The 53,380-nt window shown below is 61.4% G+C and carries 50 protein-coding genes, 5 tRNA genes, 1 other RNA gene and 2 pseudogenes; 14 read left to right on the top strand and 44 right to left on the bottom strand.

The annotated features are described in order from the left end of the window. Positions 1-70 precede the first annotated feature (70 nt). The 5 genes from ACE3P0_RS16960 to ACE3P0_RS16940 all read right to left on the bottom strand — a co-directional run bounded on the left by ACE3P0_RS16960 (position 71) and on the right by ACE3P0_RS16940 (position 3,848). Complete coding sequence (locus ACE3P0_RS16960) at positions 71-880, bottom strand: DEAD/DEAH box helicase family protein (protein ID WP_374403909.1); 810 nt, start codon at positions 878-880, stop codon at positions 71-73. A gap of 584 nt (positions 881-1,464) precedes the next feature. After that, the gene (locus ACE3P0_RS16955) at positions 1,465-1,875 is read right to left on the bottom strand and encodes a hypothetical protein (protein WP_374403908.1); all 411 of its coding nucleotides are present in this window, start codon (positions 1,873-1,875) and stop codon (positions 1,465-1,467) included. A gap of 442 nt (positions 1,876-2,317) precedes the next feature. Then, a tRNA-Arg gene (locus tag ACE3P0_RS16950) sits at positions 2,318-2,394 on the bottom strand. A 71-nt stretch (positions 2,395-2,465) separates the two neighbouring features. Then, positions 2,466-2,559 (bottom strand) — tRNA-Ser (locus tag ACE3P0_RS16945). Positions 2,560-2,621: 62 nt separating this feature from the next. Beyond that, positions 2,622-3,848, bottom strand: coding sequence for an aspartate kinase (locus ACE3P0_RS16940; RefSeq protein ID WP_374403907.1), 1,227 nt, complete (start codon positions 3,846-3,848; stop codon positions 2,622-2,624). A 235-nt stretch (positions 3,849-4,083) separates the two neighbouring features. On the opposite strand from ACE3P0_RS16940, the gene ACE3P0_RS16935 reads away from it, so the two are divergent. Together ACE3P0_RS16935 and queD are read left to right on the top strand one after the other, a co-directional pair. Next, a complete protein-coding gene (locus ACE3P0_RS16935; RefSeq protein WP_374403906.1) occupies positions 4,084-4,380 on the top strand; it encodes a helix-turn-helix domain-containing protein in 297 nt (98 codons plus the stop codon). A 115-nt stretch (positions 4,381-4,495) separates the two neighbouring features. Then, on the top strand, positions 4,496-4,936 hold the full coding sequence (gene queD, locus ACE3P0_RS16930) for a 6-carboxytetrahydropterin synthase QueD (protein ID WP_374403904.1): 441 nt from the start codon (positions 4,496-4,498) through the stop codon (positions 4,934-4,936). Positions 4,937-4,947: 11 nt separating this feature from the next. Here queD and ACE3P0_RS16925 read toward each other — a convergent pair. Then, a tRNA-Ser gene (locus tag ACE3P0_RS16925) sits at positions 4,948-5,037 on the bottom strand. A gap of 102 nt (positions 5,038-5,139) precedes the next feature. On the opposite strand from ACE3P0_RS16925, the gene ACE3P0_RS16920 reads away from it, so the two are divergent. Then, positions 5,140-5,823, top strand: a complete 684-nt coding sequence (locus ACE3P0_RS16920; protein ID WP_374403902.1) for a Bax inhibitor-1 family protein — start codon at positions 5,140-5,142, stop codon at positions 5,821-5,823. Positions 5,824-5,871: 48 nt separating this feature from the next. Here the strand turns inward: ACE3P0_RS16920 and rlmD are convergent, their stop codons facing one another. Beyond that, the gene (gene rlmD, locus ACE3P0_RS16915) at positions 5,872-7,170 is read right to left on the bottom strand and encodes a 23S rRNA (uracil(1939)-C(5))-methyltransferase RlmD (protein WP_374403900.1); all 1,299 of its coding nucleotides are present in this window, start codon (positions 7,168-7,170) and stop codon (positions 5,872-5,874) included. 82 nt (positions 7,171-7,252) lie between these two features. On the opposite strand from rlmD, the gene ACE3P0_RS16910 reads away from it, so the two are divergent. Both ACE3P0_RS16910 and ACE3P0_RS16905 read left to right on the top strand, forming a co-directional pair. Next, positions 7,253-8,362, top strand: coding sequence for a JmjC domain-containing protein (locus ACE3P0_RS16910; protein ID WP_374403899.1), 1,110 nt, complete (start codon positions 7,253-7,255; stop codon positions 8,360-8,362). A 125-nt stretch (positions 8,363-8,487) separates the two neighbouring features. Further along, positions 8,488-8,712 carry a hypothetical protein gene (locus ACE3P0_RS16905; RefSeq protein WP_374403897.1) on the top strand — a complete coding sequence of 75 codons (225 nt, stop codon included), beginning with the start codon at positions 8,488-8,490 and terminating at the stop codon, positions 8,710-8,712. A gap of 167 nt (positions 8,713-8,879) precedes the next feature. Here the strand turns inward: ACE3P0_RS16905 and bamC are convergent, their stop codons facing one another. The 3 genes from bamC to ACE3P0_RS16890 are packed head-to-tail and all read right to left on the bottom strand — an operon-like array spanning position 8,880 to position 11,915. Then, on the bottom strand, positions 8,880-10,043 hold the full coding sequence (gene bamC / locus ACE3P0_RS16900; RefSeq protein ID WP_374403896.1) for an outer membrane protein assembly factor BamC: 1,164 nt from the start codon (positions 10,041-10,043) through the stop codon (positions 8,880-8,882). 12 nt (positions 10,044-10,055) lie between these two features. Further along, on the bottom strand, positions 10,056-10,934 hold the full coding sequence (gene dapA, locus ACE3P0_RS16895) for a 4-hydroxy-tetrahydrodipicolinate synthase (RefSeq protein ID WP_374403895.1): 879 nt from the start codon (positions 10,932-10,934) through the stop codon (positions 10,056-10,058). Between the two features lie 57 nt (positions 10,935-10,991). After that, positions 10,992-11,915: a histone deacetylase family protein gene (locus ACE3P0_RS16890; RefSeq protein ID WP_374403894.1), complete on the bottom strand. Its 924-nt coding sequence runs from the start codon at positions 11,913-11,915 to the stop codon at positions 10,992-10,994. A gap of 90 nt (positions 11,916-12,005) precedes the next feature. Here ACE3P0_RS16890 and ACE3P0_RS16885 point away from each other — a divergent pair, with 90 nt between their 5' ends. The 4 genes from ACE3P0_RS16885 to mltB are packed head-to-tail and all read left to right on the top strand — an operon-like array spanning position 12,006 to position 16,888. Next, the gene (locus ACE3P0_RS16885) at positions 12,006-12,947 is read left to right on the top strand and encodes an AAA family ATPase (RefSeq protein WP_374403893.1); all 942 of its coding nucleotides are present in this window, start codon (positions 12,006-12,008) and stop codon (positions 12,945-12,947) included. Then, the gene (locus tag ACE3P0_RS16880) at positions 12,944-13,921 is read left to right on the top strand and encodes a DUF58 domain-containing protein (protein WP_374403892.1); all 978 of its coding nucleotides are present in this window, start codon (positions 12,944-12,946) and stop codon (positions 13,919-13,921) included. Before ACE3P0_RS16885 ends, ACE3P0_RS16880 begins: the two co-directional genes overlap by 4 nt. Next, complete coding sequence (locus tag ACE3P0_RS16875; protein ID WP_374403891.1) at positions 13,914-15,860, top strand: DUF3488 and DUF4129 domain-containing transglutaminase family protein; 1,947 nt, start codon at positions 13,914-13,916, stop codon at positions 15,858-15,860. The genes ACE3P0_RS16880 and ACE3P0_RS16875 overlap by 8 nt, the downstream gene beginning before the upstream one ends. After that, complete coding sequence (mltB, locus tag ACE3P0_RS16870; RefSeq protein ID WP_374403890.1) at positions 15,839-16,888, top strand: lytic murein transglycosylase B; 1,050 nt, start codon at positions 15,839-15,841, stop codon at positions 16,886-16,888. The genes ACE3P0_RS16875 and mltB overlap by 22 nt, the downstream gene beginning before the upstream one ends. Before the next feature lie 22 nt (positions 16,889-16,910). Here the strand turns inward: mltB and rpoS are convergent, their stop codons facing one another. The 32 genes and pseudogenes from rpoS to gyrA all read right to left on the bottom strand — a co-directional run bounded on the left by rpoS (position 16,911) and on the right by gyrA (position 47,632). After that, a complete protein-coding gene (rpoS, locus tag ACE3P0_RS16865) occupies positions 16,911-17,849 on the bottom strand; it encodes an RNA polymerase sigma factor RpoS (protein WP_374403889.1) in 939 nt (312 codons plus the stop codon). 9 nt (positions 17,850-17,858) lie between these two features. Beyond that, complete coding sequence (locus tag ACE3P0_RS16860) at positions 17,859-18,815, bottom strand: peptidoglycan DD-metalloendopeptidase family protein (protein WP_374403888.1); 957 nt, start codon at positions 18,813-18,815, stop codon at positions 17,859-17,861. Then, positions 18,812-19,471 carry a protein-L-isoaspartate(D-aspartate) O-methyltransferase gene (locus ACE3P0_RS16855; protein WP_374403887.1) on the bottom strand — a complete coding sequence of 220 codons (660 nt, stop codon included), beginning with the start codon at positions 19,469-19,471 and terminating at the stop codon, positions 18,812-18,814. The genes ACE3P0_RS16860 and ACE3P0_RS16855 overlap by 4 nt, the downstream gene beginning before the upstream one ends. After that, positions 19,468-20,211: a 5'/3'-nucleotidase SurE gene (gene surE, locus ACE3P0_RS16850; protein WP_374403886.1), complete on the bottom strand. Its 744-nt coding sequence runs from the start codon at positions 20,209-20,211 to the stop codon at positions 19,468-19,470. The genes ACE3P0_RS16855 and surE overlap by 4 nt, the downstream gene beginning before the upstream one ends. 55 nt (positions 20,212-20,266) lie before the next feature. After that, positions 20,267-20,343 (bottom strand) — tRNA-Pro (locus ACE3P0_RS16845). 46 nt (positions 20,344-20,389) lie between these two features. Next, the gene (locus ACE3P0_RS16840) at positions 20,390-20,770 is read right to left on the bottom strand and encodes a MerR family transcriptional regulator (protein ID WP_374403885.1); all 381 of its coding nucleotides are present in this window, start codon (positions 20,768-20,770) and stop codon (positions 20,390-20,392) included. Then, positions 20,745-21,074, bottom strand: a complete 330-nt coding sequence (locus ACE3P0_RS16835) for an integration host factor subunit alpha (protein WP_374403884.1) — start codon at positions 21,072-21,074, stop codon at positions 20,745-20,747. The genes ACE3P0_RS16840 and ACE3P0_RS16835 overlap by 26 nt, the downstream gene beginning before the upstream one ends. A gap of 2 nt (positions 21,075-21,076) precedes the next feature. Further along, positions 21,077-23,458, bottom strand: coding sequence for a phenylalanine--tRNA ligase subunit beta (gene pheT, locus ACE3P0_RS16830; RefSeq protein ID WP_374403883.1), 2,382 nt, complete (start codon positions 23,456-23,458; stop codon positions 21,077-21,079). A 3-nt stretch (positions 23,459-23,461) separates the two neighbouring features. Continuing rightward, positions 23,462-24,493, bottom strand: a complete 1,032-nt coding sequence (pheS, locus tag ACE3P0_RS16825; RefSeq protein ID WP_374403882.1) for a phenylalanine--tRNA ligase subunit alpha — start codon at positions 24,491-24,493, stop codon at positions 23,462-23,464. A 69-nt stretch (positions 24,494-24,562) separates the two neighbouring features. Continuing rightward, entirely contained in the window at positions 24,563-24,922 is a 360-nt protein-coding gene (gene rplT, locus ACE3P0_RS16820) for a 50S ribosomal protein L20 (RefSeq protein ID WP_374403880.1), read from the bottom strand. A gap of 15 nt (positions 24,923-24,937) precedes the next feature. Next, positions 24,938-25,135, bottom strand: coding sequence for a 50S ribosomal protein L35 (gene rpmI / locus ACE3P0_RS16815; protein ID WP_172204368.1), 198 nt, complete (start codon positions 25,133-25,135; stop codon positions 24,938-24,940). Positions 25,136-25,282: 147 nt separating this feature from the next. After that, a complete protein-coding gene (gene infC / locus ACE3P0_RS16810; RefSeq protein WP_374403910.1) occupies positions 25,283-25,813 on the bottom strand; it encodes a translation initiation factor IF-3 in 531 nt (176 codons plus the stop codon). Positions 25,814-25,838: 25 nt separating this feature from the next. Continuing rightward, entirely contained in the window at positions 25,839-27,755 is a 1,917-nt protein-coding gene (thrS, locus tag ACE3P0_RS16805) for a threonine--tRNA ligase (protein WP_374403879.1), read from the bottom strand. 145 nt (positions 27,756-27,900) lie between these two features. Further along, a tRNA-Val gene (locus ACE3P0_RS16800) sits at positions 27,901-27,977 on the bottom strand. 97 nt (positions 27,978-28,074) lie between these two features. Next, complete coding sequence (locus ACE3P0_RS16795; protein ID WP_374403878.1) at positions 28,075-28,791, bottom strand: hypothetical protein; 717 nt, start codon at positions 28,789-28,791, stop codon at positions 28,075-28,077. Next, positions 28,788-29,678, bottom strand: coding sequence for a cysteine synthase CysM (gene cysM / locus ACE3P0_RS16790; protein WP_172204362.1), 891 nt, complete (start codon positions 29,676-29,678; stop codon positions 28,788-28,790). The genes ACE3P0_RS16795 and cysM overlap by 4 nt, the downstream gene beginning before the upstream one ends. A 13-nt stretch (positions 29,679-29,691) precedes the next feature. Further along, complete coding sequence (gene rfaD / locus ACE3P0_RS16785; RefSeq protein ID WP_374403877.1) at positions 29,692-30,699, bottom strand: ADP-glyceromanno-heptose 6-epimerase; 1,008 nt, start codon at positions 30,697-30,699, stop codon at positions 29,692-29,694. Positions 30,700-30,709: 10 nt separating this feature from the next. Further along, the gene (gene rfaE1 / locus ACE3P0_RS16780) at positions 30,710-31,651 is read right to left on the bottom strand and encodes a D-glycero-beta-D-manno-heptose-7-phosphate kinase (RefSeq protein ID WP_374403876.1); all 942 of its coding nucleotides are present in this window, start codon (positions 31,649-31,651) and stop codon (positions 30,710-30,712) included. 1 nt (position 31,652) lies between these two features. Continuing rightward, entirely contained in the window at positions 31,653-32,975 is a 1,323-nt protein-coding gene (locus ACE3P0_RS16775) for a UDP-glucose/GDP-mannose dehydrogenase family protein (protein WP_374403875.1), read from the bottom strand. A gap of 30 nt (positions 32,976-33,005) precedes the next feature. Further along, positions 33,006-34,181: a lipopolysaccharide assembly protein LapB gene (lapB, locus tag ACE3P0_RS16770; RefSeq protein WP_374403874.1), complete on the bottom strand. Its 1,176-nt coding sequence runs from the start codon at positions 34,179-34,181 to the stop codon at positions 33,006-33,008. A gap of 6 nt (positions 34,182-34,187) precedes the next feature. Continuing rightward, positions 34,188-34,496 (bottom strand): lipopolysaccharide assembly LapA domain-containing protein, encoded by a 309-nt coding sequence (locus ACE3P0_RS16765; RefSeq protein ID WP_374403873.1) that lies wholly within the window; start codon positions 34,494-34,496, stop codon positions 34,188-34,190. An 88-nt stretch (positions 34,497-34,584) separates the two neighbouring features. Continuing rightward, positions 34,585-34,866 (bottom strand): integration host factor subunit beta, encoded by a 282-nt coding sequence (locus ACE3P0_RS16760; RefSeq protein WP_172204478.1) that lies wholly within the window; start codon positions 34,864-34,866, stop codon positions 34,585-34,587. A gap of 12 nt (positions 34,867-34,878) precedes the next feature. Further along, positions 34,879-36,579 (bottom strand): 30S ribosomal protein S1, encoded by a 1,701-nt coding sequence (gene rpsA, locus ACE3P0_RS16755; RefSeq protein WP_374403872.1) that lies wholly within the window; start codon positions 36,577-36,579, stop codon positions 34,879-34,881. 108 nt (positions 36,580-36,687) lie between these two features. Then, positions 36,688-37,341 (bottom strand): annotated as a pseudogene (gene cmk / locus ACE3P0_RS16750) ((d)CMP kinase); the annotation flags it as partial. Between the two features lie 5 nt (positions 37,342-37,346). After that, positions 37,347-37,634 (bottom strand): helix-hairpin-helix domain-containing protein, encoded by a 288-nt coding sequence (locus ACE3P0_RS16745; RefSeq protein ID WP_374403871.1) that lies wholly within the window; start codon positions 37,632-37,634, stop codon positions 37,347-37,349. Beyond that, positions 37,635-39,368, bottom strand: coding sequence for an arginine--tRNA ligase (argS, locus tag ACE3P0_RS16740; protein WP_374403870.1), 1,734 nt, complete (start codon positions 39,366-39,368; stop codon positions 37,635-37,637). Positions 39,369-39,416: 48 nt separating this feature from the next. Then, positions 39,417-40,700, bottom strand: a pseudogene (gene aroA, locus ACE3P0_RS16735) (3-phosphoshikimate 1-carboxyvinyltransferase); the annotation flags it as partial. Positions 40,701-40,860: 160 nt separating this feature from the next. Next, positions 40,861-41,739, bottom strand: a complete 879-nt coding sequence (locus ACE3P0_RS16730) for a prephenate dehydrogenase/arogenate dehydrogenase family protein (RefSeq protein WP_172204340.1) — start codon at positions 41,737-41,739, stop codon at positions 40,861-40,863. Next, a complete protein-coding gene (gene hisC / locus ACE3P0_RS16725) occupies positions 41,736-42,842 on the bottom strand; it encodes a histidinol-phosphate transaminase (RefSeq protein WP_374403869.1) in 1,107 nt (368 codons plus the stop codon). The genes ACE3P0_RS16730 and hisC overlap by 4 nt, the downstream gene beginning before the upstream one ends. Positions 42,843-42,851: 9 nt before the next feature. Further along, complete coding sequence (pheA, locus tag ACE3P0_RS16720; protein ID WP_374403868.1) at positions 42,852-43,919, bottom strand: prephenate dehydratase; 1,068 nt, start codon at positions 43,917-43,919, stop codon at positions 42,852-42,854. A 9-nt stretch (positions 43,920-43,928) separates the two neighbouring features. Continuing rightward, complete coding sequence (serC, locus tag ACE3P0_RS16715) at positions 43,929-45,041, bottom strand: 3-phosphoserine/phosphohydroxythreonine transaminase (protein WP_374403867.1); 1,113 nt, start codon at positions 45,039-45,041, stop codon at positions 43,929-43,931. Further along, complete coding sequence (gene gyrA, locus ACE3P0_RS16710) at positions 45,038-47,632, bottom strand: DNA gyrase subunit A (protein WP_374403866.1); 2,595 nt, start codon at positions 47,630-47,632, stop codon at positions 45,038-45,040. Before gyrA ends, serC begins: the two co-directional genes overlap by 4 nt. Before the next feature lie 213 nt (positions 47,633-47,845). Between gyrA and ACE3P0_RS16705 the strand changes: the two genes are divergently transcribed. The 5 genes from ACE3P0_RS16705 (at position 47,846) to ssrA (ending at position 51,918) form a co-directional block, all read left to right on the top strand. After that, entirely contained in the window at positions 47,846-49,183 is a 1,338-nt protein-coding gene (locus tag ACE3P0_RS16705; protein ID WP_374403865.1) for a TRZ/ATZ family hydrolase, read from the top strand. A gap of 89 nt (positions 49,184-49,272) precedes the next feature. Further along, a complete protein-coding gene (locus ACE3P0_RS16700) occupies positions 49,273-50,007 on the top strand; it encodes an OmpA family protein (protein WP_374403864.1) in 735 nt (244 codons plus the stop codon). A gap of 104 nt (positions 50,008-50,111) precedes the next feature. Next, positions 50,112-50,828: a bifunctional 2-polyprenyl-6-hydroxyphenol methylase/3-demethylubiquinol 3-O-methyltransferase UbiG gene (ubiG, locus tag ACE3P0_RS16695; protein ID WP_374403863.1), complete on the top strand. Its 717-nt coding sequence runs from the start codon at positions 50,112-50,114 to the stop codon at positions 50,826-50,828. Further along, positions 50,825-51,502 (top strand): phosphoglycolate phosphatase, encoded by a 678-nt coding sequence (gph, locus tag ACE3P0_RS16690; protein ID WP_374403862.1) that lies wholly within the window; start codon positions 50,825-50,827, stop codon positions 51,500-51,502. The genes ubiG and gph overlap by 4 nt, the downstream gene beginning before the upstream one ends. Before the next feature lie 54 nt (positions 51,503-51,556). Further along, positions 51,557-51,918: a transfer-messenger RNA gene (gene ssrA, locus ACE3P0_RS16685) on the top strand. A 489-nt stretch (positions 51,919-52,407) separates the two neighbouring features. Here the strand turns inward: ssrA and ACE3P0_RS16680 are convergent. Together ACE3P0_RS16680 and ACE3P0_RS16675 are read right to left on the bottom strand one after the other, a co-directional pair. Next, the gene (locus ACE3P0_RS16680; RefSeq protein ID WP_374403861.1) at positions 52,408-52,974 is read right to left on the bottom strand and encodes a GNAT family N-acetyltransferase; all 567 of its coding nucleotides are present in this window, start codon (positions 52,972-52,974) and stop codon (positions 52,408-52,410) included. Between the two features lie 110 nt (positions 52,975-53,084). Further along, positions 53,085-53,240 (bottom strand): hypothetical protein, encoded by a 156-nt coding sequence (locus ACE3P0_RS16675; RefSeq protein ID WP_374403860.1) that lies wholly within the window; start codon positions 53,238-53,240, stop codon positions 53,085-53,087. Positions 53,241-53,380 lie beyond the last annotated feature (140 nt).

Raw genomic sequence — 53,380 nt, 5'->3', positions numbered from 1 at the left:
TTCATCGTGGTTCGAGAGGCAGCGTTTCTGAGCTACACTTATCCACAAGCCAACCTATGTCAGGTGGCTATCACCCCTGGTCAAAATTCAACGCGCACAGGTGGTCAGATTTAAACGCGCGCCGACACTCGGTGAACTTGCGGTTATCGTCGCTGGGCGTAAAGGCCATCATTTCCTGCTCGGCCTGCTCCCCGAGGTTCTTCGTATCGACCAAGAACAGGATGCGCTTGGCCTTGGCGTGCTTGAGCAGGCGGTAGATGGCGGTGATGGCGGTGTAGGTCTTGCCCGCGCCGGTCGCCATCTGGATCAGGGCGCGCGGGCGATCTTCCTTGAACGATTGCTCAAGGTTGGTGATGGCGATTTCCTGGCAGTCGCGCAGCCCCAGAGCTTTGGCGGGCAGTTTTGCCGGATTCAGAGGCGGGACGTGCTGCAGGCGCTGGCGCAGGCTATCGCCTTGCTGCAGCCATTCCTTGATCGTTTCGGGGCGGTGAAAGCTGAACACCCGGCGTGAGCGAGGCTTGGGGTCATGGCCATCGGTGAAGCGGGTGAGGATGCCTGTGCTTTCGTAGCGGAAGCGCAAGGGTTCTTTGTTGTGCACCCACTTGAGCTTGGCGGCTGCGTAGCCGCCAGATTGCTCTTCGACTTCGGTCAGCTTGTGGCCCAGCTCTTCCTTCTTGGCTTCGATAACGCCGACCGCTTTGCCATCAACGAACAGCACGTAGTCCGCGGGGCCCACGTCAGTCTGGTACTCACGAACGGCTTGGCCCTTGCCTGCGTTGAAATTGATCGTCTTGACAGTCTGAACGACCCAACCCGCCTGCTTGAGCTGTGCGTCGATATGGTCGCGGGCGATCTGCTCGGGGTTCTGGTTTTCGGACATTGCGCGGGCGTCAAAGCTGATAGCAGAAGGTGCCGATGGTATATGAGGCTATGCGAACTCAGCCACTGACGCGCCGCGTAGACGCCGAGGTGTTTGATTCGAGTGAAACATTAGGTGCTTTGGCCCACTCAGGGCGAACCGGTGGCTTGAATGCCAATCGCCCGGTCGATGACTACTAAGGGGCCAGTTCGGCGTAGCTAATATTGCAGGGCAACTGCGGCTTACCTTGTTGATCCAGCCTATGAACGTCGGCTTTGCTAGACGACTGCTCGGTGACCGGTCACCGCAGGCGGCCGCCCGACTCGGACATCCGACGCTGGTGCGTGCAGGCACCTAATCGCTACGCGGAATCGTTACCAGTCATCCAGTGCCGACCAGCCCTCGGCCTATGAATCGCGCGGCCTTCGTCACGAGCCCGAACAGGTTTCAGCTAGCAGGCGGTGCAGGCACTTTCGCCTGGCGGAGTTGAAGCACGCCAGTTCGCTTCGCTGTTGCTCGCGCACATCAGTAAAAATCAGTACGTCCCGCACCCGCACACGTCTAAAGCCTGCCCTGAACTAGTGGCCAGGCGGCACATCCGGGCCCTAGATTGGCGGATGCTCTGCCGTCGCTTGCCTCAGCGCCTCCTTCGCCTCCCACTCGGCGATCATCCTCTCGACCGCTGCGCGCTCTTCTTGCGTCGTCGCATCCGGCAACTCTGAGATTCGACGCTTGTTAATCACCGGAGGCGGCTCAAACCGGTCACGCAATCGACTCGCCCTCAAGGAAGCCAAGGCGTCACGCGCGCCTTGGCGCAACGACTCGACTTCTTCCGGCGTGAGCCGCGTCGGGTCATTGCTGCTTCGCCCCTGGGCACCACCGCCTTCCGCAATAGTTCGCGCCGCTTCCGTCTTCTCGTAGTCAACGATCATCTTCGCTACCGACGCGCGTTGTGCCGGCGTCGTCGTATCGGGAAGTTCCGACAGCCTGGGCCTGTTGTGTCCGTGCTTGCTCATAGTCGCCCCACGTCAAGCGACCGTCGATATCGACGGCCGGGTCGCTGCTAATGTTGTCGAACTGCGTGCCAAACTTCTTCTAGAAGCCGACAGCATCCGGTTCGATGCGCGACACTTTCAGCGTAGCAACTTTCGGAGTAGATCGGCGCGATCCAGCATTGGCGCTTTAGGGAGAAACCAACAGGGCCGGGTACCACCGAGGGCACGACAAGGCCGCGGGCAACTCCCTGGAGCACGGCGCGCGGTCTGCCGAGTAGCGCGAAGAGTTGCGGGGAATTGACGAGACGCTACGCCAACAAAACTGGAAGCCGGAACGTGCGCCATGCCCCGCACGAAACCGCAAGCAAGCGACAAACAGGCACAGTACAGGCACAAAACGCGCTGCCGACCACCAGAAAGCAAAAAGCCCAGTCCGAGGACTGGGCTAAGTGCTTGAAGAAGTTGGTACACCCGGAGCGATTCGAACGCCCGACCCCCTGGTTCGTAGCCAGGTACTCTATCCAGCTGAGCTACGGGTGCAGCCGAGAAACAGAACTATAGACTACTTAATTTTGCTTTGCAAGTATTTTTTAACACTCACAATTTTTTACTGGCGGAGAGTGAGGGATTCGAACCCTCGATACGAGTTTTAGCCCGTATGCTCCCTTAGCAGGGGAGTGCCTTCGACCTCTCGGCCAACTCTCCGCACTTAAGAGGCGCGACTATAGCTGTTTTTTACCCCCGCCGTCAATCGCGCCAGTACAACTTTAGTTCGCGTGATCGAGCTCGAAAGCCTTGTGCAGCACGCGAACAGCCAATTCCAGATACTTCTCGTCAAGCACTACAGAAATCTTGATTTCTGAAGTCGAGATCATCTGGATGTTGATACCCTCTTCCGCCAGCGTGCGGAACATCTTGCTCGCAACGCCCGGGTGCGAACGCATGCCCACACCAACGGCCGACACCTTGCAAATACCCTTATCTCCAACCACTTCGCGGGCGCCAATGTGAGCCTTGACCTCTTCGAGCACGCCACGAGCCTTGTCGAACTCGCTGCGATTGACGGTGAAGGAAAAGTCGGTCGTGCCATCGTGGCCAACGTTCTGGATGATCATGTCGACATCCAGATTCGCATCCGCGATCGGGCCGAGGATCTGGTAAGCGATACCGGGACGGTCCGGCACGCCGAGAACCGTAAGCTTCGCTTCGTCACGGTTGAACGCGATACCCGAAATGATCGGTTGTTCCATGCTGCTATCTTCCTCAACGGTAATCAACGTACCCTCTCCATCTTCCTGGAAGCTAGAGAGCACGCGCAGTTTGACTTTGTACTTGCCCGCGAATTCGACGGAGCGGATCTGCAGCACCTTGGAACCGAGGCTCGCCATCTCAAGCATCTCTTCGAAAGTGATGCGGTCGAGCTTGCGTGCTTCCGGAACGATGCGCGGATCGGTGGTGTAAACGCCATCCACGTCGGTGTAGATCTGGCATTCATCGGCGTGCAGTGCTGCCGCCAGCGCAACCCCGGTGGTATCGGAGCCACCGCGACCGAGCGTCGTGATGTTGCCGGCCTCATCGACGCCCTGGAAGCCCGCGACGACAACCACATGACCTTCATCGAGATCCTGCCGGATGCGATCCTCGTCAATCTTGAGGATGCGCGCCTTGGTGTGGGTGTTGTCGGTGAGAATGCGAACCTGCGGGCCCGTGTAGCTGCGCGCCTTGAGGCCCAACTCCATCAGGGCCATCGACAGCAAGCCGATGGTGACCTGCTCACCGGTCGACACCACCACGTCCAGCTCACGCGGATCTGGTGACGATTGAATATCCTTGGCCAGACCGATCAGGCGGTTGGTCTCTCCGGTCATCGCGGAGACAACAATCACCAGTTGGTGACCTTCCTTCTGGAAGCGGGCGATCCGCTTGGCCACGTTCTTGATACGCTCAGTGGTACCAACCGACGTGCCGCCGTACTTTTGAACAATCAGAGCCATCGTCTTATCTGTTTCGCGTAGGACTCGCGATTGTACACGAAGTACCCGGCCGCCCGCAGATCCGGGGTGACACTGTTTAACAGTTGCTCGCACAATGGCTTGGCGTATGGAACTATGGCAATCAGATATTGATCTATAATTCGGGAACTGGACGATCAGTTTCCGGTCTTCGCAAGGCAGGCCGTTTTATGAAAACGGTCGGGGAAGCGCAAAAAAACGAAGTGAGGTTGCCATCATGAAGAGTACGAATGACAAGGTTGATGTTCGCGAGATCCGCCGCAAGCTTGGACTGAATCAATCCCAGTTCTGGTCGAAGATCGGCGTGACCCAGAGCGGCGGTTCGCGCTACGAGAGCGGTCGTAACATTCCGCGTCCGGTGCAAGCGCTGCTGCGCCTGGTGCACGTTGAGCAGGTCGATATCGGCAAGATCCGCAAGGATGATCTGGACGTAATCGAGTACCTGAAGCATGCGGACCCGGATCTGCTGAAGAACCTGAAGAAAGAAGCCAAGGCGAAGAAGAAGGCGGGCTGAGCCGTTACTTCCCGGCATAATGTTAAAAACGGCATCCTGCAGGATGCCGTTTTCTTTTGCTGATCCAGCAAGTAGGTCAGCAGCCAGCACAACCGCATACACCCGACCACAAAACATGAAGATCACCCGCCGCCTCGAATTCGACTCAGGTCATCGCATTCCACACCATGCCAGCCAGTGCAGAAACCTGCACGGCCATCGCTACACGCTGGAACTGACCTTGCAAGGCGAACCCGTCAGCGCCCGGGGATCAGCGGACGAGGGAATGCTGCTGGACTTCTCCGACGTGAAGTCTATTGCAAAGCGAGAAATTGTCGATCGCTGGGACCATGCATTCCTAGTCCATGCTGATGACACGGCGGTTCGCGCCTTCCTCGAATCGCTGCCAGGCCACAAAACAGTCGTACTGCCGCTGGTACCCACGGCAGAGAACTTGGCCCGGATCGCATTCGACACACTTTCGCCACAAATTAACCACCAATATGGCGGCAGGCTAAAGCTCGCCCGCGTACGACTATACGAAACACCGAACTGCTGGGCGGACGTAGAGGTATAGCTCGCGCTAGTTGGCGGATGGGGTGGGATTCGAACCCACGAGCCCCGCGAAGGGCCGCCGGTTTTCAAGACCGGTGCATTCAACCACTCTGCCACCCATCCTTAATTTTTGATTTTAACACGTCGAATCGAAGCTCGATCGTAGAACCATTCGATTTGCCGCTGGTCTTACTCACATCAGAAACGCTTCACAGGAGGAACTGAATGGCCCTGAACACCTACGCATCTGGCGGCATTGCTGCGTCGTCGCAGAACCGCGTGTTGCGCAACACCTACGCGCTGCTTGCGTTGTCGATGCTGCCCACCATCCTCGGTGCATTTCTAGGCGTGCAGTTCGGCTTCTCGTTCTTTGCCGGCAGCCCGATGCTGGGCTTCATGCTCTTCATGGCTGCTGCGTTCGGCTTCTTCTTCGCCATCGAAAAGTACAAGAACAGCAGCCTTGGCGTGCTACTGCTTCTGGGCTTCACGTTCTTCATGGGCTTGATGCTGTCGCGCAGCCTTCAATTCACATTGGGCTACTCGAACGGTGCAAGCCTCATCGCGTTGGCCGCGGGCGGCACTGGCGTCATCTTCTTCGCGATGGCTGGGCTTGCAACCGTCACTAAGCGTGATCTCTCGGGCATGGGCAAGTTCCTGTTCGTCGGCATGATCGTTGCGCTGATCGCAGGCGTCGCCAACATCTTCCTGCAGTTGCCGGCGCTATCGATTGTGATGGCGGTTGCGTGCCTCGGAATCTTCTCGGCGTACATTCTGTACGACGTCAACCGCATCGTAACGGGTGGCGAAACGAACTATGTCACCGCCACGCTGGCGATCTACCTCGACATCTACAACGTGTTCGTGAGCCTGCTCCAACTGCTTGGCATCTTCGGCGGCGACCGCGACTAACGTCTTCTGCTACCAACAAAAAGGGCGGCCTTGGCCGCCCTTTTTGTTTCATACGCGCTCAAACAGCGCGATCGATTCAACGTGTGAGGTGTGCGGAAACATGTTCGCCACACCCACGCCCTGCAGCCGGTAACCCTTCTCATGGACCAGCACCGCTGCATCGCGCGCAAGCGACGACGGGTTGCATGACACGTAAACCAGCCGCCGCGGCGCATCATCGCCGAGCGCCTTCACCACGGCGATAGCGCCTTCGCGCGGCGGATCAATCAGCATCTTGTCGAGCCGGCCGAGTGCGGCAAGGCTCTGCGGTGTTGCCTCGAAAAGGTTCGCCACCGAGAACGTGCTGAGCGCCGACAGTCCGTTCGCCTCAGCGTTGGCCGCAGCGCGGGCTACCAGCGCAGCACTCCCCTCCACACCAATCACATGTGCGCCCTTGCGCGCAATCGGCAGACTGAAGTTTCCGAGACCGCAGAACAGATCCGCGATGCGCTCACCCGGCTGAGGGTCCAGCAACAGCATCGCGCGGCGGATCAGCAAACGATTGATGTCGACATTGACCTGAGTGAAGTCGGTTGGGCGGAATGCAAGCCGCAGGTTAAATTCGGGAAGGGTGTAAAACAGCTCCCGCCCCTCCCCCTTTGCCAGTGGATGCACCGTATCTGGCCCGCCGGGCTGAGCCCACATGCTGAAACCGTGCGTTTCTCCGAACGCCAACAAGATCGAGACGTCGGCTGGCGTCAGCGGGACGAGATGACGCACAACGAGCACCGTACGATCCTGCGTCACCGCCACTTCGATCTGAGGAATACGGTCCGGCGCCGAGAGTTCGCCAACCAATTCGCGCAACAGCGTCAGCTTGCGACCAACTTGCGGCGGCAAGATCTCGCAGGAGTGCATGTCCGCGATATAGCTGCTCTTCTTCTCATGAAAGCCGACCAGCACACCGCCAAGTCTCGGCACCTGTCGCACACTTAGCCGGGCGCGATACCGGTAACCCCAGGTCGGCCCCTGAACCGCCGAATAGACAATCGCCGGGCGAACCCGCGCGATGTGCCAGAGGTTGTCTTCCAGCACGCGCTGCTTGGCAGCAACCTGGGCGCTCGTCTCAAGGTGTTGCATGCTACAACCGCCGCAGACACCGAAGAACTCACACCGCGGCGTAACGCGTTGTGCGCTCTGCGTAATCGCGTGCAGCATCGTCGCCTGCTCGAACTTCGGTTTTCTGCGGTAGCTTGCGTACTCGACCCGCTCGCCAGGCAACGCTCCCTCGATGAAGATCGCCTTGCCTTCCACGCGCGCCACCCCACGCCCCTCGTGATCCAGTGACTCAACCTTCGCGACCGGCATTTGCAAGCCCCTTGAAGCCAAAGCAGAAAAGGGGCGAGATTGTACCAGCCAGCCTCAGAACGGTCGTCGCTATAATCCTGCGATGATCTCGACACTGCTTGGCGGCCTGAGCGCCGATGAATTCCTGCGCGACTACTGGCAACGCAAACCGCTATTGGTGCGTGGCGCGCTTCCAGGTTTCTCTGGCGTGCTCAGCAAAACCCAGCTTCTCGATCTCGCCACGCGTGACGATGTCGAATCGCGCCGTGTCTGGAATGCCGACGGCGAATGGCAACTCGAACGCGGGCCGTTCGCAAACCGCACCTGGCGGCAAAAGGGGCCATGGACGGTTCTGGTTTCTGGCACAAACCTCATATCCGACGATGCCGATACCCTGCTGCGGCAATTCGACTTCATTCCGCAGGCCCGCCTGGACGACCTGATGGTCAGCTTCGCGACCGACGGCGGCGGCGTCGGGCCACACTTCGACAACTACGACGTATTCCTGATCCAAGGGATCGGACAGCGCCGTTGGCGTATTGGCGCACAGCGCGACCTCACCGTGATCGAAGGTGCGCCGCTGCGCTTGCTGAAAGACTTCCGGCCGTCGCGTGAATGGATTGTCGAGCCGGGGGACCTGCTCTATCTGCCACCGCAATATGCACACGACGGCGTAGCGATTGGCGAGTGCATGACCTATTCGGTCGGCTTCCGGACCGCAACCAACCAGGAATTGGCCGAGGCTTTTCTCGGATACCTGCAAGAAAACGTGTCGCTGAACGGGCGCTACGCGGATCCTGGCCTGAAACGCCCGAGGAACAGCGCGGAAATCTCCAGCGAGATGGTCGAACAGGTCGCGGCCACACTTTCCCGGATCAGCTGGAACAAACAAACAGTTGCAAATTTCCTCGGCAGCTACCTCAGCGAACCCAAACCGCACGTCTTTTTTGACCCACCCGAGTCGCCGATGAGTGAGCGGAAATTCGCGTCCGCCGTTGCCCTGCGGGGCTTCCGGCTCGATATCAAGACGCAGCTACTGTTCCGCGGCAACCGGTTCTTTCTCAACGGTGAGTCGTTCGACGCCCCCCTTGAGCAACGGACCGCACTGAAGCTTTTGGCGCGCGATCGCCATCTGGGCGCAAATGCTGTCAACCCGACGCTGCTTTGTGCGTTTTATGATTGGTATTGCAGCGGCTTTGGGGCTCCGGCGTAGCAGCAGTAGCAGTTGTAGAGCGCTTGAGCTTTGAAAAACATGCTAGAATCTGAGATCGGTTAGGCGTCTAGCCGTGCCGACCAAAAGAATTTGGCGTTTGTCTTTATCGATAAGGGAAACCAACAATGAAGCAATCTCTCCTCGTCGCCGCCCTCGTGGCGCTGGCTGTTACCGCTTGTGGCAAGAAAGAAGAAGCGCCGGTTGAGCAATCCGCTCCGGTCGCTGTTGAGCAGTCCGCTCCGGCTGCTGCTGAGCAATCGGCTCCGGCCGCCGACCAGTCGGCTCCGGCTGCTGAAGCTCCGGCTGCTGAGCAATCGGCTCCGGCTGCTGACCAGTCCGCCGCTAAGTAATTCGCGCCAGCGGAAGAGAAAGCCGACCTTCGGGTCGGCTTTTTTTCGTCCTGCGCATCCTGCTCGCCCACGTAGAAGCGCCGGCAGCGGTGTCGCAAACGCGAACGACTGAGTACGCATAAAAAACGCGCCTCATAGGGCGCGTTTTTTGTCGGCAAGCTGCCAGATTATTTGAGCTGCTCGTAAAGCAGCTTGAGAATCTTGCTAGCTTCCTCACCCTTATCGATATTCCCGTCCTTGTCGAGCACGCGCACAAGCGAACGCTTGTCATCACCCTTGACGAAGATACGGTAGACGGCGCCCGCCTGAAGTTGCGCAGCCGGAGACACGACCGGCTCAGCGGGCGCACTGCGCCAGAACGCGAGTTTGTCGAGCCAGCCACTCTCCTGCTTCGGTTCAACCTTCGCACCGGCAACCCGGACGTCAAACAAGCCGATATCGCGATCGCGGTCTTCAACCAGCAAACCATTGCGATCCAACGCCAAACCCACCTGACGCCAAGCATCGTCGATCGAGCCCGCAAGAATCAGCGCCGCGCCGCCGTCTGCTGCGCGCTCAAAGCGCGCCCTCTCGGTGGCTGGCGAGCTGGCCATCAGCTCCCGCGAACGGTCCTCGGTGGCACCGAGCGACAGCATGAGGCGACGAAGCATCTCCGCCTCCATGCCCGGATCCGGCTTGCGCCAGGTCCATACCGAGGAATCCTTCTGCACGCCACCGGTCAGCACTTCTTCAAGGCCGCGATGGCTAATGAAGACGTCGGTTGTGCCCGCCTGGACGCCCGGCTCAATGCGGGTGCGGAAGCGGTCCTTCTCTGGCGAGCTGTACATGCCGTCGAGGAACTTACCAACCGTGTCGCGAACGATGTCTTGCTTGATCTTGGTGCGATTCTCGAGCCAATCCGTTTCGAGGATGCCAACCTCCGGGCTATCGACGACCAGCGCGTAGCCGTTCTGCAGCCAGAAAGTCTTGAGCTTCGGGTAGAGCTGCGCAGGCGTAAGCGGCACGACCAGCCAGCGCTCCGCGCCAGCGCGGCCAATCGTCATTTTCGCGACGTCCGGCACCACCTCCGGCCCACTGGCAACGCCCACGCCGCCAGCCGAAGGCTTGCGCCCGGCCTGGTATTCGGACAGCGTCGCTGCGACCGACTCACCTTCGACAGAGTAACGATCGTCGCGCCCAGGCTTGGTCAGATCGGGCGGCACATCCAGCGGTGTCGAACGCTGTTGTGCGCCAGCCTTGTAGTCGACCTTGCCCACATCCTTGGTTGAAAACGTGCACGCGCCGAGCACGACGAGCAGACACACCGGTGCAACGCTTTGCAGCTTGAACATACTGCAGACTCCTCAGGCCTCAATGCCGGCCTGACGCAGTGCGTCGAGCAGCTTGGATTCGTTTGCGACGGTAAGTCGCGTCAAGGGAAGACGGATACCCGAACCGATATGGCCCATGCGCTCAAGCGCCCACTTCGCGGGAATCGGATTGGGTTCGCAGAACAAGTGCTTGTGCAGCCCCACCAGCTTGGCGTTGATCGCGCGCGCGCGCGTCAGGTCGCCCGCCGCAGCGGCGATACACATTTCGTGCATGGCGCGCGGTGCGATGTTGGAGGTCACCGAGATCACGCCGTGCCCGCCGAGCAGCAGGAAGGCCAGCGACGTCATGTCGTCGCCGCTGTAGAGCGCGAAATCAGCCGGCGCACGCAGAATCAGGTCAAGAGCACGGTCGATCGCGCCGGTCGCATCCTTGAGGCCGACGATGTTCGGGATCTCGGCCAGACGCAATGCCGTGTCGTTCGACATATCGGCACCGGTCCGCCCCGGGACGTTGTATAGGATCACCGGGATATCGACGGCTTCAGCGATCGTTCGGAAGTGCTGGTACAGGCCCTCTTGCGTGGGCTTGTTGTAGTAGGGGACCACCGACAGGATGCCGTCCGCTCCGGCAGACTTTGCAAATTGCGACAATTCAATCGCTTCTGCCGTGGAATTTGCCCCGGTTCCGGCAATCACGGGCAAACGGCCGGCGGCATGACCGACCGCAGTCCGGATTAGTTCGCAATGCTCTTCGACGTTGACGGTCGGCGATTCACCGGTCGTCCCGACGATGACGATGCCGTCGGTTCCTTCTGCGACATGCCAGTCGATGAGACTCTTGAGTCGCGCCAGGTCAAGGCTGCCATCCTCACGCATCGGCGTGACGATCGCGACAATCGAACCCTTAATCATGCGTTTGCCGCCACAAAGACAAAGCCGAGATTCTAGCGCATACGTAGAAAATCAGCGTCAAAGGTCCGCCAGCGCCTTGATGTGAGCCACCGCACTGCGCGCCAGCGCTGACAGCGCGTAGCCCCCCTCCAGCATCGACACGATGCGCCCGCTGCAGTGCTGCTCGGCGAACACACGCAATTGCTGGGTCACCCACGCATAGTCGGCTTCGACGAGGCCCAGTGAGGCCATATCGTCCTCATAGTGCGCGTCAAACCCGGCCGAGATGTAGAGCATCTCAGGCGCGAAATTGCGAAGCGCGGGCAGCCACACATCGGTGACGATGTCGCGGAATGCGTCGCCCCGCGTGCCAGCCGGCACCGGCACATTGACCATGTTCGCCGCCGGATGGTCCGCCCCGGTGTAGGGGTAGAAGGGATGCTGGAAGAAGCTGACCATCAGCACCCGCTCGTCGCCAGCAAAGACATTCTCGGTGCCGTTGCCGTGATGAACGTCGAAATCGATCACTGCCACGCGCTTCAGACCATGCGTTTCGAGTGCATGGGTCGCCGCAACGGCAATGTTGTTGAAGAAACAGAAGCCCATCGCCCGGTCGCGCTCAGCATGGTGCCCCGGTGGGCGTACCGCGCAGAAGGCGTTGTCGACCTCACCGCGCAGCACGAGATCGGTCGCCAGTACGCCAGCGCCCGCCGCGCGCAAGGCTGCGCGGATGGTGTGAGGGCACATCGCCGTGTCCGGGTCGATGTGCTTGATGCCACGTTCCGGCGCGCTGCCGATAAGATCCTCGACATGCCGACGCGGGTGAACGCGCGACAACTGCTCGATACTCGCTTGCGGCGCGTCATGAAAATTGAGGAACGAATCGATGCCGGATGCGATCAATCGATCCTGGATCGCAGAGAGGCGATCCGGGCATTCGGGGTGCATGGCCCCCATGTTGTGCATCCAGCAATCCGGATGCGTGATGAATGCGGTCGCCATGTGGCCCCTCGCCGCCTCGTTCTGATCTGAACAAATGGGCCGACCAAACGCGACGACCCTCCCCCATCCCGATATTATCCGACCGACACCATGAGCCCACAACAAAAACTGCCCATCAGCGAAGCGCGCGCGCTCGCGCATGACGTCGCCGCTGCGGTCGGCGAATCCATTCTCGGCAAGTCGGCACAAATCCGGCTCGCAGTGGCCTGCCTGCTTGCGCGTGGCCACCTGTTGATCGAGGACGTGCCCGGCGTGGGCAAGACGACACTCGCCCACGCGCTTGCCGATGCCTGCGGGTTGGCTTGGCGGCGCGTGCAGTTTACGAGCGACCTGTTGCCGGCGGATCTGGTCGGCGTATCAGTGTGGGAGAGCGCGAACGCGCAGTTTGCCTTCCGACCCGGGCCGGTGTTTTCGGAAGTGCTGCTAGCGGACGAGGTCAACCGCGCATCGCCGAAGACGCAGAGCGCACTGCTAGAAGCCATGGAGGAGCGCCGGGTATCGGTGGATGGCACGACACATCCGCTGCCCGACCCCTTCTTCGTGATAGCCACGCAGAACCCGGCGCATCACGCAGGCACGTTTGATCTGCCAGAATCGCAACTCGACCGCTTCCTGATGCGGCTCTCGCTCGGCTACCCGCCGGCCGACGCCGAACTCGCTCTCCTTTCCGGCCGCGACCGACGCAACCGCAGCACGATAACGCGCGTGACCGACCATGACAGGCTGACGGCACTCCAAGCCAGTTGTGCCGATGTATTCGTTGGCGAACCGATCGCGCGCTATGTGTTGCGCCTGCTCAGCGCAACACGCAGCCATCCGGCAATCGCCCTGGGCCTGAGCCCACGCGCGGGTCTCGCACTGCTGGCTGCGGCTCGCGCCTACGCGCTCACCGAGGGGCGCGACTTTGTCGCACCGGAGGATGTTCAGGCGGTCTGGCACGCCGTCGCGGCGCACCGCTTGCACACAGCAGACGGTCGTCATCTGCCCGATGCAATGGTCGCCGACTTCCTGAAAAGCACGCCGGTCGCGTGAGCACATCGATGCGGCAGAACCTGCGGGAACGCATGCAGCGCTGGATGCTGCGCGGCCGCACCCCAGAGCGCCTACCTGTCACGCTCGGCCAGCGACGCATCTATGTGCTGCCGACCGGCCCGGGCCTGAGCTTTGGCTGCCTGCTGCTGGCGATGTTGCTGGCCAGTCTGAACTACACCTTGTCCCTTGGATTCGCGCTGACCTTCGTACTTGCGGGCGTCGGTCATCTGTCGATGGTGCGTGCACATCGCAACCTGCTCGGCATCACGCTGCAAAGCGGGCGCTGCGATGCGGTGTTCGCCGGCGAGCCGCGTATCTTGTCGCTGGCCATGCAGGAGCAAGCGGGCCGTGAGCGGCCGTCGCTGTCGATCATGCAGACTGGGTCGGCATCGACATCCTTCTCGATTCCCGCCAAGGCATCACAGTCGCTGAACCTCGCAGTCCCCCCTCAACCAAGGGGTCGGCATGCCGTAGGGCGGCTGCGACTTGAGACTCGCCATCCGCTAGGGCTGATCGTGGCCTGGAGTTACTTCGAGCCGGCCGTTTTCGGGCTCGTCTATCCCGCGCCGGAGGCCGACGCGCCGAGCGCACCATCACAACAGGGAGAAGGAGAAGGCCGCCCCATTCCCGGTGGCGATGGCGTGCTGTTCGATAGCCTGCGCCCGTATCGCGCGGGGGACAGGCCGCGTCAGATCGCGTGGCGGCAACTCGCGCGTGGTGGCGCGCTGGCCACGAAACACTTCGCGGCGGAGGCCGGCGGAGAGCAATGGCTACGGTGGATCGACTGCCCCGCCACGCTCGACACTGAAGCCCGCCTATCGCGCCTTTGCGCCTGGGCCCTCCGCGCAGACGAGGCAAAGCAGCGCTTTGGGTTGGAGCTACCCGGCCGCAGAATTCCGCCCAGCAGCGGCGCAGCCCATCTGCGCGAGGTGCTTGAGTCGCTGGCGCTCTACGGAGTCGCAGACCATGCATAAGACTGCGCCCGTCGATCGGAGCGACCTGCTCTGGATACTGGCCGCCGTGGTGCTGACCCTGCTGCCACTGCTCCCGCGTTTGACGCTGGAGGTTAGCGTCATCGCCAGCCTGCCACTGCTTTGGCAAGGCTGGCGGCTGCATAGCGCATCGCCCGCCCCTACGCCGAATCGGCTTGTGCTGTTACTGATGGCGATCGTCGCCGTTGCAGCGACAGTCGCCCGCTACGGCACAGCCTTCGGGCGAACACCCGGTCTCGCACTGCTCGCGATGCTGCTGGGTCTGAAGATGCTGGAGACTCGCACACGCCGCGACGCCCACATCACGATTCAGCTGTGCTTCTTCGTGCAGCTCGGCTACTTTCTGATCGAACAAAGCGTCGTAACCGCATTGAGTGCCTTTGCCGCATGCATTCTGGCGCTGACTGCACTGCTGCGTGTCGAGCAGCCCGATCTGTCGCTCAAACCAGCGATCTCGAGCAGCGCGCGAATGGTCGGCATCGCGCTACCGCTTGCGGCCCTGTTATTCGTACTGTTCCCGCGGATCGACTCACCCCTCTGGAGCATGCCCAGCGATGGCGCCAGCGCCACCACCGGCATGTCGGACCGCATGCGTCCGGGCACCATCGCCGACCTGTCTCTGTCAGGCGAGATAGCATTCCGTGTGGAGTTTTCCGGCCCAATACCCCCGCCCGCCGAACGCTACTTCCGCGGCCCGGTAATGAGTCAGTTCGACGGTATGGAATGGCAAGCTCGGCCAGCCATTCGCGCGGCCAGTCAGCCGCAAGGCAACCGACGTATCGACTATGTGATCACCCTTGAGCCCAACCAGAATCGTTGGCTGTTCGCGCTGGAACACGCGACACCACGAGAGGGTCAGACGCTTGATGCCGCCAATGTACTGCTCGCGAGCGCCGCAGTGCGCACACGCATCCGTGCAGCGCTGACGAGCTTCACGGATGCCAGAATCGGACTCGATATCTCGCCCGCCCATCTCGCAACGAACCTCGAACTCCCCGCCGGCAGCAATCCGAGGGTGGCGGCGTTCGGTGCGCAGCTGCGACAGGACAACCCCGCGCCGGCAGATCGCGTTGCGGCAGCGCTTAGCTTCCTGCGTAAAGGCGATTTCGTTTACACGCTCTCTCCGCCACGCCTTGGGCGCAACGCGGCCGACGACTTCCTGTTCGAAACTCGGCAAGGTTTCTGCGAACACTTCGCAAACGCCTTCACCGTGTTGATGCGGTCCGCTGGCGTACCGGCGCGTGTCGTCGCAGGCTATCAGGGGGGTGAAGTCAATCCAATCGACGGCACATTGGTGGTGCGGCAGTCCGACGCCCATGCGTGGACTGAAGTGTGGCTCGCCGAACAGGGCTGGGTTCGCGTCGATCCTACCGCCGCCGCAGCGCCAAGGCGGATTGACGGCGGCCTCACGGCATCGCTGCCCGCCAGTGATCCGATTCCAGGTCTGGTCCGCATCGAGTCGCAATGGCTGCGAACACTCCGTAACCGCGCCGAAGCGATGTCCCATGCATGGAACACCTGGATCCTCGGCTACAACGCACAACGTCAGCGCGACCTGTTCGCCGGTCTGGGCTTCGACGCTGACTGGCGGAACCTGACGATCGGACTCGTGGCCAGCGGCGCGCTCTGGCAGGCTGCCGTATGGGTGGGCATGTTCCGCAGCCGTCGCCGTCAGACACCCGCCGAACGCGCATGGCAATTGCTGCTGCGCAAGCTCGGGCAACGCGGGATTGAACCCTCAATCAGCGAAGGGCCGATTGCCTTCGCGGCACGTGCAGGTACCATCCATCCCGAATGGCACGAAGCGCTCGCGGACTTTGCTGCCCGCTACGCCCGCCTTACCTACGGCCCCACCGCGCCGGCAGCAGAAGCCGAAGCGCTCAGACTCGACATCAACGCATGGCTCACACGCACCTTCTGAAACGCAGCACCCTCGTCCTCGCCGTCTTGCTAGGCATCGTCAGCACGCTCGCGCATGGCGCCACGGCGCCAGAACCACAGCCCTATGGCGAGCGCGAGGAAGTCAAAGCCTTCGCCCACGAACTTGCGCAAAAGGAATCGCTCGATGAAGCGCAGGTGCTGGCCAGCCTGGCCGAAGCACGCTATCTACCGGCCGTAATCAAGGCGATCCTTCCGCCGGCGAGCCCGACCGTGAAGTCGTGGGTGCGCTACCGCGCCCGCTACCTGGACCGCACCCGCATTGCCGCAGGAACAGCGTTCTGGCGCGAGCACGCGGCCACCCTAGAGCGCGCGGAAGCCGAGTTCGGCGTGCCTGCGGACATCATCGTCGGCATCATCGGCGTCGAGACCATCTATGGCCGCAATCAGGGCAACTTCCAGACGCTCTCTGCGCTCGCCACACTCGCCTTCGACTACCCGCCGCGCGCGGAACTCTTCCGCCGCGAACTCGGTGAATTGTTCCTGTTATCGCGCGACACCTCCAAGCCTGTCACCAACTACAAAGGCTCGTACGCGGGCGCGTTGGGGCTGCCGCAGTTCCTGCCCAGCAGCATCCGGCGGTATGCCATCGACTACGACGGCGACGGCAAGGTCTCACTCGACACCAGCGCAGACGACGCCATTGGAAGTGTCGCCAATTTTCTGAAGCAGCACGGATGGGAACGCGGGGGCGCTGTCGCCGTACCCGCTCGGGTGATGGATCCACAGCGAGCAACAGCGCTGGTGGAAGCGGGTATCGCACCGAGTTTCCGCAAACAGGATTTTGAGCGCCTAGGTGTCGCGGCCGACACGCCGGCCGCCGAAGACAAACCCGCGGCCTTGATCGATTTGGTCTCACCGGAGGCGGCGACCGAATACTGGCTCGGGTATCAGAATTTCTACGTAATCACGCGCTATAACCGCAGTAGCTTTTACGCGATGGCGGTATTCCATCTCGCCACGGCTGTTCGTCTGGAGCGCGAGCGCGGCGGATTAGCGACCGCCGCATGACTTGTGGCGCCCGGAGGTGGTATCAGAGCAGAACGTCGCGCGACACGCCGCGACGCTTGAGGATGCGCCGAAACTGCGCAAGCGCCTCGAGCTGAATCTGGCGAACTCGTTCGCGCGTCAAGCCCAATTGCAGCGCAAGCTCTTCCAGCGTCTGCACATCGCAATCGTCGAGCCCATAGCGGCGCTGGATAACCATGCGCTGCTTTTCCGACAGCTGCCCGATCCACTGCCGCACCAAGTCCTCGATTTCGGCATTCTGCAGCGTTGATTCCGGCCCGTCGGAGGCTTCGTCCGCAAGCGACTCACCAATCGAGAGGTTGGGGTCGATGTCGAGCGGCGCATCGAGCGAAGCCGTGTGCTCGTTCAGCGCGAGGATCGCGCGCACGTCATCCACCGGGCGTTCGAGACGCTTAGCGACATCTTCGATCGTCGCGCCGCCGTGGCTCGATTCGATCGAGCGCTGCGCACGCAGCACTTGGTTGAGTTCCTTCACCACATGGACTGGCAAGCGAATCGTGCGCGACTGATTCATGATCGCGCGTTCGATGTTCTGCCGGATCCACCAGGTTGCATAGGTGGAGAAGCGGAAACCGCGCTCGGGGTCGAATTTTTCAAGCGCGTGGATCAACCCTAAGTTGCCCTCCTCGACCAAGTCAAGGAGCGGGATGCCACGATTAAGGTAGTGCTTGGCGATGTTCACAACCAGACGCAGGTTGTGTTCGATCATCTTCTGCCGCGCGGAGAAGTCGCCCAGCCGCACACGGCGCGCCAGCGCAACTTCTTCGTCAGCTGTAAGCAAAGGGTTCGCGCCGATCTCGTTGAGATAGATCTGCGTGACGTCGTTGAGGAATTCGTTTTCTGGCGGTGCCTGGACAGGCTCGGCGCCGAACGCTTCGATCTCAGGTGGGAGATCCGGCTCCTTTTCGTCTTCGTCGTCGAAAAAGGTTGCCGGATCGTACATATCCCACCCTTAGCGTTTAGGAAGGTACTTCAGAGGATCAACGGGTTTACCTTGACGCCGGATCTCGAAGTGCAGCTTGGCGCGATCCGCATCACTGTCCCCCAACGCCGCGATCTCCTGGCCTTTCCTGACTGACTGCCCTTCCTTCACCAGAATCTTCTGGTTATGGGCATAGGCACTGAGGAAGGTCGCGTTGTGCTTGATGATGACGAGATTTCCATAGCCACGCAAGCCGGCACCCACATAAACAATTTTGCCCGCTGCCGCAGCGACCACCGGATCGCCAATCTGGCCACCAATGTCGAGCCCCTTGTTGCTCGAATCATTGAAACCGTTGACCACTTTGCCGGCCGCCGGCCATACCCATTCGAACTCATCATCAGTCACAGGCTTGCCGTCGTCCTTCTTGGGCGCATCGGTCACCGGCTTCGCGTCCGCTACCGGCGCAACGACAGCAGGTTTCGCACCTGCACGGGCGGCCTCGTCAGCCTTCATGGCAGCCGCAAGCGCCTGATCCGAATACGCGACCTTTCCGCCCTTCGGATCGCGGCGAAGTGATTCGTCTGTCTTGACGGGCGCAGCAGTCGTCGTCTTCGGTTCGAGCGGCTTGGATTCGATCGTCGGTGAGATGACAGGCTTCGAAGCCGTTCCATCAGCCGGTTTCACACGAAGCTCTTGCCCAACAAGAATCAGATTTGGGTTCTCGATCGCGTTCCAGTTGGCGATATCGCGCCAGTCCTGACCATGCTCCAATGCAATGCTGATAAGCGTATCGCCACGCTTGACGATGTAATAGCCCGGCCGTGCCACGACCGGCGCTGCGTCGGGTACGACAGCGGCACCAGAAGGTCTGGATGGCGATGTACGGTCCTCCACCGGCGCACGTCCGCTACTGGTGCAACCGGCGATTCCGATCAGAGCGATCAGGGCAAGGGATAGCCCACTTCGGGCAACAAACAGTCTCATTCGGTTCCTGCCAACAACGGTACAAATCGAACCGCATCGTAACGCGATTCCTTGAGCCTTCCATCAGCCAAGCGTTCAACCATAAGCAGCGTCTGGTCCGCGCTACCCAACGGCAGAATCAACCGCCCAAGCGGAGCAAGCTGATCCACCAACGGCTTGGGCACACTGGCTGTGCCAGCCGCAACGATGATCGTGTCGAACGGAGCAGCCTCCGGCAAACCAACGCTACCGTCGCCGTATTTCAGCCGCAGGTTCGGCAAGCGCAAGGGGCGAAGATTGTCCTTTGCGCGCTCGATCAAGGTGCGGATACGCTCGATGGCGTAAACCTCCCTTGCCATGCAGGACAATACAGCCGCCTGATACCCGCAACCGGCCCCGACCTCTAGCGTTTTACCGAGATCGCGTCCATGCGCGAGCAACTCGATCATCCGCGCCACCACGTAAGGCTGCGAGATCGTCTGCTGACAACCAAGGGGCAGCGCGGTGTCCTCGTAGGCGCGGCTTGCCAACGCTTCCTGCACGAACAAGTGCCGAGGCACCTGGTTCATTGCAGCAAGCACGCGTACGTCGGCAATGCCCTGCTCGCGCAAGCGCTCGATCATGCGCGCGCGCGCGCGCACCGCCGTGACGGCAGAGGCACTGATCCGCTGCGTCATGCCGAGAAGCGTTCCTGCCACGCCGGCAACGCGGCAAACTGTGTCAGATCCACCTGCAGCGGCGTGATCGAGACAAACCCGTTGGTCACGGCATGAAAATCGGTGCCCTCTCCCGCATCCTGCGCAGCGCCGACCGCACCAACCCAATAAATGGCCTCGCCGCGGGGGTTTTGTGAGCGCACCACAGGCTCCGCCATATGACGCTTGCCCAAACGGGTCACCCTGCGCCCCTTTAACTCCGATGCAGGCAGATCGGGCACGTTAACGTTGAGAAGAAACGGCGCCGTTGAAACATCAACCGCACAAGCTCGTACGACCTCGGCGGCAACGGCCGCGGCCGTTTCGAAATGCCGCAACTCACGTCCCACAAGTGAGACGGCGACGGAGGGAATCCCCAAAAGGTAGCCTTCCATTGCCGCGGCGACCGTGCCCGAATAAATCGTGTCGTCGCCCATGTTCGCACCATGATTGATGCCAGACACCACAAGATCAGGCCGGAATCCGAGGAAACCTGTAACGGCAAGGTGCACGCAGTCCGTCGGCGTTCCATTGACGAAATTGAAACCGCTCGGCGCGCGACGCACCGAGAGTGGACGATCCAGCGTAAGGGAATGACTAGCGCCGCTACGATCCCGCTCGGGCGCTACGACAAAAACTTCTGCGAATCCGGATAGCGCCTCGGCCAACGCGGCGATGCCCGGGGCAAAGTAGCCGTCGTCGTTACTGAGGAGGATTCGCATGGACCGAGCGCTCTAAGGTATTGAGTAAAGCCGAAGGACGCCGGAGGGGAAAATTTGGTCGGGGCGGCGGGATTCGAACTCGCGACCCCTTGCACCCCATGCAAGTGCGCTACCAGGCTGCGCTACGCCCCGACACGGCAAGCATTATAGCAGGATTTGAGATCCTTGCAGGGTTTATTTAGCTCCGCAACAGAGTGAGCACATCTTCAAGCTCGCCGCGGATTGCGCCAAACAAGGCTTCTTCGCGTTCGCTCTGCGCGGCCTGCTCTCGCTCCCGTTCGGCCTGGTCATCCAGCCGGTTGCGCGCGCCACTGATCGTGAAGCCATCGTTGTAAAGCAGGTCACGTATCCGGCGTACCAGCAGCACTTCATGGTGCTGGTAGTAACGCCGGTTGCCGCGCCGTTTGACCGGCTTGAGCTGGGTGAACTCCTGCTCCCAGTAACGCAGCACATGCGGCTTCACACCGCACAGTTCGCTGACCTCACCGATCGTGAAGTAGCGTTTGGCGGGAATCGGAGGCAGTTCAGCCGCGTCAGGCGGCGCGCTGGTTTGCGACATTGACCTCTGCATCGCTCAATGAATCCACCTCAGCCTTGAGCTTCTGGCTGGCGTGGAAAGTGACCACACGGCGCGCCGTGATCGGGATTTCCTCTCCGGTCTTCGGGTTTCGACCCGGACGTTGCGGCTTGTCGCGCAACTGGAAATTACCGAAACCGGACAGCTTCACGGTTTCGCCCCGCTCCAGCGCATTACGGATTTCATCGAAGAAGCCATCGACCATGTCTTTGGCTTCCCGCTTGTTGAGGCCGACCTTCTCGAACAGAAGATCGGCCAATTCGGCTTTCGTTAGCGTCATCGACACAATCAGCTCCTCAATTGGGCGCCCAACCGCTCACTGGCACGACCAACCAACACATCGATTGCGGCGTCGACTTCAGCGTCTTCAAGCGTCTGATCAGTATGTTGGAAGCGTACCCGGAAGGCAACACTCTTGCTGTCCGGATCGATACCTTTACCCTGGTAAATGTCAAATATTTCAATCGCCTGCACGATACTCAGGTGGGCGTCGCGCAACACGGCAAGCAATTCGCCCACTGGCGTTTCGGCACGAACAACCAAGGCAAGATCACGCACCACCATGGGGAATTTCGAGGGCGCAACGAAGGCCGGCAGTGGCCGATACGCCGCTGCGTCCAGATCCAGTTCGAACACGACTGGCGCCGTGCCAAGGTCATAACGCTGAACCCAATTCGGATGCAATTCGCCGATCCAGCCGATCGCAGCGCCATCGCAGCGAACCTCGGCCGTACGCCCAGGATGCAATGCAGGATGAGTCAGTCGCACGAACTCCAGCGAGCGACCGTCGAGCAGCGCTTCCAAGTCCGCCTTGACGTCGAAGTAGTCCACTTTTCGCGTCGCCAAACCCCACTGCTCGGCAGCCGCCGGCCCCCAGGCCAGTCCCGCAATCCGCATCGGCTGAAGGTAACCTGCAACGGGCTGACCCGCCGCGTCTTTTGCGAAGCAGCGCCCAATCTCGAAGATACGCACACGCGACGCACGACGGCGTTGATTGGTCGCCAAGGTACCTACCAGGCCGCCTAGCAAACTCGAGCGCATCACCGACAGGTGGCTAGCAATCGGGTTGGCCAGTCGGATCGGGTCCTGGTTACCGCAGAAGTCACGCTCCCACGCCTCTTCAACGAAGGCGTAGTTCACGACCTCCTGATACTCACGGCCCGCCAACAAACGGCGCAAAGCGGATGCGCTACGGCGCGACTCCGGCAACGGCAACATGCCGAGTGTGCCCTGCGGCAGATTCTCGGGGATGTTCTCGTAACCGTGAATGCGGGCGATCTCTTCAATGAGATCTTCCTCGATCCGCAAGTCGAAACGATAGGAGGCCGGCGTCACAGTGACGCGATCCTCGCCGACCGTCACAGGCATGCCAAGGCGCCCAAGAATGTCGCCGATCTGCTCAGCACTGAACGGGATACCGATGACTTGCGAGGCGCGCGACACGCGTAGCGAGACCGGCTCCCTCGCGGGCAAGGCGTCGGTCGCAACCGACTCGACCGCAGGCCCTGCCTCCCCGCCGCAGATCGCGAGGATCAGCTCTGTGGCACGCTCCATTGCGCGTGGCGCCAGTTCGAAGTCGACGCCACGTTCAAACCGGTGCGACGCATCCGACGAGAAGCCGTAGGCGCGGGCGCGACCGACAATCGCGTCCGGCTGGAAGAATGCGCTTTCGAGAAATACATTCCGGGTCGCATCCGTCACGCCGCTCAGTTCGCCGCCCATCACCCCTGCCAGCGCAAGCGGCCCAGAAGCATCGGTGATCAGCAAGGTGTGCTCATCCGGCTCAACTTCCTGGCCATTCAGCAGCAGCAGCTTGTCGCCAGCCTGCGCCCAACGCACAACGATGTCGCCGTTGAGCTTGTCATCGTCGAACGCATGCAGCGGCTGGCCGAGCTCCAGCATCACATAGTTGGTCACATCGACGATCGCGCTGATCGAACGCACACCGCAGCGCTCAAGACGTTGCTTCATCCAGTCTGGCGTCGGACAGGTCGGATCAACATTCCGCAGTACGCGGCCGACATAGCGCGGACAACCGTCCGGCGAAGCAAGGTGCACGGCGCGGCTCACGTTGTGGCTCGCCAGTATCGTCGTAACGAGGGGCTCGCTCAGCGCAGCGCCAGTCAGCGCAGCGACGTCACGAGCAACGCCGAGCAAGCTCAGGCAATCCGCGCGGTTCGGCGTGAGCTTGATCGTGAAACACACGTCGTCAAGCGCCAGTGCGTCGCGAATGCTCATGCCGACTTTGAAATCGGGCGGCAACGCCAGCAGGCCTTCGTGCGCATCGGAGATTCCGAGTTCGCGCGCCGAACACAACATGCCGAAGGATTCAACGCCGCGCAGCTTGGCCGCCTTGATCTGAAAATCGCCCGGCAGCACCGCGCCAACAATCGCACAGGGCACTTTCATGCCCGCAGCCGCATTGGGCGCACCACAAACGATCTGCAAGGGCTCACCTGCCCCGGCATCCGCCTTGCACACGCGCAAGCGGTCGGCGTTCGGATGCGGATTGGCTTCAAGGATCTCGGCAACGACGACGCCAGAGAAGGCCGGCGCGACCACCTTGGACTCCTCGACTTCGAGGCCAGCCATGGTGAGCAAATGCCCCAGCGCGGCGGAATCCAGCGCGGGGCTGACAAGAGTACGTAACCAGTGCTCAGAGAACTGCATGGCTTACCTGCATTGGCTAAGGAAGCGAAGATCGTTTTCGAAGAACAGACGCAGGTCGTCGACGCCGTAACGCAGCATCGTCAGACGGTCCAGACCCATGCCGAAGGCAAAACCGGTATAGCGCTCCGGATTGATGCCGCCGTTACGCAGCACATTCGGGTGGACAACGCCGCAGCCGGCAATCTCCAGCCACTTGCCCTTGTTCGGCCCGCTCATGAAGGCGAAGTCGATCTCGGCCGACGGCTCGGTAAAGGGGAAGAACGAGGGGCGGAAGCGCACCTGCAAGGCATCCGTCTCGAAGAAACGGCGCAGAAACTCGGCGATCACACCCTTGAGATCCGCAAAGCTCACCCGCTCGCCAACCCAAAGACCTTCGATCTGGTGGAACATCGGCGAGTGCGTCGCATCGTAGTCGACGCGATAGACACGGCCCGGCGCAATGATGCGGATTTCCGGCATCACTTCCGCAGCCTCATGCTGGGCGACATGCTCACGCATGTAGCGCACCTGAACCGGGCTCGTGTGCGTTCTCAACAGGACGCCGGGAGCATCCTGCAGATAGAAAGTGTCGTGCATTGAACGCGCCGGATGATTCTCGGGCGTATTCAAGGCAGTGAAGTTGTACCAGTCCTCTTCGATTTCCGGGCCATCAGCGACCTCGAAACCGATGCTGGCGAAAAGCTGTTCGATTCGGTCCAGCGTGCGGGTCACCGGATGCAAACCGCCCGTCCCCTGACCACGCCCCGGCAAAGTGACATCAAGTGCCTCGGCAGCGAGCTGCTCCGCGAGCGCAGCGTCGCGCAACGCGTCGCGACGGGCTTCGAGCGCCTGTTCAACCGCAGCTTTTACCCGATTGATGGCCGCACCGGCTTCGCGGCGCGCCTCCGGATCCATCTTGCCGAGCCCCTTGAGGAGCTCAGTCAGGGATCCGCTCTTGCCAAGATAAATCGCCTTGGCCTGCTCGAGGCTGTTGGCGTCCGATGCAGCGCCGAAATCGGCGATCGCTTGTTCTACAAGCCGTTCCAGATGATCCACGAACACGCTTCCGGGATGTTTGGGACAAAAAAAAGGAGGCCAGGCCTCCTTTTTTTACGCTACGACAACTTACGCAGCGAGCTGGGCCTTGGCCTGGTTCGCAATCGCAGCAAATGCCGGCTTGTCGAACACGGCTAGGTCGGCCAGCACCTTGCGATCGATCTCGATCGATGCCCTCTTGAGGCCGTTCATGAACTTCGAATAGTTCAGACCGACTTCACGAGCAGCAGCGTTGATACGAGCAATCCACAGCGCGCGGAACTGACGCTTGCGCTGACGGCGGTCACGGTAGGCATATTGACCCGCCTTCATCACCGCCTGTTTGGCGATGCGATAGACGTTCTTACGACGGCCGCGGTAACCCTTGGCCTGGTCGAGGACTTTTTTGTGACGAGCACGTGCGGTAACACCGCGTTTTACGCGAGACATGACGTTCCTCCTGAATTACGCGTAGGGAAGCATCGACTTGACCTGGGCGACGTCGGACGCGTGCACGCCCTCCATGCCGCGCAGCTGGCGCTTGGTCTTGGTCGTCTTCTTGGTCAGGATGTGGCGCTTGAACGCCTGCGAACGCTTGATGCTACCGCTCGAACGAACCTTGAAACGCTTCTTGGCGCCGCTCTTGGTTTTCATTTTGGGCATGAAACACACTCCAAACTGTTAGTCGATGAAGCCGGGTGGCCTTCCGCAGAAGACACTTCCGGAACCTGGCTCCACTTGTATGCAGCTCTTTTCAGAGCCGTTTCCTGGGGTTGCTTTCGCAACCCCGGAATTCTTCGCTGCCAGTCGTCAGACCGGTTGCTTCTTCTTGCTTGGCGCCAGAACCATGATCATCTGGCGCCCTTCAAGCTTCGGAAACTGTTCAACCGTACCCACTGCCTCAAGATCCGCCTTGATCCGCTCCAGCTGACGCACACCAAATTCCTGGTGAGCCATTTCCCGACCACGGAAGCGAAGGGTCACTTTGACTTTGTCGCCTTCCTGCAGGAAGCGCGTCATGTTGCGAAGCTTGATCTGGTAGTCATTCTCGTCGGTACCCGGACGGAGCTTGACTTCCTTGACCTGAATCTGCTTCTGCTTGAGCTTGGCCTCGTGCGCCTTCTTGGACTCTTGGTACTTGAACTTGCCGAAGTCCATGAGCTTGCAGACTGGCGGCTTCGCGAGCGGCGCGATTTCAACGAGATCAAGCCCGGCTTCTTCAGCCATTTCAAGCGCTTGTCGCGTCGGAACGATACCGAGCTGCTCGCCTTCTTCTCCTACCAAGCGCACTTCGGAAACATTGATTTCTCCGTTAAGGCGCTGCGGCTTTTCCTGAGCGATGGTCTAAGTCTCCAAAAAATAAAAATTAAGCCGCACTGCCACGGGTTTCCACCTCGTGGCGCCAGCGATCGAGCAATTGATCGAGAGGCATCTGGCCAAGATCTTGACCACCTCGGGCACGTACGGCCACTACGCCAGCCGCCTTTTCTTTCTCGCCGACGACCAGCTGATAGGGTAGCTTTTGCAAGCTATGTTCTCGAATTTTATAGGAAATCTTCTCGCTACGCAAATCCGTTTCGACGCGGAAGCCTGCTTCGACAAGGGCGCGCGCCACTTCTTCTGCGTAGTCAGCCTGATGCTCCGAGATGCTCATCACGACAGCCTGCCTCGGCGCCAGCCACAACGGGAAGTTGCCGGCAAAGTTCTCGATCAGGATGCCAATGAAGCGCTCCAACGAGCCGAGGATCGCGCGATGCAGCATCACCGGGCGCTTGCGCGTGTTGTCTTCAGCGACATACTCGGCATCAAGGCGCTCGGGCAGCACAAAATCAAGCTGCATCGTGCCGCATTGCCACGAGCGGCCCAACGCATCCTTGATGTGATACTCGATCTTGGGGCCGTAGAACGCACCCTCGCCCGGCAACTCAATCCATTCGACTCCAGACGCCTTGAGCGCATCGCGCAAGCCCTGCTCCGCCTTGTCCCACACTTCGTCGGAGCCGGCACGCTTTTCTGGTCGCAGCGAAAGTTTGACCACGACGTCGTTAAAGCCGAAGTCTCGATAAACCGAGACAAGCAACTCGTTAAAAGCCTGCACTTCGGCAACAACTTGATCTTCCGTACAGAAGATGTGCGCGTCGTCCTGCACGAAGCCACGAACCCGCATCAGGCCATGCAAGGCGCCAGATGGTTCGTTCCGATGGCATGAGCCGAACTCCGCCAGCCGCAGCGGCAGCTCGCGATAAGAACGCAGGCCGTGATTGAAGATCTGAACATGGCCCGGACAGTTCATCGGCTTCACCGCGTAATCGCGCTTCTCCGACTCCGTGACGAACATGTTCTCACGGTAGTTCTCCCAGTGGCCAGAGCGCTCCCATAGGACGCGATCCATAACCAATGGTGTCTTTACTTCACTGTATCCGGCAGCATCGAGACGCCGACGCATGTACTGCTCGATCTGCTGCCACAAAGTCCAGCCCTTGGGGTGCCAGAAAACCATCCCCGGCGCCTCATCCTGGAGATGGAACAGGTCGAGCACTTTGGCCAGCTTGCGGTGATCGCGCTTTTCCGCCTCTTCGATCATATGCAGGTAGGCATCAAGATCTTCCTTGCTTGCCCATGCCGTGCCGTAGATCCGCTGCAACTGCTCGTTACGCGAGTCACCGCGCCAGTAGGCACCAGCGACCGACATCAGCTTGAAGTGCTTGAGCTTGCCCGTGGACGGGACGTGCGGACCGCGACACAGATCGACGAAGTCGCCCTCGCGATAGAGCGAGATTGTCTGGTCCGCTGGAATGCTGGCTATGATCTCCGCCTTGTAAGCCTCGCCAATCCCCTTGAAAAACTCGACTGCAGCATCACGAGCCCACTCTTCGCGTACCACCGGGATGTCGCGGCGGGACAGTTCAGCCATACGCTCCTCGATACGCACGAGGTCATCAGGCGTGAAGCCGCGCGGGAACGAGAAGTCGTAGTAGAAGCCGTTTTCGATGACCGGGCCGATGGTGACCTGCGCCTCGGGAAACAACTCCTTCACGGCATACGCCAGCAGGTGGGCCGTGGAGTGGCGGATCACTTCAAGACCTTCGGCATCCTTGGCCGTCAGGATCGAGAGCTCGCAGTCCGACTCAATGAGGTGGCTCGCATCCACAAGGGTGCCATTCACACGCCCTGCAAGGGTCGCCCGAGCAAGGCCTGCGCCAATGTTCGCCGCCACATCGGCGACAGTTACCGACTTTTCGAAGGACCGGACCGAACCATCCGGCAGACGCACGTTAGGCATGAATACTCCCGCTTGGGCAAAAAAAAAGTGCGGCCATGGGGCCGCACTTTTTCGTTCAATCGAAGCGTATGAACCCGGCGAACCCACGTACTACGGACAAACCGTGGTGCAAGTTCGCAGAATCATCACCGCTCCGCATGGGTGTTGGTAGGCGCGATTGGACTCGAACCAACGACCCCCACCATGTCAAGGTGGTGCTCTAACCAGCTGAGCTACGCGCCTGAAAGAGAAGCGATTATAGCCTGAATTTCTGGGCTGTCAAAACTTTTTTTGAAAATCAGCCCTGTCACCGAACCGGGCTGTCACCCGCGCCAAACCGCTATGCACGCCGTGCAGCGATCGCCCGCTCGGCCGCTCCACATTGCGCTCCGTCGATCACGCCGGCCACACATCGGGCGCGCAACAAGACGTGCAGGGTCGCGAGCGCGCGACACTCACATTCCGCAGTGACGGACTTCAAGTCGCCGCCTTGCCACGCACTCCACACGGCTGCGTCGTTAAGCGCGCGCGCCGGGGCTGCGCCAAGAAGGCGGATCAGTTGGTCGACGGGAACGTCCAAATCCGGTGAGGCGCCCTGCAACTGACCTGACAGGTCTGCGACGCGACCCAGGAGCTCAAGCGCGTCTTGCTGAGTACTGCTGTGCTTCACGCATACCTTCGCGGCATGAGTCAGCGCGCGCAATCGAAGGATAGGTATCTGGCGGCGCATAGCCCCCCAACACGCCACTTCCCCGTCGCGCGCCGCGAGTCGTGCGACAAAGCGCTCGATCAGTTGCCCCTCATCCCTCTCGGCGGCGGACAAAGAGGACACTGTCAAACCGGCGTCACCCCATTCGGCAAGCGAGATCTCGACCACCCGCTGAAGGTGCGGCGGCAAATTGTCGCCACCACTGGCGGCGCGCTGGCGCTGGAATGCGTACTCAGCCACATCACCATCGGACAGTGCGACATCAAGGTCGTAGATACAACGAATGCCGGCTATATCCGGCACGGTGACGATGTCGAACGCCACCGCAGAAGGCTTGATCGCTGTCACCCCGGAAACACCCCGGTGGAGAGGTAGCGGTCTCCACGGTCGCAAACGATGGACACGATCACTGCATTCTCAAGCGTGGCCGCAAGGCGCACAGCCACTGCCATGGCGCCGCCCGATGAAATGCCTGCAAAAATGCCTTCCTCACGCGCCAGGCGACGCGTCATCTCTTCCGCTTCCGCCTGAGCCACCGACTCGACCTGGTCGACGCGATCCGCCTGATAGATCTTCGGCAGATATTCCTGGGGCCACTTCCGGATACCGGGAATTTGGGCGCCATCGGCTGGCTGACAACCAACGATGCGGATGGCCGGGTTTCGCTCCTTGAGAAAGCGCGACGTACCCATGATCGTACCGGTGGTACCCATGCTGCTGACAAAGTGGGTAATGCGCCCGCCGGTTTGCTCCCAGAGTTCAGGGCCAGTGCCCTCGTAGTGGGCGAGCGGGTTGTCCGCATTGGCAAACTGATCAAGGATGATGCCCCGCCCCTCGTCGCGCAGGCGTTCCGCAACATCGCGAGCCATCTCCATGCCGCCTTCGCGCGGCGTGAGGATCAACTCCGCGCCAAACGCACGCATCGTCTGGCGCCGCTCCAAGCTCTGATTCTCGGGCATGACGAGAATCATCTTGTAGCCGCGCATCGCCGCGGCCATCGCCAAAGCGATACCGGTGTTACCACTGGTGGCTTCCACCAGCGTATCACCGGGCTTGATGTCGCCGCGCGCCTCGGCATGCTGAATCATCGACAAGGCGGGGCGATCTTTCACCGAACCGGCGGGGTTATTGCCCTCCAGCTTGGCGAGGATCACGTTGTTGCGCCCAGCATTGATCCGCTTCAGACGCACCAAGGGTGTGCGACCAACGTAGTCCTCAAGCGTCAGAAACGTCATGCGAACCCCTGGCTCAGACGCCGGCGCGCTGCTGCAGCGTGGCGACGTACTTCCCAACACCCTGGGCAACATCATGGAAGGCGTCTGCGTAACCGGCATCACGCAGCAACGAGATTTCGGCCTGAGTAAAACTCTGGTATTTGCCCTTCAGCGCCGCGGGGAACGGGATGTACTCAATCACGCCCTGAGCCTGCATTTCGGCGAGCGAAAGCACAGCCTCACCCTTTGCCGCGCGGCACGCATTCACGGTTGCCACGGCAACATCGTTGAAGCTCTGCGCGCGGCCGGTGCCCAGGTTATAGATGCCGGACAGCGCGGGGCTGTCGAGGAAGTACAGATTGACGTTTACAACGTCCTCAACGAACACGAAATCGCGCAACTGGCCGCCATTGCCGTAGCCGTCCTGACCTTCAAAAAGCTTGACCTTGCCATGCTCACGGTACTGATTGAAGAAGTGATAGGACACAGAGGCCATACGCCCCTTGTGCTGCTCATTCGGCCCGTAGACATTGAAATAGCGGAAGCCCGCGATTTGCGAGCCACCTTCGGTCAGCGCCCGCCGCACCACCTGATCGAACAGGTACTTCGAATAGGCGTAGACGTTCAAAGGCGCTTCGTACTGGCGGTCTTCCTTGAACACGGAACCGCCGCCATACACCGATGCGGACGAGGCGTAGAGAAACTGTGCCTCCTGCTCCAGGCAGAAACGCAGCAGCTCAAGCGAGTACCGATAGTTGTTCTCCATCATGTACTGGCCGTCCTGTTCCATCGTGTCGGAACAGGCACCTTGATGCAGGATAGCCTCGACCGAACCGTCCAGTTCGCCACCCTCGATCATTTCGAGGAAGACCTTCTTGTCGAGGTAGTCGGCGATCTCGCAGCCGACCAGGTTCTTGAACTTGTCGCCCTTCGAGAGGTTGTCGACCGCGATGATGTTGTCGATGCCTTTGGCGTTAAGCCCGGCAACGATGTTTGAGCCGATGAAACCGGCGGCGCCGGTCACGACGTAGTAGCGCGACATACGCGTCTCCTCAGTCTGGAATCTTGATTTCGTCGAGTGTGACCGTCGCCGTGCCGAGCTTGCCGACGACAATGCCCGCAGCGTGGTTAGCCCAGCGCATGGCATCGGCCATCGGCGCACCGGCGGCGAGCATCACCGCAAGCGTCGCGATCACCGTGTCACCGGCACCGGAAACATCGTAGACCTCGCGCGCACGCGTGCCTTCGTGAACCGATCCCTCGTCGCGGAAGAGCGTCATCCCCTCCTCCGAGCGCGTCACCAGCAAGGCGTCCAGCGCGAGTTCGGTGCGCAGCTTCTGAGCGCGTGCCGCCAGATCCGCATCATCGCGCCACTTGCCGACAACCTGTCGCAATTCGGATCGGTTGGGGGTCAGCAGCGTGGCACCGCGATACTTCGAATAGTCGTCCCCTTTCGGGTCGACCAGCACCGGTTTGTTAGCCTCGCGCGCCAGCCGGATCATTTCTGCGACATGCGTCAGACCACCCTTGCCGTAGTCGGACAACACGACGACATCAACGTTCGGCAAGCGCGAGCGAAACTCAACAAGGGTCGCCTGCAGGGATTCGTGGTTCGGCCAGGTTTCGAAGTCGATGCGCAGCAGTTGCTGCTGGCGGCCGATGACGCGCAGCTTCACGGTCGTCGCGAGATCGGGGTCGGTCTGCAGCGAAGCGACAACACCTTCGCTTTCAAGCAGCCGGCCGAGCGCTTGCGCCGGCTCGTCCTGCCCGACGACGGACAGCAGCACCGTATGCGCAGCCAGCGCCGCAGCGTTGCGCGCCACGTTGGCGGCGCCGCCGGGACGCTCCTCGCTGCGTTCAACCTTGACCACCGGCACGGGCGCCTCGGGCGATATCCGGCTCACATCACCGAACCAGTAGCGGTCCAGCATTACATCGCCGACCACCAACACCCGGGCGCGGCTTGTATCTGGAAGCGGAGGCAGGTTTCGCATATCAGGGCCGCCCGATCGGCAGGTATTCGAGGCCGAAGCTGCGCGGCAACTTCGGATCATAGAGGTTGCGCCCGTCGACGATCACCGGACTCTTCAGCGCGCTCTTGATGCGCTCGAAGTCCGGGCTGCGGAACTCTTTCCACTCAGTGACGATCAGCAGCGCGTCTGCGCCGTCGAGCGCATGCATCGGCGAGTTCGCATACGCGAGTCGCAGTTCATCCCCAAAGATGCGGCGCGCCTCGTTCATTGCGACCGGATCGTAAGCCGTCACCGTGGCACCGCGCTTGAACAACTCTTCAATCACGACGCGACTGGTCGCCTCACGCATGTCATCCGTGTTCGGCTTGAACGCCAAGCCCCAGAGCGCGAACTTCTTGCCACTCAGATCAGCGCCAAAGCGCTTGACGATCTTGTCCACGAGCACAAGTTTCTGTGCGTCGTTGGCGTCTTCAACGGCCTGAAGGACTTTAAGCCCCTGCCCCGCATCACTCGCCGTCTTGATCAGCGCCTTGACGTCTTTCGGGAAGCACGATCCGCCGTAGCCGCAACCGGCATAGAGGAAGTGGTAGCCGATGCGAGGGTCGGAACCGATACCCTGGCGCACCAGTTCGATATCGGCTCCAAGCTTCTCTGCGAGCAGCGCGAGTTCGTTCATAAATGAGATGCGGGTCGCAAGCATCGCGTTCGCGGCGTACTTCGTTAGCTCCGCCGAGCGCACATCCATCACGACCAGCTTGTCATGGTTGCGCTGGAACGGCGCGTAGAGCGCGCGCATCAGATACACGGCCTGCTCGTCGTCCGCGCCAACGACGATGCGATCGGGCTTCATGAAGTCCTCAACCGCGGCCCCCTCCTTCAGAAACTCCGGGTTCGACACCACCGCATACTTGATATCGACGCCGCGCTTTGCGAGTTCGTCCGCGATCACGGCGCGCACCTTGTCGGCGGTACCCACGGGGACGGTGCTCTTGTCGATGACCACCTTGTAGTCAGTCATCAGGCGGCCGATGTTGCGCGCGGCCGCCAGCACGTACTGCAGATCGGCGGAGCCATCTTCATCCGGCGGCGTTCCGACCGCGATGAAGTGCAGGGTGCCAAAGCGGACCGCCTCTTCAGCGTCGGTCGTAAAGTGAAGACGGCCTGCCGCGACGTTGCGTTCGACGACTTTGTCGAGCCCCGGCTCATGGATCGGAATGCCGCCCTCCTTCAGGATGCGGATCTTGTTCGGATCGACATCGAGACAGAGCACATCGTTGCCCATTTCCGCCAGGCAGGCGCCCGACACCAGGCCAACATAGCCGGTGCCGACAACGGTAACTTTCACCTTGGTGACTCCATTCAGGTCAGCGCCCCATCAGGGCGTCAGGTCGAATTCTTCACTGCGCCGCGGCGGGTAGGTTTCCCAGCCGCCACAAGCCGGGCAACGCCAGTAGAACTGACGCGCCTTGAACCCGCAGGCATCGCAACAGTAGCGGGCGACGCGACGGGTATGCCCGTGGATCAGCCCCTTCACCATCTCGATATCCTGACGCTGTTCCGGCTGCGCGTTCAGCAGCGCCGCCTCAAGCAACTTGTCCAGCCCAAGCACGGTCGGGTTGCGCTTCAACTCTTCGCGCACCAGCTTGTAGGCGGCATCAGGACCATCACGCTCCAGCTCCCACTGGAAGACGGCATCGAGCAAGTCGAGCGACGGGTAACGCTCCAGATAAGAATGCACCAGCTGCATGCCGTCGTCCTTGCGGCCGAGGCGGCGGTAGCCTTCCATCAGGCGCTCGGCGACCAAGGCCAGATACACCGGGTTCTGTTGTTCGACGCGCTGCCATGCTTCGATCGCGGCAGCCGCGTCTTCACGCGCCAGATGCACATCACCGAGCAGCATGTTGGCGCGCACGCACTGGCGATTCACGTCGAGTGCGCGTTGAAGCTCTGCCGCTGCGTTATCGAGTTGGCCGCGCGCGAGTTCTGTCGCGCCAAGTTCGCAATGGAAGTTCGCGATTTCCTTGAGCATCAGCGCCGAATCTGCGTTTGGCAGCGCACGCGCCACCTCGATGGCCTTCGCCCAATCCTTTTCCTGCTGATAGATCTCCAGCAGCTGCTTCAACGCGAATTCACGCATGCCGGTTTCGCGCAGCTTCACGAATACCGCTTCGGCACGATCCAGCAGACCGGCCTTGAGGAAGTCCTGCCCCAGCTCGGACAACGCATTGGAACGTTGCTCGGCGCTCAGATCGTCACGATCCACTAGCGTCTGGTGCATGCGGATCGCGCGATCGAGCTCGCCTCGCCGGCGGAACAGACTGCCCAGCGCGAAGTGAAGCTCCACCGTCTGCGGATCGATCTTGACCGCCTCAAGGAATGCGTCGATCGCTTTGTCGGGCTGCTCGTTGAGCAGGAAGTTGAGGCCAGTGAGGTAAGAGCGCGGCAGCGCGCGCGACTCCTTCACCAGATGTTTGATGTCGATACGTGCAGCCAGCCAGCCGAGCGCGAAGAAGATCGGGAAGGCCAGCAACCACCAGAGTTCGAATTCCATGGACTCTCAGAGCGATCGCAGGTAATCGGCGGGCGGGGTGTCGCGCACCGAAAGGGCAGAAACCGATGCCGACGCGCCCGATGCGTTTTCGCGCAGGCGGCGGATCTCGCGACGCTGGTTGCGCAGCGTCAGCACTGCGGCGGTTACGCCGAGCAACACGCCGACAACGAAGGTCAGCAGGATCACCGCAATCAGCGGCAAACGCCATTCGGTTTCAAAGAAGAAGCGGAGCGTGACGATTCCGTCGTTCTTGAGCGCAAAGCCAAGAAGAACGAAGAACACCAATCCCCGCAGAAGCCAGAGCAGTAAGCGCATCGCGCAATTATCCCGCAATACGGTGCGACTCGCCAAAAAAGCGAAAGGCGGCTTGCGCCGCCTTCCTGGTACTGCCACCGCCGCAGGCTTACTGCGCGTCTACACGCTCACGCAGCTCCTTGCCGGCTTTGAAGTGGGGCACGTACTTTTGCGGTACCTGCACCTTCTCACCCGACTTGGGATTACGCCCCATACGCGGCGGTCTGTAATTCAAAGCAAAACTGCCGAAACCCCGGATCTCGATGCGGTCGGCGCGCGACAACGCGAGCGTCATCGCATCGAGAATCACTTTCACGGCGTAGTCGGCATCCTTCACACCAAGCTGCGGAAAACGCTCCGCGAGCCTGGCAATCAACTCCGACTTCGTCATGACAGACAAGGCTTACTGCTGCGGGTTGTTGAGCTTGGCCTTGAGCAGCGCACCAAGGTTGGTGGTGCCGCTGGCAGCCGAACTGTCGTTCGAGAACTTCTGCATCGCTTCGTTCTGCTCAGCTTGGTCCTTAGCCTTGACCGACAGGTTGATCGAGCGGGTCTTGCGATCCACGTTCACGATCATCGCTTCGACAGCGTCACCCACCTTCAGCAGCTGCGACAGGTCTTCAACACGCTCACGCGCGAATTCGGACGCACGCAGGTAGCCTTCGACGTCGTCATTCAGCGCGATCACGGCGCCGCGAGCGTCAACCGACTTGACCGAACCATGAACGACGCTGTTCTTGTCGTGCGTGGCGATGAAGTTGGTGAAGGGGTCCCCATCCATCTGCTTGATACCGAGGGAGATACGCTCCTTCTCGACGTCGATCGACAGCACGACGGCCTCGACTTCGTCACCCTTCTTGAAGTTGCGGATCGCCTCTTCACCCGGCAGCGACCAGGACAGGTCGGACAGGTGGACCAAGCCGTCGATCGCGCCGGTCAGGCCGATGAACACACCGAAGTCGGTGATCGACTTGATGGCGCCCTTGACGCGGTCACCCTTCTTGAAGGTCTGTGCGAAGTCATCCCACGGGTTGGCCTTGCACTGCTTCATGCCCAGCGAGATACGACGACGATCTTCGTCGATTTCGAGGATCATCACTTCGACTTCGTCGCCCAGCTGGACAACCTTGGTCGGGTGAATGTTCTTGTTGGTCCAGTCCATTTCGGACACGTGGACCAAGCCCTCGATACCCTGCTCGACTTCGACAAACGCGCCGTAGTCGGTAATGTTGGTGACCTTGCCGAACAGGCGGGTGCCCGACGGGTAACGGCGAGCGATGCCCACCCACGGATCTTCGCCCAGCTGCTTGAGGCCCAGCGAGACGCGGTTCTTCTCGGCGTCGAACTTGAGGACCTTCGCGGTGACTTCGTCGCCAACCTGCACGACTTCCGTCGGGTGGCGAACACGGCGCCAGGCCAGGTCGGTGATGTGCAGCAGGCCGTCGATGCCGCCAAGGTCAACGAACGCACCGTAGTCGGTGATGTTCTTGACGATACCCTTGACGACAGTGCCTTCCTGCAGCGAGGACAGCAGCTTCTCGCGCTCTTCGCCCATCGAGGCTTCGAGCACGGCGCGGCGCGACACAACAACGTTGTTGCGCTTGCGATCGAGCTTGATGACCTTAAATTCGAATTCCTTGCCTTCGAACGGGGTCGTGTCCTTGACCGGACGCATATCGACCAGCGAGCCCGGCAGGAATGCACGGATGCCATTGGTCATGACGGTCAGACCGCCCTTGACCTTGCCGGTCACGACGCCCTTGACCAGATCGCCGTCGTTCAGCGCAGCTTCAAGGTGGTTCCAGGCGGCGATGCGCTTGGCCTTGTCACGCGACAGACGGGATTCACCGAAACCATCTTCGAGGGCTTCGATGGCGACCTGGACATAATCGCCAGCGGCAACTTCGAGCTCACCACGGTCATTGCGAAACTCGTCGAGCGGAATGTAGCTCTCGGACTTGAGGTTGGCGTTCACAACGACGAAGTTGTGATCGACGCGCACGACCTCAGCGGTGATGACCTCACCGGCACGCATTTCCTGGCGATTCAGGCTCTCTTCAAAGAGGGCCTCGAAGCTTTCCGCAGCGGGAATAGAAGTAGACATGGAAAAATTGACCTGTTGCCGTCTTGCGACAGCGGGAAAAGAAAAAAACAAACCCGGTCCGCGGCGAAAAACGCAGCGGCCGGAGCCTCAACCATCGGACTCAGTGCTTCAGCAGAGCTTGTGCGTCTGGGCTTGCTGCAGGACGAATGCGACCGCTTCGTCAATCGTAAGCGGCGTGGTGTCCAGCAGGATGGCGTCTTCACAGGGCTTCAGCGGCGCAACCGGGCGACTGGCGTCGCGTGCGTCACGCTCGCGCAACTCCTGCACAAGACTATCTAGGTTAGCAGCCAATCCCTTTTCAATCAACTGCTTATAACGCCGCTCCGCGCGCGCCTCGGCGCTGGCGGTCAGGAAGATCTTCAGCGGCGCGTCAGGAAAAACCACCGACCCCATATCGCGACCATCACCCACGAGACCGGGCGCACGGCGGAAGGCCTTCTGGCGATCCATCAGCGCGGCACGCACACCGGGCAGCACCGCGATCTTGGACGCAGCATTGCCGGTCGTCTCGCGCCGCACATCGAGACTTGCCTCTACGCTATCGATGTAGATGGCCTCGCCGTCAAAACGCACGTCCAACTGCGGGGCGAGCGCGGCGAGGCTCGCCTCGTCGTCGAGCGCGATGCCACGCTGCAAGCCAGCGAGCGCGAGAACACGGTAGATCGCGCCTGAATCCAGGTAGTGCCAGCCGAGCACGGCGGCAACGCGCGCCGCAACCGAGCCCTTGCCGGAAGCGGTCGGGCCGTCGATTGCGATGACAGGGGTGTTCATGTGCGGTCCTTCCAGTTCCACCACTTGAGCAGTTCGGGGTCGTGATCCGTATGGCGCGCGAAATACACGGCACAACGGAAGGTGTAGAGCACGCACGGGTCTTGCCGCACGCCTGAGCGCTGACACAGCCGGTCATAGAGCGCCTGCGGGTCAGCCGCTGCCAGATCGGACACTCGCCGGACGCCAAGCGCGTACAGATCGCCTGCCATTGCCCGCCCGATGCCTGGGATGCGCTGCAGTTCGGCAGCCACATCCTTGGGCAACGCGGCGGGCGCCAGCGGCATTTACATCACCTCAAGGGTGGCAATGCCGAGCAGACCGAGGCCGGTCTTCAGCGTGTCGGCGGTCAGGCGACACAGTTGCAGGCGACTGGCGCGCTGGGCGCCCTCACTCTTGAGCACCGGGCAGTTCTCATAGAAACGGCTGAACACCACCGCGAGCTCGAACAGATAGGCGCACAGCTGATGCGGCGCCGTGTCCTTCGCCACCGCGTTCAGCGCATCGGCAAAGCGCGCAAGCTGCAGTGCCAGCACCTGCTCGGCGCGTTCTTCCAGCACCACCGGAGCGTCTGCCACGGCAGAATCGGCTGCATCGCGCAGCACCTTGGCGCTGCGGGTGTAGGCGTATTGCAGATAGGGCGCAGTGTTGCCATCGAAGGCCAGCATCGACGCCCACGAGAATACGTAGTCGCTCGCGCGGTTCTTCGACAGGTCGGCGTATTTCACCGCACCAACCCCCACGGCACGGGCGATCTCCCAGCGCGTATCTTCGGCCAGATCCGGATTCTTCTCAGAGACCAGCACGAATGCGCGTTCGACCGCTTCTTCCAACAATTCGGCCAGCTTCACCGTGCCGCCCGAACGCGTCTTGAACGGCTTGTTGTCTTCGCCCAGCATCACACCGAAGCCAACGTGCTCCAGCGAGACAGAGGCGTCGGCGTAGCCCGCCTTGCGCGCCAGCGTGAACAGTTGCTGGAAGTGCAGGCCCTGGCGCTGATCTACGACGTACAGCACGCGATTGGCCTTGAGTTCATCGACGCGATAACGCACCGCGGCCAGATCGGTCGTCGAGTACAGGAAGCCACCGTCCTGCTTGCGCACGATGTAGGCCTGCGGCTCGCCGTCCTTGTTCTTGAACTCATCGAGGAACACCACTTGGGCGCCCTGGCTCTCGACCGCCAGGCCCTTCGCCTGCAGGTCGGTAACGATGCCAGGCAGCGCGTCGTTGTAGGCGCTCTCACCACGCAGATCGGCACGCGTCAGGCCGACACCAAGCGTCTCGTAGACCGCCTCACAGTGATGCATCGACACTTCGAGGAAGCGCCGCCACAGCATGTTGATGTGCGGATCGCCGCCCTGCAGCTTGACCACGTACTCCCGCGCGGTGTCGGCAAAAGCCGGATCTTCGTCCATGCGCTGTTTCGCGCGACGGTAGAAATCCTCCAGGTCGGACAGTGCCATTTCCGTATCGGCGCCCTGCTCCACCTCGACCAGGAAGGCCGTCAGCATGCCGAACTGCGTACCCCAATCGCCGATGTGGTTCTGCGCGATGACCTCGTGGCCGAGGAATCGCAGCACGCGTGCCAGCGCATCGCCGATGATGGTCGAGCGCAGGTGGCCGACGTGCATTTCCTTGGCGAGATTGGGCGAGGAATAATCGACCACCACGCGCTGCGGCGCCGGATGCGGCACCGCGAGGTCTTGTCGGCCCAGCGCCGCCGATACACGGGCAGCCAGGAAGGCCGGATCGAGCGTGATGTTGATGAAGCCCGGCCCAGCGATCTCGACCTTGCTGGCGATGCCTGCGAGATCGAGCTTCTCGACGACCTGTTGCGCCAGCTCGCGCGGGTTCTGTTTGCGCGCTTTGGCGGCGCCCATCACACCGTTGGCTTGGTAATCGCCGAATTCAGGGCGCGCAGCCGGCGTCAGCACAGCGGGTACGCCTTCGCAACCCGCAGCGGCCAGTGCGGCAGCAACGCGGGAATCAAGAAGCTGATAAATCGTTTGTGTGGAAGTCATGGCACATCTGAACGCGCGGTCACCGGCGGTGCCGCGGCGCTCTTATCTCCTGCAGACCGACGCGAAGGCGTCGAAATAATCGGGGAAAGTCTTGGCGGTGCATTTCGGATCATTGATGCGCACCGGCACGCCACCCAGGCTCACCAGCGAGAAACACATCGCCATACGATGATCATCATAGGTGTCGATTGCGGCATTCGCGGTGAGCTGGGCCGGCGCCGTCACGCGCAACCAGTCCGGCCCCTCTTCCACCGTGGCGCCCACCTTGCGCAACTCGGTCGCCATGGCCGCGATGCGGTCGGTTTCCTTGACGCGCCAACTCGCAATGTTCGTCAGGCGGCACGGGCCGTCGGCAAACAGCGCGGCGACAGCCAGCGTCATTGCCGCGTCCGGAATGTGGTTGAAATCGCGGTCGAAAGCGCGAAGTTTGCCGCTGGCTGGCGCCGCAGCCTCGATCCAGTTGTCGCCCATGGTGATCTGCGCACCCATTGCTTCCAGCGCCTCGGCGAACTTCACGTCGCCCTGGATGCTGGCACGCCCTACCCCTTCAACACGCACCGGGCCGCCGCCTATCGCGCCGGCGGCGAGGAAGTAGGAGGCGGACGAGGCGTCGCCTTCAACATGAATCACGCCGGGGCTGCGATAGGCCTGCCCGGGGACATGGAAACGCGCCCAGGCGTCGCGCTTCACCTCAACGCCAAAACGCGCCATCAGGTTGAGCGTGATCTCGATGTAGGGCTTGGAGATCAGTTCGCCGACGACCTCGATCGTGGTGTTCTGGCCCGTCAGCGGCAGCGCCATCAGCAGTGCAGTCAGGAACTGGCTCGACACATCACCGCGCACCTTGACCACCCCACCCGCGGTGATCTTCGATGGCAGCAGCTCAAGCGGCGGGAACCCCTCGTTGCCGAGGTAGCGGATATCGGCGCCCAGCTGGCGCAGCCCGTCGACGAGGTCGCCGATCGGGCGCTCGTGCATACGCGCCACGCCAGAGAGCTTGTAGTGACCGCCGGCAAGCGCCAGTGCTGCCGTCAACGGGCGAAACGCAGTACCCGCGTTGCCCAGGAAAAGATCCGCCTGTGCCACCGGGAAGCGCCCACCGCCGCCGGTCACGGCCCAGCTCGATCCGCCCAACGACTCGGGCGGCAGCCCCAGGGTGCGCAGCGCCTCGAGCATGCGATCGGTATCGTCAGAGGCGAGCAGATCGCGGATCTCGGTACGGCCCTCGGCCAGCGCCGCGAGCAACAGCGTGCGGTTGGAGATGCTCTTTGAGCCGGGCAAACGGATGTTGCCGACAGCACCCTTAGCAGGTGCAAGATCCAGGTATTCCATGGGTCAGTCTCAGAAAACGTCGTTGTGCCGACGGCAAACGCGTGGCGCAGGGTCGGTCGCCTGCACGCCGAGATCGAAGCGCACCGCACAGCTATCCATACGGTAGTGCAAAGCTTGCAGCTTCGAAATCGGCGGGGGCAGCGGAATCATGCGCAGCCCGTCAGGCGTCGAAACGGCCGGCCAGCCATGCCTCGCGGGCGTCGCGCGCTTCGCTGAAGAGTTTCAGCAGCGAATCGCCGTCGCCTTGCGACAGCAGCGCCCGAATCCAGGCCAGTTCGGTGATGTAGGTGTCGAGTTCGGCCAGCAGCGCATGGCGGTTGGCCACACTGATGTCGCGCCACATCTCCGGATGGCTGCTGGCGATCCGGGTGAAGTCGCGGAAGCCGCCGGCGGCGAATCCGAAGAGCTGTTCCGCATTGGCACGCCCCGCGATCTCATGGACCAGCGCGAAGGCAAGCAAATGCGGCAGATGACTTACCGCAGCGAACACACGATCGTGTTCCTGCGGCGACATGTCGTGTAGCGATGCGCCCGTCGCAGCCCAGGCCTCGCGCACGCGGGCCACAGCCTCGGGGCGATTCTCGGACAGCGGCGTGATCACGACCTTGCGGCCCGCGTAGAGGTCCGCGCGCGCGGCATCCGGACCACTCTTCTCGGCCCCGGCGATCGGATGCGCCGGCACCACCTGCTCAAGATGAGACTTGAGGTTCGAGTAGATCGCCTCGATCACATCGCGCTTGGTGCTGCCCGCATCGGTGACCAAAGTATCGGGCCCGAGATGCGGCGCCATGGCCTGCATCACGCCGAGCATCTGTCCCACCGGCATCGCCAGCAGCACGAGTTCAGCACCGTCGAGCGCGGTCGCCCAATCCGTGGCGAAACGATCAATCACGCCCAGTTCGCGCGCGCGCTCCAGCGACGCCGTCGTCCGGCCGATGCCCACCACCTCGCGCACCAGGCCGCGCGCTTTCAAAGCGAGCGCAAACGAGCCGCCAATCAGGCCAACGCCGCAGATGACGACACGACCAAAGGGCTTCATGCGCGGCCTAGCGCCTTGGCCAACGCACCAAGGAAACGTTCGTTCTCCGCCGGAAGGCCGATGGTGACGCGCAGCCACTCAGGCATTTGGTAGCTGGCGATCGGACGCACGATCACCCCTTGCTCCAGCAGCTTGCGATTGATCGTGGCTGCATCGCCGACGCGGAATGTCAGGAAGTTGCCCGAGGACGGGATGTACTCAAGCCCGAGCGCCGTCAGGCCCGCAATGATCTGGGCCATGCCATCACGGTTGACCGCATAACTGCGCGCCACGAACGCTTCGTCCCCCAAGGCCGCAGCAGCCGCCGCAAGGGCGACGTTATTGACGTTGAAGGGTTCGCGAACACGATTGAGCAGATCGGCCAGCTCCGCGCGCGCCAGGCCGTAGCCGACACGCAACCCACCCAGACCGTAGATTTTGGAGAAGGTACGTGTGATGACGAGGTTCGGATGCTTCTCGAGCCATGCGACGCTGTCGTAGCGCTGCTCCGGCTCAAGGTATTCGTTGTAGGCCTCGTCGAGCACGACCAGCACGTCGTCCGGCGCCGCATCCAGGAAGGCCTCGATCTCCGCCGCGGGCAGGAAATTGCCGGTCGGGTTGTTCGGGTTAGCGATGAAAACGATACGGGTATCGGGGCGAATCGCTGCCAGCATGGCCGGCAGGTCGTGCCCGAAATCGCGCGCGGGGACTTCAATGCCCTGCGCCCCGGCGCTCTTCACTGCAAGCGGGTACACCGCAAAAGCGTGCTGCGAGTAGACCGCCGAGGTTTCGTGGTTCAGGTATGCCGCCGCACACAGGTTGAGCAGATCGTTCGAGCCGTTGCCGAGCACGATCTGCTCCGGTGCAACGCCGAATTTTTTCACCAGCGCTGCGCGCAATTCGAAGCCGTTGCCATCCGGGTAGCGGTGGATTTCCGAGATCGCGCGCTGCGCGGCTTCGAGCGCCTTCGGGCTTGCGCCCAGCGGGTTTTCGTTCGAGGCCAGCTTGACGATGTCCTGCTCGCGCAGGCCCATCTCGCGCGCCAGTTCCGAAATCGGCTTGCCCGGGATGTAAGGCGAGATGGAACGGATGTACTCAGGCGCCCGTTGAACGACTTTGCTCATGCGAATTCCTTACAGCGCGGCGGCCGGGTAGCTACCCAGCACCTTGACGAAAGCGGCACGGTCCTGCAGATCGGCAAGCGCGTTGGCGACGGCGTCATCAGCGCGATTACCCTCGACATCGATGTAGAACACGTATTCCCACAGCCCGGTTCGTGACGGACGCGACTCCAGCTTGGTCATGCTGACGCCGTGCTTCGCGAAGGATTCGAGCAGGAAGAACACAGCCCCCGGGCGGTTCGGCGCCGAGCACACCAGCGAGGTTTTGTCCTTACCCGAAGGACCGGCGTCGTGTTTGCCGATGACCAGGAAGCGGGTGGTGTTGTTCGGATCGTCCTCGATATCAGATGCGAGGAAACCCAGGCCATACAGCTGACCAGCCGCCTCGCCGGCAATCGCCGCCGACTCGGGATCGGTCGATGCCATGCGCGCCGCTTCGGCGTTGCTGGCTACCGGCACCCGATCAACACCGGCGGCATGACGCGCCAGCCAATCCTGACATTGCGCGAGCGATTGCGAATGCGAGTAGATGCGCTTGACGTCGGTAATTGACGCTGCTTGCGACAGGAAGTGCTGGCGGATGCGCAGCTTCACTTCACCGCAAATGCTGGCCGAACTCGCGAGCAGCAGATCGAGCGTACGCCCCACCGCCCCCTCGGTCGAATTCTCGACCGGGACGATGCCGTAAGCGACGCCGCCCGACTCGACAGCATGGAAGACCTCGTCGATCGTACCTTGCGGTTGAAAATCGGGGGCACCACCGAAATGCTTGCGTGCGGCAGACTCCGAGAAGGTACCGGCCGGGCCGAGGAACGCCACTTTCAGCGGCTGTTCCAGCGCCAGACACCACGACATGATTTCGCGAAAGATGCGCTGAACCGCCTCGCCGGACAGCGGGCCGGGGTTTAGATCTGCGATCTTGCGCAGCACCTGCGCTTCGCGCTCCGGCCGATAGATCGGGCCGCGCTTGATCTCGCCAATCTTCTTGGCGCAACCCGCGCGCTGACCGAGGCGTTCAAGGATTTCGCGATCGAGCCGGTCGATATCGGCCCGCAGACGGGACAGTTCTTCTTCGCTCACGGACAGCCCTCAGGCGCGGGTTTGTTCAAATTCGCGCAGGTAAGCGACCAGCGCCTGCACACCTTCGATCGGCATCGCGTTGTAGATCGACGCGCGCATGCCGCCGACCGACTTATGGCCCTTGAGTTGCAGCAGGCCGCGCGCTTTGGCGCCAGCAAGGAACGCGTCGTTCAGCGATTCGTCGCGCAGGAAGAACGGTACGTTCATGCGCGAGCGCACGGCCGGGTCGACATGGCAGACATACAGCTGGCTTGCATCGAGTGCGTCGTACAGCAGCTTTGCCTTGGCGATATTGCGCTGCTCGATCGCCGCAACCCCACCCTGCTGCTTGAGCCACTGGAACACCAGCCCGGCAATGTAGATCGGGTAGGTCGGCGGCGTATTGAACATCGAACCGTTCTCGGCCACGGTCTTGTACTGGAAGGCCGACGGGCATGCCGCCTGCGCCTGATCCAGCAGATCGTCACGCACGATCACGATCGTCAACCCGGAGGGGCCGATGTTCTTCTGCGCGCCGCCGAACAGCAGCCCGAACTTCGACACATCCATCGGCCGCGACAGGATGTCCGACGACACATCGGCAACCACCGGCACGTCTGGCGCGCCAAGCGCTGCCATGTCGGGCCAGTCGAAGTACTCAACACCGTCGATGGTCTCGTTGCTGCACAGGTGCAGGTAGGCCGCATCACTGCGCAAACGCCATTCATCGAACGACGGGATGCGGGTGTACTTGCCCTGCGCCGCGTCCGGATCGAGGCTGGATGCCGCAATGTGCACATCGCCGTAGCGACGCGCCTCTTTCAGCGACTTGGTGGTCCATGAGCCGGTTTCGATGAAATCGATCTTCGGATTCTTGCCGGCGAGGTTCATCGGGATGATCGCGTTCTCGGCAATCGCCCCACCCTGCATGAAGAGAATCTTGTAGTTCGACGGAATGCTCATCAGCGCACGCAGATCCGCTTCGGCCTGCTCGATGATGGACATGAACTCCTTGCCGCGATGGCTCATCTCCATCACGGACATGCCGGAACCATGCCAGTCGAGCATCTCCTCGGCGGCGATACGCAGCACCGCCTCTGGCAGCGCCGCCGGGCCGGCGCCGAAGTTCCAGGGGCGCGTCATTCTGCGGCTCCGGTATCGGCGGCTTCTCCCTCTTCGCCTTCGGCGCCATCGACGGCGGCGTCGCTCTCGATGATCTTCTCGATGCTTGCCAGCTTGGCACCGTCATCGAGGTTGATCAGCGTCACGCCTTGCGCCGAACGCGAGGTTTCGCGAATCGTGTCGACATGGGTGCGGATCAGCACGCCGTTGTCTGCGATCAGCATCACTTCGTCCGACGGATCAACCAACACGGCGCCCACCAGCTTGCCGTTGCGCTCCGAGCCCTGGATCGCGATCATGCCCTTGGTGCCACGACCATGCAGGGTGTAATCGCCGATCGGCGTGCGCTTGCCGTAGCCGTTCTCGGTGGCGGTCAGCACATGCTGCGTTTCGCCGTTGGCCACCAGCATGCAGATCACGGACTGGCCGTCCTCCAGCATCATGCCGCGCACACCGCGCGCGGTGCGACCCATCGGGCGCACATCGGTCTCATCGAAACGCACTGCCTTGCCGGCATCTGAGAACAGCATGACCTGCGAGTTGCCATCGGTGATCGCAACGCCGATCAGGTAGTCGCCTTCATCGAGGCCGACGGCGATGATGCCGGCCTTGCGCGGGTTGGCGAAATCAGTCAGCGGTGTCTTCTTCACGGTGCCTTGCGAGGTCGCCATGAAGATGAAGTGGCCTTCGTCAAATTCCTTGACCGGCAACACCGCGGTGATCTTCTCGCCTTCGACCAGCGGGAACAGATTGACGATCGGCTTGCCGCGCGAATTGCGGTTGCCTTCCGGCACCTCATAGACCTTCAACCAGTACAGGCGGCCACGGCTGGAGAAGCACAGGATGTGGTCGTGCGTGTTGGCAATGAAGAGCTGGTCGACCCAGTCGTCTTCCTTCACTGACGCAGCCTGTTTGCCGCGCCCGCCGCGCTTCTGCGCACGGTAGTCGGCGAGCGGCTGCCGCTTGAAGTAGCCGGTGTGGGACAGGGTCACGACCATGTCCTGCGGCGCGATCAGGTCTTCGATGTTGATGTCGGCCGCATGCAGCACGATCTCGGAACGACGCGGATCGCTGAACTGGGTGCGGATCGCGGTGAGCTCGTCGCCGATGATCTGCGTCACCCGCGCCGGCTTGGCGAGGATATCGAGCAGGTCGGCGATCAGGTCCATCACCTCGCGGTACTCGTTGACGATCTTGTCCTGCTCCAGCCCGGTCAGGCGCTGCAGGCGCATTTCCAAGATCGCTTGCGCCTGCGTGTCCGACAGGCGATAGCCCTGAGACGACAGGCCGTACTCCGGCAGCAGACCTTCCGGGCGGAAGGAGTCGGCGGTGGCACGGGCGAGCATGTCTTCGACCAGTTGCGAACGCCAGGTGCGCGCCATGATCTCAACCTTCGCGACTGGCGGCGTCGGCGCGGCTTTGATCAGCGCGATGATCTCGTCGACGTTCGACAGCGCAACCGCAAGACCTTCCAGGATATGGCCACGTTCGCGCGCCTTGCGCAGTTCGAAAATGGTACGACGCGTCACCACTTCGCGGCGGTGCGACAGGAAGCAGTCAAGCATCTGCTTGAGGTTCAGCAGACGTGGGCGGCCATCGACCAGCGCAACCATGTTCATGCCGAAGCTGTCCTGCAGCTGGGTCTGCTTGAACAGGTTGTTCAGCACGACTTCCGGCATTTCGTTGCGCTTGAGCTCGATCACGATCCGCATGCCGTCCTTGTCGGACTCGTCGCGGATCTCGCTGATGCCTTCGATCTTCTTGTCGTTAACCAGCTCGGCAATCTTCTCGAGCAGGGTGCGCTTGTTAACCTGGTAGGGGATTTCGTCGACGATGATCGCCTGGCGATTGCCCTTCTCCATGTCCTCGAAGTGCGTGCGCGCGCGCATCACGACACGGCCGCGGCCGGTGCGATAGCCCTCATGCACGCCGTGCAGGCCATAGATCAGCGCCGCGGTCGGGAAGTCCGGCGCCGGCACCAGCTTGATCAGATCCTCGATATCGATATCGGGATTGGCCAGCAGCGCGTGGCAGGCCTCGATCACTTCGCCGAGGTTATGCGGCGGAATGTTCGTTGCCATACCGACCGCGATACCGCTACTGCCGTTGATCAGCAGATTCGGGATGCGGGCCGGCAACAGCAGCGGCTCTTTTTCGGAGTTGTCGTAGTTCGGGCCGAAATCGACAGTTTCCTTGTCGATATCCGCCAGCATTTCGTGCGCGATGCGCGACAGCCGGACTTCGGTGTAACGCATCGCCGCGGCGCCGTCGCCGTCGATCGAACCGAAGTTACCCTGGCCATCGACAAGCATGTAGCGCAGCGAAAATTCTTGCGCCATGCGGACGATGGTGTCGTAGACCGATTGGTCGCCGTGCGGGTGATACTTACCGATCACGTCGCCAACGATACGGGCCGACTTCTTGTAGGCCTTGTTCCAGTCGTTGCCCAGTTCGTGCATCGCAAAGAGCACGCGGCGGTGAACCGGCTTAAGGCCGTCCCGGGCATCCGGCAGGGCACGCCCCACGATCACGCTCATCGCGTAATCGAGGTAGGAATGCCGCATCTCGTCTTCGAGGCTGATCGGTAGCGTTTCTTTGGCGAAGGAATCCATGTGTCGCGCGATGAAGTGTCCAGCTTTGGGCCGGAGAGACGGCAAATTGCCAAAAGCTTAAGATTTTAGCACGTCCGGCAACCCCACCCTAAGCTACCGCTGGCGCACGAAAAACCGCCTCGCCAGGCACCTCCGAACACCTCGCAAACGCTCGTCAGCCCCGCCGGGCTTGGCTAAGATCGCGCCACCCTGCCATGGCCATGGAGCCAGACGATGCACCCCGCCGAACCCGTAGACCTGCTGATCACGCCGCGCTGGATGATCCCGGTCGAACCGCATGCCGTGACACTGGAGGATCATGCCGTCGCAGTACGCAACGGCCGCATCGTCGCGGTGTGCCCTCGGGCAGAAGCTGAAACCCGTTTCGCCCCGGCTGAACGGGAAGATCTGCCCGACCACGTACTGATTCCGGGCCTCGTCAATCTTCACACCCACGCCGCGATGACTCTGATGCGGGGCATCGCTGACGATTTGCCATTGATGCGCTGGCTACAGGAAGCGATCTGGCCGGCCGAGGCAAAGCACGCCAATGCCGAATTCGTCCGAGACGGCACGCTGCTGGCCGCCATCGAAATGCTCCGCGGTGGCATCACCTGCGCCAACGACATGTATTTCTACCCCGACGCGGCGGCAGAAGCGTTCTCGCGGATCGGCATGCGCGCGGTCATCGGCATGACGGTGATCGAATTTCCGACTGGCTATGCATCCGACGCCGACGATTACCTGCGCAAGGGTTTGGCCGCGCGCGACCGCTGGCGTGATGAGCCATTGGTGCGCTTCGCGTTCGCACCGCACGCGCCTTACACCGTGTCAGACACCAGCTTCGAGCACATCGTCCAGTTGGCGCATGAACTGGGTTGCCCGGTGCACATGCATCTGCACGAAACCGCCCAGGAAATTGACGACAGCATCGCGAGGTACGGACAACGTCCGTTGGCACGCATGGAACGGCTAGGCCTTCTAGACACCGATTTCATCGCAGTCCATGCGGTGCATCTCGACCTACACGAAATCGAAACGCTAGCGGCACACAATTGCAGCATTGCCCACTGCCCCACGTCGAACATGAAACTTGCCAGCGGCGTAGCACCCACCAGGGCGATGCTCGCGCGCGGCCTGCGCGTCGGCCTCGGCACCGATGGCGCAGCCAGCAACAATCGACTGGATCTGTTTCAAGAGATGAGACACGCAGCCCTGCTTGCCAAAGTCACGAGCAGCGACGCTGCGGCCTTCGATGTGCACGACGCTCTACGTAGCGCCACGCTGGCCGGCGCTGAAGCTCTGCGGATGGATGGCGAGATCGGCTCAATCGTAGCCGGCAAGGCTGCCGACTTGGTCGCCGTATCCCTTTCATCGCCGGAGTGCAGCCCGTGCTTCAGCCCGGCAAGCCACATCGTCTACGCCGCCGGAAGGGAGCACGTCACCCACGTGTGGGTCGATGGCAAGCCGCGTACCCGCGACAACACAGTGTTGTGGGAGCACAACAAGGAATTGCTGCAGTGCGTTCGCGTGTGGCAAACTTTCCTTAAAGAATCGGCTTCCAGCCAATAATTTCGGGCGTATCGTTCATACAACACGGTGCGCCGGGGGACCTCGGGCCATCACGGTTCGCAAAACACTTGCCTTGCAACGAGGAGAATATGAAACACGGTTACACGAAGCTGGTGGTGGCTTTTGCCGCCGTTCTGGGCATGGTGCCTGCTGCGATGGCGCAACAGCAGGAAATCAAGATCAACCCGACCTCGAAGATCCTTCCGTACTCGATCGACGCACGTAACGTTGTCGTTCGCAGCTCGAACGGCCTTTGCTGGCGCACCGGCTACTGGACCAAGGAACTCGCCGCAACCACCATGGTGGAAGGCAGCGAATTCCCGGTTGGCTGTTTCTGTGACAAGGACCTGCTGCCGAAGGAAGTCTGCGAGCCGAAGCCGGTCGTTGAGCCGAAGAAGGAAGAGAAGCCTGTCGTTCCGGGTGCCAAGCCCGCAGCCGAGAAGGTGACAATCGCCGCTGACGCTCTGTTCGACTACGACAAAGCCGTTCTGCGCGACGAAGGCAAGGCCACGCTGACCGAGTTCGCGAACAAGGCCAAGGCGCTGTCGATCGAAGTCATCATCGCAGTGGGTCACACCGACCGCCTCGGTGGCGACAAGTACAACCAGGCTCTGTCCGAGCGCCGCGCTGCTGCGGTCAAGGAATTCCTGGTTGGCCAGCAGATCGACCCGAACCGTGTCTACACCGAAGGCAAGGGCAAGACCCAGCCGGTTTCGCAGTGTAAGAACCTCGGCGCGGAAAGCGGCAAGAACAAGAAGCTGGTCGAGTGCCTGCAACCTGATCGCCGCGTTGAAATCGAAGTTATCGGCACCAAGCAACAATAAGCCGGGAACTTCCCAGAAAAGCCCTGCTCTAGCGAGCAGGGCTTTTTTTTCGCCCCTGATCACCGGACAATGCCGCGCTTATCCGCCACCAATGCAGCAGGACCATGAATACCACTGCCACACAACAGAACGCCGATCCGGCCGAACTTCAGAAATTCAGCGAGCTTGCGCATCGCTGGTGGGATGCCGAGTCCGAATTCAAACCCCTGCACCAGATCAATCCGCTTCGTCTCGACTGGATTGACGCAAACGTCGGTCTCGCAGGGAAACGCGTCATCGACATCGGCTGCGGCGGCGGCATTCTTGCCGAGAGTATGGCGGCCCGTGGCGCTCTGGTGACCGGCGTCGACCTGTCCGACAAAGCGCTTGGCGTTGCGCGCCTTCACCTGTTCGAGAGCAACCAGAGCGTCGACTACCGCAAGATTTCCGCCGAAGACATCGCCGCTGCCGAGCCTGAGTCGTTCGACGTCGTAACCTGCATGGAAATGCTGGAGCACGTTCCCGATCCTGCGAGCACCGTGGCTGCGGCGGCGCGCCTGGCCAAGCCTGGTGGCCACGTATTTTTCTCGACACTCAACCGCAACCCGAAGTCCTATCTGTTTGCCGTGATCGGCGCGGAGTACATCCTCCGTATGTTGCCGCGCGGTACGCACGAGTACGCCCGGTTCATCAAGCCATCTGAACTCGGCCGCTTTGCGCGCGACGCGGGCCTGCAGGTTGATGAAGTCATTGGCATGACTTACAACCCGCTCACCAAGGTCTATGCGCTCGGTCGCGACACCGACGTCAACTACCTCGTTCGCTGTCGCAAGCCGGCATGAGCAGCACGCCCACACGCTGCGTGCTGTTCGACCTGGACGGCACACTGGCTGACACCGCGCCCGACCTCGGCGCTGCGCTCAATCGCGTGCTCGAAGAAGAAGGGCTGGCACCACTTCCAATGTCGGCAACGCGCCCGGTCACTTCACAAGGTGTCCGCGGCCTGCTCCGTATCGGTCTCGGCATCGGGCCGGACGACCCGGACTATCAGACGCTCGCCCAACGGGTACTCAAACACTACGCGGCGGGAATCTGCCAACACACGCGATTGTTCGATGGCATGGCCGCGGTGCTTGACGCGCTGGAGTCGCAACGCGTCAAGTGGGGCATCGTGACCAACAAACATGCCCGCTTCACGGAACCTCTGGTCGACGCTCTTGGGCTTGCTCAACGCGCGGCCTGCGTCATCAGCGGTGACAGCGCCGCCCACCCGAAGCCCCACCCTGCCCCGCTCATCATGGCCTGCGAGCGTGCGAACGTTCCGACTGAGCACAGCATCTATGTCGGCGACGATCTGCGTGACATTCAAGCCGGTCACGCCGCCGGGATGCGGACGATCGCGGCCGCGTGGGGCTACCTTGGGGATGGCGAAGCCATCCATGAATGGGGCGCCGACCACATCGCATCAACGCCGGAAGCTTTATTGGACGTAGTGTTGGGCATCAACGTACAATGAGGCCCTTCCCCGGTCGTCTTGAAATAGCGCGCCGGGACCATATATCAAGAACATGGGGGCGACCTGGTCTCGACGGGGGTCGCGAAGCAGCTTGGTGCATACCGAGGACCAGTCACCTCGTAAATCCATCTGGAAAACCACAAACGCCAACGACGAGCGTTTCGCTCTAGCCGCTTAAGGCTGGACCACTGCACTGATTGGTCTCTGGGTCAGGTGGGGCAACCCGCAGCAGTGTCATTTACAGGGAATCGTGATGCGTCGGGTTACTTGGCGCAGAACTAAATCCAAGGTGACTCGCTTCGTACCGGCCTGTCGTCCGGCTAAGTACGGGGTTAAATCAAAATAGGCCGACTAAGTATGTAGATCCAGTTGTAGAGGGCTTTCGGACGCGGGTTCGATTCCCGCCGCCTCCACCAGCTTTTAGTTTCACACCGTCTCGCATTACCTTGAAAACCCGCCGCTGTGCGGGTTTTTCTTTTTTTCGGTGGCCCGAAAGCGCTTCACCCGAGATCAAGCCGGGGTAACTTTGCGGGTACCACGATCCGCCGCAACTCAGCCTCCAGATAAGACGAGGAGCGCCGCTGGCGACCGCTCCGCTTCATGGTGAGCTCGCGAAGTCATTCGGTGCGCCGCATAGAACGTCACCAGACGCAGCGACATACCGCCGTGCAGGGCGCCGGTATGCGAACGGAGGGTGACGATGCCGGCAGAAGCCAGCAGAAGCCAGCAGCTGGCCCTAACTGAACATCGATCGCGTCAGCGGCCGCCGTTGCATCAATCGGACAACGGGGGAGCCAAGCTCCACGCGCAGAGTTGGCATCGACTGGCACGGCATTTCGTTTTCGCCTGCGGATTCGGCGCAGCTTAGGAAGCTAGACTTGGGCTACCCACGGAATCGCTTGCCATCAACGCAGATGCGCCGCCGGCGACCACTCGCGATCGAGGAGTCCATACAGTGCGGAGTCGGAGACCTCCTCACCAACGATCCAGCGCTCGCGCAACAGGCCTTCGCGGATGAATCCCAATCTTTCCAGGCCGCGGGCAGACCCCTCGTTTCTGGGGTCAATGTCGGCTTCAAGGCGATGAAGACGAAGTTCGGAGAACGCAAAGCTGATGACGGCGCCGACAGCCTCGAGCATGTAGCCTCGACGCCAGTGCGTTCGCGCGATGCCGTATCCGATCTCGGCTCGCCGGCATCCTTCGTTCAGGTTGAACAGAGAACACGTGCCGATCAGCCTGCCTTGATTCCGCAAGTAAACGCCTAGTCGCAGGTGCTCACCGGCGGCCAGCTCGCGTCGGTCATTTTCGATCAGCGCAACGGCTTGATCGATATGCGTCCATGGCTTCGAACTCCAGTAGCGCATGAACTCCGGATCGGAATAGATGCCAAGGAGGTGTTCTGCATCACCCAGGGACAGCGGTCGCAGTTCCAGGCGCGCGGTGAGTAGTCTGACGTTCGTGAATGCTTGCATGTGTTCCGCTCCTTCCGCAGACAATGCCGTGCAGCACTGCGACATGCAGCGCCCCATGATTCCAGCTGGGAACCGGGGGGCGAGCCCCCGGTTTGAACTGCGCCGTGGCCTCAGCCGGGTTGTTTTCGGAACGCGATGGCAAAGCGGTTCCACGCGTTAATCGCATTGATCAGCAGGGTCAGATCGACCATTTCTGTCGCAGAGAAGTGCGGACTCACGCTCGCCCAGACCTCATCCGGCACTCGCGTGTCGGCCACTCGGGTCACGGACTCGGTCCACTCTGTTGAGGATCACCAAAAACTGACCCACTTATAGGGTCCGCGATCGCCGAAAACTGACCCACGTAGAGACACTGTCCCGCTCTGAGCTGAGCGGGGGAAACAGGAGTGATCAGCGTGGGCATGTT

Origin of the sequence: Niveibacterium sp. (assembly GCF_041909475.1) — a bacterium.
In the GTDB taxonomy this organism is placed as follows: Bacteria; Pseudomonadota; Gammaproteobacteria; order Burkholderiales; family Rhodocyclaceae; genus Niveibacterium.
The sequence above is the reverse complement of the archived record's forward strand: the minus strand, read 5'-3'. Positions and strand labels throughout refer to the sequence as shown.

Bases quoted from the DNA above. Each gene is read 5' to 3' on its own strand.
- argS (WP_374403870.1), bottom strand. From the start codon at position 39,368: ATGACTTCCACACAAACGATTTATCAGCTTCTTGATTCCCGCGTTGCT.
- mltB (WP_374403890.1), top strand. From the start codon at position 15,839: ATGGCTCACACGCACCTTCTGAAACGCAGCACCCTCGTCCTCGCCGTC.
- ACE3P0_RS16760 (WP_172204478.1), bottom strand. From the start codon at position 34,866: ATGACGAAGTCGGAGTTGATTGCCAGGCTCGCGGAGCGTTTTCCGCAG.
- cysM (WP_172204362.1), bottom strand. From the start codon at position 29,678: ATGACGTTTCTGACGCTTGAGGACTACGTTGGTCGCACACCCTTGGTG.
- ACE3P0_RS16935 (WP_374403906.1), top strand. From the start codon at position 4,084: ATGAAGAGTACGAATGACAAGGTTGATGTTCGCGAGATCCGCCGCAAG.
- ACE3P0_RS16940 (WP_374403907.1), bottom strand. From the start codon at position 3,848: ATGGCTCTGATTGTTCAAAAGTACGGCGGCACGTCGGTTGGTACCACT.
- ACE3P0_RS16680 (WP_374403861.1), bottom strand. From the start codon at position 52,974: ATGCAAGCATTCACGAACGTCAGACTACTCACCGCGCGCCTGGAACTG.
- ACE3P0_RS16730 (WP_172204340.1), bottom strand. From the start codon at position 41,739: ATGAAGCCCTTTGGTCGTGTCGTCATCTGCGGCGTTGGCCTGATTGGC.
- rfaD (WP_374403877.1), bottom strand. From the start codon at position 30,699: ATGTCGCGCTACTACGTCGTGACCGGCGCCGCCGGTTTCATCGGCTCA.
- thrS (WP_374403879.1), bottom strand. From the start codon at position 27,755: ATGCCTAACGTGCGTCTGCCGGATGGTTCGGTCCGGTCCTTCGAAAAG.
- rplT (WP_374403880.1), bottom strand. From the start codon at position 24,922: ATGTCTCGCGTAAAACGCGGTGTTACCGCACGTGCTCGTCACAAAAAA.
- ACE3P0_RS16920 (WP_374403902.1), top strand. From the start codon at position 5,140: ATGGCCCTGAACACCTACGCATCTGGCGGCATTGCTGCGTCGTCGCAG.
- serC (WP_374403867.1), bottom strand. From the start codon at position 45,041: ATGACGCGCCCCTGGAACTTCGGCGCCGGCCCGGCGGCGCTGCCAGAG.
- ACE3P0_RS16905 (WP_374403897.1), top strand. From the start codon at position 8,488: ATGAAGCAATCTCTCCTCGTCGCCGCCCTCGTGGCGCTGGCTGTTACC.
- rpsA (WP_374403872.1), bottom strand. From the start codon at position 36,579: ATGTCTACTTCTATTCCCGCTGCGGAAAGCTTCGAGGCCCTCTTTGAA.
- ACE3P0_RS16705 (WP_374403865.1), top strand. From the start codon at position 47,846: ATGCACCCCGCCGAACCCGTAGACCTGCTGATCACGCCGCGCTGGATG.
- rlmD (WP_374403900.1), bottom strand. From the start codon at position 7,170: ATGCCGGTCGCGAAGGTTGAGTCACTGGATCACGAGGGGCGTGGGGTG.
- lapB (WP_374403874.1), bottom strand. From the start codon at position 34,181: ATGGAATTCGAACTCTGGTGGTTGCTGGCCTTCCCGATCTTCTTCGCG.
- ubiG (WP_374403863.1), top strand. From the start codon at position 50,112: ATGAATACCACTGCCACACAACAGAACGCCGATCCGGCCGAACTTCAG.
- ACE3P0_RS16765 (WP_374403873.1), bottom strand. From the start codon at position 34,496: ATGCGCTTACTGCTCTGGCTTCTGCGGGGATTGGTGTTCTTCGTTCTT.
- ACE3P0_RS16745 (WP_374403871.1), bottom strand. From the start codon at position 37,634: ATGCCGCTGGCGCCCGCCGCGTTGCCCAAGGATGTGGCTGCCGAACTG.
- ACE3P0_RS16910 (WP_374403899.1), top strand. From the start codon at position 7,253: ATGATCTCGACACTGCTTGGCGGCCTGAGCGCCGATGAATTCCTGCGC.
- ACE3P0_RS16875 (WP_374403891.1), top strand. From the start codon at position 13,914: ATGCATAAGACTGCGCCCGTCGATCGGAGCGACCTGCTCTGGATACTG.
- bamC (WP_374403896.1), bottom strand. From the start codon at position 10,043: ATGTTCAAGCTGCAAAGCGTTGCACCGGTGTGTCTGCTCGTCGTGCTC.
- ACE3P0_RS16860 (WP_374403888.1), bottom strand. From the start codon at position 18,815: ATGAGACTGTTTGTTGCCCGAAGTGGGCTATCCCTTGCCCTGATCGCT.
- dapA (WP_374403895.1), bottom strand. From the start codon at position 10,934: ATGATTAAGGGTTCGATTGTCGCGATCGTCACGCCGATGCGTGAGGAT.
- rfaE1 (WP_374403876.1), bottom strand. From the start codon at position 31,651: ATGCGAAACCTGCCTCCGCTTCCAGATACAAGCCGCGCCCGGGTGTTG.
- ACE3P0_RS16700 (WP_374403864.1), top strand. From the start codon at position 49,273: ATGAAACACGGTTACACGAAGCTGGTGGTGGCTTTTGCCGCCGTTCTG.
- gph (WP_374403862.1), top strand. From the start codon at position 50,825: ATGAGCAGCACGCCCACACGCTGCGTGCTGTTCGACCTGGACGGCACA.
- ACE3P0_RS16840 (WP_374403885.1), bottom strand. From the start codon at position 20,770: ATGTCGCAAACCAGCGCGCCGCCTGACGCGGCTGAACTGCCTCCGATT.
- hisC (WP_374403869.1), bottom strand. From the start codon at position 42,842: ATGAGCAAAGTCGTTCAACGGGCGCCTGAGTACATCCGTTCCATCTCG.
- ACE3P0_RS16955 (WP_374403908.1), bottom strand. From the start codon at position 1,875: ATGAGCAAGCACGGACACAACAGGCCCAGGCTGTCGGAACTTCCCGAT.
- ACE3P0_RS16885 (WP_374403893.1), top strand. From the start codon at position 12,006: ATGAGCCCACAACAAAAACTGCCCATCAGCGAAGCGCGCGCGCTCGCG.
- rpoS (WP_374403889.1), bottom strand. From the start codon at position 17,849: ATGTACGATCCGGCAACCTTTTTCGACGACGAAGACGAAAAGGAGCCG.
- queD (WP_374403904.1), top strand. From the start codon at position 4,496: ATGAAGATCACCCGCCGCCTCGAATTCGACTCAGGTCATCGCATTCCA.
- rpmI (WP_172204368.1), bottom strand. From the start codon at position 25,135: ATGCCCAAAATGAAAACCAAGAGCGGCGCCAAGAAGCGTTTCAAGGTT.
- ACE3P0_RS16890 (WP_374403894.1), bottom strand. From the start codon at position 11,915: ATGGCGACCGCATTCATCACGCATCCGGATTGCTGGATGCACAACATG.
- pheT (WP_374403883.1), bottom strand. From the start codon at position 23,458: ATGCAGTTCTCTGAGCACTGGTTACGTACTCTTGTCAGCCCCGCGCTG.
- ACE3P0_RS16855 (WP_374403887.1), bottom strand. From the start codon at position 19,471: ATGACGCAGCGGATCAGTGCCTCTGCCGTCACGGCGGTGCGCGCGCGC.
- surE (WP_374403886.1), bottom strand. From the start codon at position 20,211: ATGCGAATCCTCCTCAGTAACGACGACGGCTACTTTGCCCCGGGCATC.
- ACE3P0_RS16960 (WP_374403909.1), bottom strand. From the start codon at position 880: ATGTCCGAAAACCAGAACCCCGAGCAGATCGCCCGCGACCATATCGAC.
- gyrA (WP_374403866.1), bottom strand. From the start codon at position 47,632: ATGGATTCCTTCGCCAAAGAAACGCTACCGATCAGCCTCGAAGACGAG.